This is a genomic window from Acidocella sp. MX-AZ02 (assembly GCF_000306035.1).
In the GTDB taxonomy this organism is placed as follows: domain Bacteria; phylum Pseudomonadota; class Alphaproteobacteria; order Acetobacterales; family Acetobacteraceae; genus Acidocella; species Acidocella facilis.
The window spans coordinates 487284-537020 of the sequence record NZ_JH976207.1; the positions used below are offsets into that span (position 1 = coordinate 487284).

Annotated in this window: 49 protein-coding genes; 38 read left to right on the forward strand and 11 right to left on the reverse strand. The window is 64.3% G+C overall.

All coding sequences use genetic code 11. The features are described from left to right. Positions 1-647: 647 nt before the first annotated feature. The 12 genes from MXAZACID_RS18660 (at position 648) to MXAZACID_RS02505 (ending at position 11586) form a co-directional block, all read left to right on the forward strand. Positions 648-2336 carry a hypothetical protein gene (locus MXAZACID_RS18660; protein ID WP_144052621.1) on the forward strand — a complete coding sequence of 563 codons (1689 nt, stop codon included), beginning with the start codon at positions 648-650 and terminating at the stop codon, positions 2334-2336. A gap of 110 nt (positions 2337-2446) precedes the next feature. Continuing rightward, the gene (locus MXAZACID_RS02455) at positions 2447-2785 is read left to right on the forward strand and encodes a GPW/gp25 family protein (RefSeq protein ID WP_008492464.1); all 339 of its coding nucleotides are present in this window, start codon (positions 2447-2449) and stop codon (positions 2783-2785) included. Further along, positions 2785-3690: a baseplate J/gp47 family protein gene (locus MXAZACID_RS02460; protein WP_008492465.1), complete on the forward strand. Its 906-nt coding sequence runs from the start codon at positions 2785-2787 to the stop codon at positions 3688-3690. Before MXAZACID_RS02455 ends, MXAZACID_RS02460 begins: the two co-directional genes overlap by 1 nt. Then, positions 3683-4255 (forward strand): phage tail protein I, encoded by a 573-nt coding sequence (locus MXAZACID_RS02465; protein WP_205619724.1) that lies wholly within the window; start codon positions 3683-3685, stop codon positions 4253-4255. Before MXAZACID_RS02460 ends, MXAZACID_RS02465 begins: the two co-directional genes overlap by 8 nt. Before the next feature lies 1 nt (position 4256). Continuing rightward, a complete protein-coding gene (locus MXAZACID_RS17610) occupies positions 4257-5186 on the forward strand; it encodes a hypothetical protein (RefSeq protein ID WP_008492467.1) in 930 nt (309 codons plus the stop codon). Positions 5187-5264: 78 nt separating this feature from the next. Next, on the forward strand, positions 5265-6686 hold the full coding sequence (locus MXAZACID_RS02475) for a phage tail sheath subtilisin-like domain-containing protein (RefSeq protein ID WP_008492468.1): 1422 nt from the start codon (positions 5265-5267) through the stop codon (positions 6684-6686). 11 nt (positions 6687-6697) lie between these two features. Further along, complete coding sequence (locus MXAZACID_RS02480) at positions 6698-7204, forward strand: phage major tail tube protein (RefSeq protein ID WP_008492469.1); 507 nt, start codon at positions 6698-6700, stop codon at positions 7202-7204. Between the two features lie 11 nt (positions 7205-7215). After that, complete coding sequence (locus tag MXAZACID_RS02485) at positions 7216-7533, forward strand: phage tail assembly protein (protein ID WP_240376488.1); 318 nt, start codon at positions 7216-7218, stop codon at positions 7531-7533. A gap of 120 nt (positions 7534-7653) precedes the next feature. Beyond that, positions 7654-9774 carry a hypothetical protein gene (locus MXAZACID_RS02490; protein WP_008492471.1) on the forward strand — a complete coding sequence of 707 codons (2121 nt, stop codon included), beginning with the start codon at positions 7654-7656 and terminating at the stop codon, positions 9772-9774. 38 nt (positions 9775-9812) lie between these two features. Next, positions 9813-10310 carry a phage tail protein gene (locus MXAZACID_RS02495; RefSeq protein ID WP_083878552.1) on the forward strand — a complete coding sequence of 166 codons (498 nt, stop codon included), beginning with the start codon at positions 9813-9815 and terminating at the stop codon, positions 10308-10310. Then, positions 10310-10528 carry a tail protein X gene (locus MXAZACID_RS02500; protein WP_008492474.1) on the forward strand — a complete coding sequence of 73 codons (219 nt, stop codon included), beginning with the start codon at positions 10310-10312 and terminating at the stop codon, positions 10526-10528. The genes MXAZACID_RS02495 and MXAZACID_RS02500 overlap by 1 nt, the downstream gene beginning before the upstream one ends. Beyond that, the gene (locus tag MXAZACID_RS02505) at positions 10525-11586 is read left to right on the forward strand and encodes a contractile injection system protein, VgrG/Pvc8 family (RefSeq protein WP_008492475.1); all 1062 of its coding nucleotides are present in this window, start codon (positions 10525-10527) and stop codon (positions 11584-11586) included. Before MXAZACID_RS02500 ends, MXAZACID_RS02505 begins: the two co-directional genes overlap by 4 nt. Before the next feature lie 250 nt (positions 11587-11836). Here MXAZACID_RS02505 and MXAZACID_RS02510 read toward each other — a convergent pair whose 3' ends face one another. Continuing rightward, a complete protein-coding gene (locus MXAZACID_RS02510; protein WP_008492476.1) occupies positions 11837-12400 on the reverse strand; it encodes a hydrolase in 564 nt (187 codons plus the stop codon). A gap of 60 nt (positions 12401-12460) precedes the next feature. On the opposite strand from MXAZACID_RS02510, the gene MXAZACID_RS02515 reads away from it, so the two are divergent. The 12 genes from MXAZACID_RS02515 to MXAZACID_RS02570 all read left to right on the forward strand — a co-directional run bounded on the left by MXAZACID_RS02515 (position 12461) and on the right by MXAZACID_RS02570 (position 25431). Beyond that, on the forward strand, positions 12461-13060 hold the full coding sequence (locus MXAZACID_RS02515; RefSeq protein ID WP_008492477.1) for a TetR/AcrR family transcriptional regulator: 600 nt from the start codon (positions 12461-12463) through the stop codon (positions 13058-13060). Between the two features lie 86 nt (positions 13061-13146). Next, complete coding sequence (locus MXAZACID_RS02520) at positions 13147-14166, forward strand: LacI family DNA-binding transcriptional regulator (RefSeq protein WP_008492478.1); 1020 nt, start codon at positions 13147-13149, stop codon at positions 14164-14166. A gap of 7 nt (positions 14167-14173) precedes the next feature. Next, a complete protein-coding gene (locus MXAZACID_RS02525; protein WP_039884667.1) occupies positions 14174-15187 on the forward strand; it encodes an extracellular solute-binding protein in 1014 nt (337 codons plus the stop codon). Continuing rightward, the gene (locus MXAZACID_RS02530; RefSeq protein ID WP_008492480.1) at positions 15187-16005 is read left to right on the forward strand and encodes an iron ABC transporter permease; all 819 of its coding nucleotides are present in this window, start codon (positions 15187-15189) and stop codon (positions 16003-16005) included. The genes MXAZACID_RS02525 and MXAZACID_RS02530 overlap by 1 nt, the downstream gene beginning before the upstream one ends. Before the next feature lie 8 nt (positions 16006-16013). Continuing rightward, the gene (locus MXAZACID_RS02535; RefSeq protein WP_305803409.1) at positions 16014-16808 is read left to right on the forward strand and encodes an ABC transporter permease; all 795 of its coding nucleotides are present in this window, start codon (positions 16014-16016) and stop codon (positions 16806-16808) included. Continuing rightward, positions 16805-17836, forward strand: a complete 1032-nt coding sequence (locus MXAZACID_RS02540) for an ABC transporter ATP-binding protein (RefSeq protein WP_008492483.1) — start codon at positions 16805-16807, stop codon at positions 17834-17836. The genes MXAZACID_RS02535 and MXAZACID_RS02540 overlap by 4 nt, the downstream gene beginning before the upstream one ends. Then, positions 17833-18651: a phosphodiesterase gene (locus MXAZACID_RS02545; protein WP_008492484.1), complete on the forward strand. Its 819-nt coding sequence runs from the start codon at positions 17833-17835 to the stop codon at positions 18649-18651. The genes MXAZACID_RS02540 and MXAZACID_RS02545 overlap by 4 nt, the downstream gene beginning before the upstream one ends. A 78-nt stretch (positions 18652-18729) precedes the next feature. Beyond that, positions 18730-19416, forward strand: a complete 687-nt coding sequence (locus MXAZACID_RS02550; RefSeq protein WP_008492485.1) for a GntR family transcriptional regulator — start codon at positions 18730-18732, stop codon at positions 19414-19416. Beyond that, positions 19413-22010 carry a Fe/S-dependent 2-methylisocitrate dehydratase AcnD gene (gene acnD / locus MXAZACID_RS02555; protein ID WP_008492486.1) on the forward strand — a complete coding sequence of 866 codons (2598 nt, stop codon included), beginning with the start codon at positions 19413-19415 and terminating at the stop codon, positions 22008-22010. Before MXAZACID_RS02550 ends, acnD begins: the two co-directional genes overlap by 4 nt. 5 nt (positions 22011-22015) lie before the next feature. Beyond that, positions 22016-23200, forward strand: a complete 1185-nt coding sequence (gene prpF, locus MXAZACID_RS02560; RefSeq protein WP_008492487.1) for a 2-methylaconitate cis-trans isomerase PrpF — start codon at positions 22016-22018, stop codon at positions 23198-23200. A 157-nt stretch (positions 23201-23357) separates the two neighbouring features. Continuing rightward, positions 23358-24416 carry a DUF47 family protein gene (locus MXAZACID_RS02565; protein WP_008492488.1) on the forward strand — a complete coding sequence of 353 codons (1059 nt, stop codon included), beginning with the start codon at positions 23358-23360 and terminating at the stop codon, positions 24414-24416. A gap of 7 nt (positions 24417-24423) precedes the next feature. Next, the gene (locus MXAZACID_RS02570; protein WP_008492489.1) at positions 24424-25431 is read left to right on the forward strand and encodes an inorganic phosphate transporter; all 1008 of its coding nucleotides are present in this window, start codon (positions 24424-24426) and stop codon (positions 25429-25431) included. A gap of 114 nt (positions 25432-25545) precedes the next feature. Here the strand turns inward: MXAZACID_RS02570 and argB are convergent, their stop codons facing one another. From argB to rpmH, 6 genes are read right to left on the reverse strand one after another with little or no spacing between them, the layout of a single operon-like run. Beyond that, on the reverse strand, positions 25546-26439 hold the full coding sequence (argB, locus tag MXAZACID_RS02575; protein ID WP_008492490.1) for an acetylglutamate kinase: 894 nt from the start codon (positions 26437-26439) through the stop codon (positions 25546-25548). Positions 26440-26446: 7 nt separating this feature from the next. Then, positions 26447-27148 carry a ribosome biogenesis GTP-binding protein YihA/YsxC gene (gene yihA, locus MXAZACID_RS02580; protein ID WP_008492491.1) on the reverse strand — a complete coding sequence of 234 codons (702 nt, stop codon included), beginning with the start codon at positions 27146-27148 and terminating at the stop codon, positions 26447-26449. Beyond that, complete coding sequence (gene yidC / locus MXAZACID_RS02585) at positions 27091-28836, reverse strand: membrane protein insertase YidC (RefSeq protein ID WP_008492492.1); 1746 nt, start codon at positions 28834-28836, stop codon at positions 27091-27093. The genes yihA and yidC overlap by 58 nt, the downstream gene beginning before the upstream one ends. A gap of 5 nt (positions 28837-28841) precedes the next feature. Continuing rightward, a complete protein-coding gene (yidD, locus tag MXAZACID_RS02590) occupies positions 28842-29075 on the reverse strand; it encodes a membrane protein insertion efficiency factor YidD (RefSeq protein WP_008492494.1) in 234 nt (77 codons plus the stop codon). Further along, positions 29072-29425: a ribonuclease P protein component gene (rnpA, locus tag MXAZACID_RS02595; RefSeq protein ID WP_008492495.1), complete on the reverse strand. Its 354-nt coding sequence runs from the start codon at positions 29423-29425 to the stop codon at positions 29072-29074. The genes yidD and rnpA overlap by 4 nt, the downstream gene beginning before the upstream one ends. Positions 29426-29448: 23 nt before the next feature. Beyond that, positions 29449-29583 (reverse strand): 50S ribosomal protein L34, encoded by a 135-nt coding sequence (gene rpmH, locus MXAZACID_RS02600; protein ID WP_026440011.1) that lies wholly within the window; start codon positions 29581-29583, stop codon positions 29449-29451. A 386-nt stretch (positions 29584-29969) separates the two neighbouring features. Here rpmH and MXAZACID_RS02610 point away from each other — a divergent pair, with 386 nt between their 5' ends. The 6 genes from MXAZACID_RS02610 (at position 29970) to MXAZACID_RS02635 (ending at position 36741) form a co-directional block, all read left to right on the forward strand. Further along, positions 29970-30908: a patatin-like phospholipase family protein gene (locus MXAZACID_RS02610; RefSeq protein WP_008492496.1), complete on the forward strand. Its 939-nt coding sequence runs from the start codon at positions 29970-29972 to the stop codon at positions 30906-30908. Next, positions 30905-32332, forward strand: coding sequence for a HAMP domain-containing sensor histidine kinase (locus tag MXAZACID_RS02615; RefSeq protein ID WP_008492497.1), 1428 nt, complete (start codon positions 30905-30907; stop codon positions 32330-32332). The genes MXAZACID_RS02610 and MXAZACID_RS02615 overlap by 4 nt, the downstream gene beginning before the upstream one ends. A 186-nt stretch (positions 32333-32518) precedes the next feature. Further along, positions 32519-33088 carry a bifunctional precorrin-2 dehydrogenase/sirohydrochlorin ferrochelatase gene (locus tag MXAZACID_RS02620; RefSeq protein WP_008492498.1) on the forward strand — a complete coding sequence of 190 codons (570 nt, stop codon included), beginning with the start codon at positions 32519-32521 and terminating at the stop codon, positions 33086-33088. 38 nt (positions 33089-33126) lie between these two features. Beyond that, the gene (locus MXAZACID_RS02625; RefSeq protein WP_008492499.1) at positions 33127-33840 is read left to right on the forward strand and encodes a phosphoadenylyl-sulfate reductase; all 714 of its coding nucleotides are present in this window, start codon (positions 33127-33129) and stop codon (positions 33838-33840) included. A gap of 494 nt (positions 33841-34334) precedes the next feature. Then, a complete protein-coding gene (gltA, locus tag MXAZACID_RS02630; protein WP_008492501.1) occupies positions 34335-35645 on the forward strand; it encodes a citrate synthase in 1311 nt (436 codons plus the stop codon). A 76-nt stretch (positions 35646-35721) separates the two neighbouring features. Further along, positions 35722-36741, forward strand: coding sequence for a TrkA family potassium uptake protein (locus MXAZACID_RS02635; protein ID WP_008492503.1), 1020 nt, complete (start codon positions 35722-35724; stop codon positions 36739-36741). Between the two features lie 35 nt (positions 36742-36776). Here the strand turns inward: MXAZACID_RS02635 and MXAZACID_RS02640 are convergent, their stop codons facing one another. Then, positions 36777-38096, reverse strand: a complete 1320-nt coding sequence (locus MXAZACID_RS02640) for an LLM class flavin-dependent oxidoreductase (protein ID WP_240376490.1) — start codon at positions 38094-38096, stop codon at positions 36777-36779. 153 nt (positions 38097-38249) lie between these two features. On the opposite strand from MXAZACID_RS02640, the gene MXAZACID_RS02645 reads away from it, so the two are divergent. Continuing rightward, on the forward strand, positions 38250-38561 hold the full coding sequence (locus MXAZACID_RS02645; protein ID WP_008492505.1) for an antibiotic biosynthesis monooxygenase: 312 nt from the start codon (positions 38250-38252) through the stop codon (positions 38559-38561). Between the two features lie 216 nt (positions 38562-38777). Here the strand turns inward: MXAZACID_RS02645 and MXAZACID_RS02650 are convergent, their stop codons facing one another. Next, positions 38778-39881, reverse strand: coding sequence for a PA0069 family radical SAM protein (locus MXAZACID_RS02650; RefSeq protein ID WP_008492506.1), 1104 nt, complete (start codon positions 39879-39881; stop codon positions 38778-38780). A 153-nt stretch (positions 39882-40034) separates the two neighbouring features. After that, complete coding sequence (locus tag MXAZACID_RS02655) at positions 40035-40250, reverse strand: heavy-metal-associated domain-containing protein (protein WP_008492507.1); 216 nt, start codon at positions 40248-40250, stop codon at positions 40035-40037. An 85-nt stretch (positions 40251-40335) separates the two neighbouring features. Between MXAZACID_RS02655 and MXAZACID_RS02660 the strand changes: the two genes are divergently transcribed. The 5 genes from MXAZACID_RS02660 (at position 40336) to MXAZACID_RS02680 (ending at position 46787) form a co-directional block, all read left to right on the forward strand. Then, positions 40336-42423, forward strand: a complete 2088-nt coding sequence (locus MXAZACID_RS02660; protein WP_008492508.1) for a cation-translocating P-type ATPase — start codon at positions 40336-40338, stop codon at positions 42421-42423. Further along, positions 42420-42833 carry a Cu(I)-responsive transcriptional regulator gene (gene cueR, locus MXAZACID_RS02665; RefSeq protein ID WP_035179984.1) on the forward strand — a complete coding sequence of 138 codons (414 nt, stop codon included), beginning with the start codon at positions 42420-42422 and terminating at the stop codon, positions 42831-42833. Before MXAZACID_RS02660 ends, cueR begins: the two co-directional genes overlap by 4 nt. A 132-nt stretch (positions 42834-42965) precedes the next feature. Continuing rightward, positions 42966-44615, forward strand: a complete 1650-nt coding sequence (locus MXAZACID_RS02670) for a DEAD/DEAH box helicase (RefSeq protein ID WP_008492511.1) — start codon at positions 42966-42968, stop codon at positions 44613-44615. A gap of 107 nt (positions 44616-44722) precedes the next feature. Beyond that, the gene (locus tag MXAZACID_RS02675) at positions 44723-45799 is read left to right on the forward strand and encodes a class I SAM-dependent RNA methyltransferase (protein ID WP_240376492.1); all 1077 of its coding nucleotides are present in this window, start codon (positions 44723-44725) and stop codon (positions 45797-45799) included. Positions 45800-45923: 124 nt separating this feature from the next. Beyond that, the gene (locus tag MXAZACID_RS02680) at positions 45924-46787 is read left to right on the forward strand and encodes a mechanosensitive ion channel family protein (RefSeq protein WP_168118373.1); all 864 of its coding nucleotides are present in this window, start codon (positions 45924-45926) and stop codon (positions 46785-46787) included. 40 nt (positions 46788-46827) lie between these two features. Here the strand turns inward: MXAZACID_RS02680 and MXAZACID_RS02685 are convergent, their stop codons facing one another. Then, on the reverse strand, positions 46828-47238 hold the full coding sequence (locus MXAZACID_RS02685) for a rhodanese-like domain-containing protein (RefSeq protein WP_008492514.1): 411 nt from the start codon (positions 47236-47238) through the stop codon (positions 46828-46830). A 54-nt stretch (positions 47239-47292) separates the two neighbouring features. On the opposite strand from MXAZACID_RS02685, the gene MXAZACID_RS02690 reads away from it, so the two are divergent. Beyond that, positions 47293-48276, forward strand: coding sequence for a cysteine synthase A (locus tag MXAZACID_RS02690; RefSeq protein ID WP_008492515.1), 984 nt, complete (start codon positions 47293-47295; stop codon positions 48274-48276). Further along, a complete protein-coding gene (locus MXAZACID_RS02695; protein WP_008492516.1) occupies positions 48267-49631 on the forward strand; it encodes an amidase family protein in 1365 nt (454 codons plus the stop codon). Before MXAZACID_RS02690 ends, MXAZACID_RS02695 begins: the two co-directional genes overlap by 10 nt. Positions 49632-49737 lie beyond the last annotated feature (106 nt).

Genomic DNA, 49737 nt, shown 5'->3' on the forward strand with positions numbered 1-49737 from the left:
GGCCGGCGCGGCATCCTCTGTCGCGGGTGCGGCCAGCGTGGCGGCGGTGGCGGCGCAGTCCGTGGCTGGGGCGGCCAGCACTCAGGCGGCGCAAGCGGTCTCCACGGCCGGCGCGGCATCATCGGTGGCTGGCGCGGCCATTGTGGCGGCGTCAGCAGCGCAATCTGTGGCTGCCACAGCGAGCGCCCAGGCGGCGCAGGCGGCTTCAACGGCGAGCTCGGCCTCGTCCGCCGCAGGTGCTGCCAGCGTGGCGGCAGTGGCAGCACAGTCCTTGGCCGGTGCGGCGAGCACGCAGGCGGCGCAGGCAATCTCTACCGCCGGTGCGGCGTCCTCTGTCGCGAGTGCGGCCAGCGTGGCGGCAGCGGCAGCACAGTCCGTGGCCGGCGCAGCAAGCACCCAGGCCGCGGAAGCCTCTTCAGTCGCTACGGCGGCAGCCGCAGCCGTTGGCGATTTGGGTGACCTTTCAAAGCAGGACGCAAACGGCGTCAGTATTTCGGGCGGATTTATGGCGGGATTTTTTTCCTCTCCAGGAACCGTATCGGCAGCAACTACGTTGCCGGCTGGCTCAAACTTCTGGGTTGGCCCGATGACCCTTACTGCGGAATTGACTCTGTCCGACGGCGCAACCCTCACTTTTCTAGGCTGACATGGCAAATAAAATTTTTAACGCGGATCTGTCCGACCCTAGCAATGTTCTAGGCCTTGGCGCAGCTGCAAAACTCCCGGCAGGCGGTGCTGGTGGCGCGGCGGTTCTGGACGAAAATGGAAATGCGTCTGCGCTAAATATCGTCCCCTACCTAGGAACCCTATCTCGTCCTGCGGGGCAGGCGATATACAGGGCCAGGATTAATGTCGCGCAATTCGGGGCAGCCGGGTCAGCGGCAGCGACCACCGGCAGCATTGCATCTGGTAGCGATGTTTTGATGCTTTCTTCGCCAATTGATTTTCAACCCGGGCAATATGTTCGGGTTGACGGCGCGGGTACGGATGGGGACGGAACGCGCCTGATTGCGGAGATCGTGTCTGGAGCCGGGACGAATTTACTCACCCTATCGAAGGCAGCCTCGGCATCTGTTTCGGGCGCCAACGTCACCCACGACGATACGGCTGCTATTCAAGCTGCAATAAATTACGCGGTATCTATTGGCGGCGCTGAAATTATGTTGGATGCCGGCGTGTATTTGGTCGGGGGGGCGCCGCAAAACGCAAATGTCACAAACGCAATACTCACGCTTCCTCTCGTAGCATTCGGGTCGGATGTTACGGTGAAGTTTTCTGGCCCGGTAGGGGTCGGGTTTTTCCGTGAAGTGCTTAGCGCTGCGCCAGCCAAGAACGGTGCCGTGCTGGTCTTTCCTTACATTTGCCCCAACGCGTCGACAAATGGATCGGTCATCCAAGGCGTTGGATACGGGCAGTTTTATGCCAACTCGAATACTGCAAATATAACCGCCATAAATCTGATTATGCAGGACCTTGCGTTTGAAGTCCCCTCGCTATCCGGATATATCGTAATCGGAGGCCAGGGCGTGCAAAATACGATCTACGATCGTATTTCTGTTTATACGCCTACTATCAGCGATTTGTCCCCCCTGCCGACAAATGCAAACGAGACCGCGATTTCGCTTGGGGGCAATAGCTGCATGTCGGTGGCCAGGCAATGCTACGCGCAGGGTCTATACAACGGAATCACGCCCGGCGTGCATTCGATTCTTGATGGTAATTACGTGCAAAATTGCGTAATTGCGTACTCCATTTTTTGCGGAGATCACGTTCAGCATTGGCCCAAAAACCTAGCACAAAACTGCAGATATATTATCGGCAGAAATGCAAATGACCCAGGCCCTAATCCAAGCGCTACAGTAATGGGTTGGCTGGATACAGAGATTACCGTGGCATCATCTGATGCATTCCAGTATCAGGGCTTCGCGTACAACCTGGGAACCGGAGCCGGGCAGCTCGATCTAAACGGGCGCATTTATTACACCCTGGATGCTCCGGCAGGGGGCGCGCCCTATAACACCGGCATTAGTGTTTTTGATCCTGCTGGTGGATCTTGCCAATATATTCACATTGGGGGAGGAGGGGAAAACATCGAACAGACTGCTGCCGGATCATCTCCGGATAGTTTTTCGATAAACTCTCCTGCGCAAATTTTAATTGAAGGGGCCGGTCTGACTGCCGTGACCATTACCAGGAACGGGACTACCGTGAACGTGCCGGTGGTCAATACCTTGGCCGGAGTGCCGACTGCGAACATCAATGTAGTGAAAAGTGACACATTGACGATTACTTGGTCGGGAACTGCTCCCGTTATTTCGGCGATACCTTTGCAATAGGACGTGAATGGATTTTTTCATTGAGCAAGAAGGTTTTTAATTCGATCCCCACACGCCACGCGCTATAGCCCCCGGGAGGATAGTCGGGGGCAGCGTGCCGATTGTGAGGCATGATCGGCACGGACGCGAACACGGGCAAGGCCCTCGGGGATATTGCGCATCTGCGCCAGTCCATTCGTGATATTCTCAGCACCCCGCTGGGCAGCCGGGTGAAGCGCCGGACCTACGGGAGCGATCTCTATAAACTGATCGACGCGCCTCTGAACCGCTCGACGCTGGCGCAAATTTATTCAGCGACGGTCGGCGCGTTGCAAACCTGGGAGCCCCGTATCCTCGTGCTGAAGGTGCAGGCTACCGCTGCGCCTGGCGTGCTCACCCTCGATCTCTACGGGCAGTATCTGCCCAATGGGCAGCAGATCGCGCTGCCCGGCATCAGCGTGACAACCTAATGGCGGTCACCCTTTCGGCCATCGACCTTTCGGCGCTGCCGGCACCCCAGGTGGTCCAGCAGATCGATTTCGAGACCGTCCTGGCAGCCATGCTCGCTGACCTGCAGGCGCGCGATCCGACTTTCACCGCGCTGCTTGAATCCGACCCGGCTTATAAGATCCTCGAGGTCGTGGCCTATCGGGAAACGCTGCTGCGCCAGCAGATGAATGACGCCTCGGTGGGGCTGATGTTGGCCTACGCAGAGGGTGGTGACCTCGATCAAATCGGCGTGAATTATGGCGTAACGCGCCTGACGATCACGCCGGCGAATAACACCACCATCCCGCCGACCGCTGCTGTCATGGAAACCGATAGCGCTTTCCGGGCGCGCATTCAGCTTTCGCTTGAGGGCTATTCCTCGGCCGGGCCGAGCGGGGCCTATCTCTATTTTGCCAAGTCGGCATCCGGCGATGTCCTCGATGCCAGCGTGACCAGTCCACAGCCGGGCACGGTGCTGGTGACCGTCCTATCACAGACGGGCACCGGGGGCGCCCCGCAGGCCACGCTCGACGCCGTCAGCGCCGCGCTCAACTCCACCAGCGTGCGGCCGCTCTGCGATACCGTGCAGGTGCAGAGCGCCAGCATCGTCTCATACTCGATCGTCGCAACGCTCACGCTGGCGTCAACGGCCGACCAGGCGACTGTGCTGGCGAACGCCCAGGCTGCTGCCCAGGCCTACGCCACGGCCCGGCACAAGGTGGGTCTGCCGGTTTATGTCGTCGGCGTGATCTCCGCCCTGATGGTGACCGGCGTGGTCGATGCGGTGCTGGCGGCGCCTGGCATCACGACCGACTTGGCCATCACCGATCTTCAGGCCAGCTATTGCACCGGCATCACTCTGACCTTCGGGGCGTATGGTGTCTGACGTTGCCACCCTGCTGCCGCCCAACGCCACTGCGGGCGAGCGCGCGCTCGAGCAGGCGACGGCGCGCGTCGGGGCTGTGCCGGTGGTCGCGGGCGCGCTCTGGAATGCCCAGACCTGCCCGCTCGAACTGCTGCCCTGGCTGGCATGGGCCTGGCGCGTCGATGAGTGGGACAGCACATGGCCGGAGGCGGTCAAGCGCGCGGTGGTGGCGGCGAGCATCGCGAACCACAAGATCAAAGGCACGCTCGCCTCGATGGAGACCGCGCTGGCCGTCGCCGGATACCCGAATGCGCAGATCATTGAGGGCGATCCAGTGTGGAACCTTGATGGAACAGTGATGCTTGACGGCTCCCATGACCTCGGCAACCCGGCGAACTGGCCATACTACCGCGTGATCCTGTCTGCACCGATCGCCAACAGCCAAGCGGATCAGGTTAAGCGGATACTCGCCGCAACGCAGCCAGCGCGCTGCTACCTGTTGGGCCTCGATTTCACCCAGGCGGCTTTCATTCTCAACGGCACGGTGCTGCTCGACGGCTCCTACAATTTAGGCGTGGCAGGATAACATGGCGAACCTCTCCGAATCCGACAGCTTTGATGCGGGCATATACCAGCTCGAGACCACGGACGCCGCCCTCGGCGGCGTCAACGGTGTGATGAACACACAGGGCAAGAGCTTTGCAAATAGAACCCGGTGGCTTTACAATCGGGTAATCGCGCTGCTTGGCTTCACCAGCCAATACGCCACGGCGGCAGGGAAAGCAAACGCGATCATCGCGAACTACACCCCAGCTGCTACCGCGCCGATTAATGATGGTGCCTGCTTTGCTTTCCGCGCCACAGCCGCCAATACAGGCCCGGCGACTTTCACGCCGTGCGACGGCTCTGTCGCGGGCACCACCGCAATCCCGCCGCTGCCCATTTTTGGGGCGGATATGAATGCGCTGGCCGGGGGCGAGATCACAGGCCAAGCGCGGCTGCGGTATAGCACCAAGGTCAATGGCGGGAACGGCGGCTATGTGTTGGTGGAAAATCCAGGGGGCATTCAACGCTCGATAACGCCGCCCGCTCCTGATGATTCTTCCGCCGTCGCTACGACCAACTGGGTCAGGTTTATTGCGGCGCTCCTATCTGACTTCAGCCAATCTGGACAATTGGTTGGCTATATGGTGCCGGGCGCGAGCGGGTCCCGCTCCTTGAACATCAGCTTCACGCCCCCGCAGAACGGGACGATTATGCTGAATTGTCAGGCGGTCTCCAGCACGACCGTGCTTAACTCCCTTTCGCTGGGGATTACGAGCGGCGGCACAATCATGGGTAATAATTTGGGCCCTGGGGCGGGCAGCTTCTGGACATCCAGCAATATGGGAGTGGGCACGGCGATCATTTCCGTGACAGCCGGAGTTCAGCTAAAGGGAACGCTCACGGCCAACAACGGCACCACGAATTCTGACGTGGGCGTAGGGTTCTGGGGGTTGTTTATCCCTCACGACTAATCTGGCGCCGCCCCCGGGAGGAACGGACGCGCGCGGCGGATGATGCTGTCTCGGATGCAATAACCGGGGCGAGACCGCATGGGTACGAATTTCCTTCACGGCGTCGAAGTGGTCGACGATACCAGCACCACCAAGACGATCACCATCGTGAGCTCGAACGTGATCGGCGTGGTGGGAACCGCCCCGAACGCGGACCCGACGGTCTACCCGCTCAACACACCGGTGCTGAATAACGGCTCGGCCAGCCTGACCAAATCGCTCTACTCGAAGAGCGTCAGCGCCGATAACGGCACGCTGCCCGGCGCCCTGCAGGATATTTTCGATATCATCGGCGCGGTGGTGGTGGTGGTGCGGGTGGATGTCGGCACCACCGATGCCCAGACCCAGGCCAACATCATCGCCGGCGCGCAGCAGTTCGTCTATGCCAACGCCGCGCTCGGCCAGAAGCCGCGCATCCTTATCGCCCCCGGCTTTACCCATCAGCGCACCAGCGCCGGCATCGCCTCGCTGGTCGCGTCCAATGCGGGCGCCGGCTATACCGACGGCACCTATCCGCTCACGGTGACGAACGCCACCGGCGATACGACCGGTGCCGGCGCGGCCGCCACAGCCACCGTCGTCGCTGGCGTCGTCACCCAGGTCGGTACCACGGCCGAGGGCTCCGGCTATACCGCTGCGCCGACCTTCAAGCTCCCCGCTGCCGCCGGCACCCCCACCACGGCAGCCGTGTTCACGGCGACCGTGGGCACGGTCGGTAATGCCGTGGTGGCGGAGATGATTTCCATCGCGGCGCGCCTGCGCGCCATCATCGTGCAGGACGGCCCGAACACCACCGACGCTGATGCGATTGCGATGGCGGGCGACTTCGACAGCGAGCGCGTCTATCTGGTCGACCCCTGGGTGACGAAGCTGGATCAGGCGACGGCGCAGAATATCACCCGTCCCGCCAGCCCCACCATCGCGGGCATCATCGCCTGGACCGATAGCACCTATGGGTTCTGGTACTCGCCGTCGAACAAGCCGCTCTCGCCGGTGCTGGCGCTGGGGCGCCCCATCGACTTCACCATGGGCGATGCGAGCAGCGGCGCGAACCTGCTGAACGCGGCCAATGTGGCGACCATCATCCGGATGAACGGCTTCCGGACCTGGGGCAACCGCACCCTGTCCACCGACAGCGCGCTGGCGTTCCTGGCCGTGGTTCGGTCGCGCGACATCATCAATGACAGCATCGCCGCCGCCAATCTCTGGGCGGTCGATCAGCCCATCACAAAGGGCTTCGTCGATACGGTCCTCGAGGAAGGCAACAATTTCATGCGCACCCTGATCTCGCTGGGTGCGGTGCTGGGTGGCAGCTTCTGGCTGGACCCGGACGAAAACTCGAATGCGCAGATCGCGGCGGGCCAGATCAAGTTTGACTATGACCAGACCGTGCCGAGCCCGGCCGAGCGCGTGACCTTCACCAGTCATCTGACGGATGATTACGAGTCCAACATCTTCTAAGGAGCTGGCGGATGGCCGCGAGTGATATTCGGAAAAACTTTAATCTGTTCGTGTCCGGCAAGGGTTATGCCGGGCAGGTGACGGAAGTCAACGCGCCTAAGCTGACCCAGCAGACGGAGGATTTCCGTGGCGGCGGCATGGAGGCGCCCGTCGAGCTGACCATGGGCATGGAAAAGCTGATGATGGATTTCACCATGGTCTCCTATGACCCGAATGTCCTGGGCAGCTTCGGCATTACCGAGGGCGCCGCGGTGCCGTTCATCATTCGTGAGGTGCTGGAGTCTTACGACGGCACCGTCACGCCGGTGGTTCACACCATCCGCGGCAAGATCAAGGAGATCGACCCGGGTACCAGCAAGCCCGGCAGAGTGGCCGAGCTGAAGGTGCAGGTGTCCGCCAGCTATTACAAGCTGCAGCACGGCACTTCGGTGATTCACGAAATCGACGTGTTGAACATGATCCAGGTGATCAACGGCAAAGACGTGCTGAGCGCCATGCGCTCCGCGCTCGGCATGTGAGGAGGTGAGTGGTGGCGAAGATAACGAAACCGGCAGGGGCTGACGAAGATAAGAAGGATCTGCCTGCTTGGCTCAAGCCAGGCGACGGCTTTGTCGATGTGGTGCTCTCCCGCGCACTGGATCTGTCGGGCTCGAAGACCACGGTGCTGCGGGTACGCGAGGTGACCGTAGACGATCAGCTGACGGTGGAAGAGATGAAGGGCAGCGAGGCGCGCAAGGAGATCAGCCTCTTCGCCAACCTCTGCGAGGTTTCGCCCGCTGATATCGCCAAGCTTCCGCTTCGTGACTACGCGCGCCTGCAGGCCTCGCTCGGGGTTTTTACCGACTAACACCCGAGACCATCCGCGACGGGGTGTTGGCACTGGCCCATTTCACGGGATGGGCAGAAGCGGAAATCGTGAAGATGCGCGCCAGCCGGTTTGTCTGGTGGCTGGAAGGGCTGCCGATAAATGGCCGAGCGTGAATTTAAAGCCAAGTTGGTCATCGGAGGCGCGATCTCCTCCAGCTTGCGCCTGGCCCTGGGCAGCACGAAGGAAGGGCTCTCGTCGATCGGCAAGGTTGTCGATAAGCTGTCGCGCGAGCAAAAGAAGCTAAATCAGGAAATCAAGAAAACCGCTCTTTCCGGGGGTGATGTCGAAGGCCTGAAGAGCTCTTACCAGCGCCTCACCGCTCAGCTCGAGAACGCGCGGCGGGCACAGACCAAACTGAATGAAGCGCAGGAGCGCTATCAGCGGCTGAACAATATCGGCAGCAACATCGCCGGCCTCGGCGTTAAGGCCGGCATCGGCGCGGCCGCCATCGGCGTGCCGGTGTTTTCCACCGTTAACGCTGCGAAGGCCTACCAGCAGCAGCAGGCGCGCCTGGCAGCGCTGGGTATGGGCCCTGGCGTCAATTCCCAGGCCGCCGCCTTTTCGGCCCGGCAGAATATCTTCGGCACCAGCAAGTCGGACCGCCTCGGCCTGATTACGGACGCATTGTCGGTATTCGGAGACCTGGGTGATGCCAAGATGGTTCTGCCCATGTTGGCCAAGATGAAGTTTGCCAATGGTGCACTTTTCGGCTCGGAGCAGGCCGGCCAGAACGAAGATGCCTTCATGAATATGCTGAAGGTGATCGAGCTCCGCGGCGGCACGAAAGACCAGGGCGAATTTAACCGCCAAGCCAACATGATCCAGCAGGTGATCAATGCCACCGGCGGCAAGGTCACGGCCGATCAATGGCGTGATGCCATCGCCACGGGCGGCATCGCCGTTAAAGGGATGACTGATCAGGCGTTTTATTACGGCATGGAACCGCTGATCCAGGAGATGGGCGGCCACCGCGTCGGCACCGCGCTCATGACCGCCTACAGCGAGATGTACCAGGGGCACACCACGAAGCGCGCAGCAGAGAACATGCTGAAATACGGCTTGATCGGCGACCGGTCGAAGGTCAAATTCGACAAGGTCGGCCAGGCCGCATACCTCAATCCCGGGGCGCTGAAAGGGTCTGCGGAATATCTGAGCAACCCCTACCAGTGGATGAAGGATGTGCTGCTGCCGAACCTCGCGGCGCACGGCATCACCTCTCCGCAGGCCATCCAAGATGCCATCGGGTCGATCATGGGCCGCACCGCAGCGGCGCTGTTCTCGACGATGTACCAGCAGCAGCAGAACATCGATAAGCGCCAGCGCCTGAATGCCGGCGCGCAGAACATCGACCAGATGAACGCCAACGCCCAGAACACTCCGGCGGGCAAGGAGGCGCAGGCAGAGGCCAGGCTGGCCGACCTGAAGCTGCGGCTCGGCACCGATATTCTGCCAACCTACACAGCCGCCCTCACGCTCGCCGCCACCGCGCTGGAGAAGCTCGACGCCTTCACCGCCCGTCACCCGCGCCTCGCGCGCGACATGATGATTGGTGTGACTGTGCTCGGCGCATCTTTGGCGGTGCTGGCGCCGGTGCTGTTGACGGTGGGCGGCGCGTTCGCGGCCTATGCCGGGTACACGCTGCTCTTTACCAAATTCGGCCTAGTGGCACCTGGGGCGATTCGCGCGGTGGGTTCGGCGATGCTGTTCCTGGGGGAGACGCTCTTCGCCAACCCAATCGGCCTGACGATTGCGGCCGTGGCGGCGCTCGGCGTGGCCGCCTATGAGCTGACCAAGCACTGGAGTGGTGTGAAGGCCTTTTTCCAGGATCTGTGGGGCGGCGTGAAATCTGCCTTTCAGACCACCATCGGCTGGATCGGCGACCGGCTTGATTGGCTGGTGAAGAAGCTCGAGGCGTTCAAAAAGACGGTGCTCGACTCCTTTACGGCCGCGGGGCTTACCCCAACGCCCATAGCAACCAATGCCTTCACCGGCCGCGGGCAGGCGCCGGCCGGCGTGGCGACCCAGGCGGCGCCGAATGCCTTCACGTCACGGGGCCACGCATCCGCCGGCGGGGTCCATATCGGCAAGGTCGAGATTAATGCCGCGCCCGGGCAGGATGGCGGCAAACTGTGGGATGAGCTGCACCGGCGCATCCAGGCGCACCAGGCGACGGCGGCGCGGGGCGCGATGTACGACCCGGCCCAGGAGTTCATGCGATGAGCGTCCTTTCCGGCGCCGCCGGCGCTGCCAGCGGGTATATGCCGCAGATGATCCTTGGCAGCTTCCTGTTCTCGCTGAACACGGCCGCGTTCCAGGAGCTGCAGCGCAACACCGAATATACCTGGGCCGCCGTCCCGCGCTTTAGCCAGAATGATGCGCTGCAATTTACCGGCCCGGGGCAGGATATGATCACGCTGCCCGGCGTCGTCTATCCTGGCTTCCGGGGCGGTGGGGGGCAGTTGAATGCCCTGCGCGCTCTCGCTGGCCAGGGGAAGCCCCAGAGCCTGATCGACGGCATGGGCAACGTCTACGGGCGCTGGGTCATCACGGGCGTTGCCGAGACGCAGAGCATCTTCGCGGCCTTCGGGCAGCCGAAGAAACAGGCCTTCACGGTGACCCTGCGCTGGTATGATGGCGGCCCCTCGAGCCTGCTTACGAACCTGCTCAACAATATTGGCCTGGGCGGCCTCGTCTCGTCGGCGCAGAGCGCGCAGCAGACGGTCGAGGGGCTGACCGGTATCGGGAACCTGATCTGATGGCGGCCGTGACCTATACCACCAAGGATGGCGATGTGGTCGATGCGGTGGCCTTCGCCTATTACGGCACGCTGGACGGCCGGGTATATGAGCAGGTGCTCGCCGCCAACCCAGGCCTGGCCGCGCTGGGCCCGGTGCTGGGCGCCGGGGTGGTGATCACGCTGCCGGACCTGTCTGCCAGTGTGGGCGCCGATCAAGGCGTGCGTCTCTGGTCATGAGTACCGGCATCGTTCCCAATTTCGCGCTCATCGCCAACGGTTCCGACATCACCTCTGTGGTGCAGGCGAATCTGTCGTCGCTCACGATGACCGATGCAACGGGGTACGAGTCCGATTCCCTGGTGATCGAGCTTGCTTCGACGGACCCGGCCAACCCGATCAGAAAGCCGCCGACTGGCGCCGAGCTGTCGCTGTTCCTCGGCTATGACGGCACCACCATCAATATGGGGATGTTCGTCGCCGATGAGGTCGAGATCCGGGGCTGGCCGGAAGTCGTAACCATCCGTGCGCGCTCGGCCATCTATGCGCCGACGCCAGCCGGGAAAACCGACCTGCAGACCCAATACACCCAGGTGTGGGCGGCCGGCACCACCATCGGCGTGCTGGTGCAGACCATCGCCAAGCGGCACGGCCTGGCCGGCAGCACCAGCAGCGCGCTGGCATCAATCCCGCTGCCGCACGTCATGCAGGACGCGGAAAGTGACCTCAACCTGCTGACCCGGCTGGCCCAGCAATATGACGCCGTCCTCAAGGTGGCCAACGGCCAATTGCTGTTCTACGCCCGGGCGACCGGCCTCTCTGTGAGCGGTCAACCGCTGCCGGCAATCACGGTGCAGGCGAGCCAGGCCTCGAGCTTCGGCATGAACGAGCAGACCCGCGCGAACGCCGGCACGGTGGTGGCATGCTACCATGTCCACAAGACAGCCCAGAAGCATGTCGTGAGCGTGGGGCAGGGCGAGCCGGTCAAGCGGATCCGGCAGCATTTCCCGGATCAAGCAACGGCGCTCGCTGCCGCCAAGGCGCTCTTGGCGCAGTCCATCCGCGCGCAGACCCGGCTGACCCTCTCGCTGGAGGGTGACCCCGCTTTCCTGGCTGAGGCCCCCCTCACGCTCTCCGGGTTTCATCCGGACGTGCCGACCAGATGGGTGATCACTCAGGTCGATCACCGCCTGGACGGCAAGGGTGGATACCTCTGCACCATCTCCGCCCAGCTGCCAAACGACCCCACGCTGTCCCAATATCAGACCGACGACGTAGCCGAGCCGGTAAGCTCCTGATCTTCCGGGGCCCCGCGCCGTGCCCGGGGCGCGGTGAGAGTGCGTTTCCAGCAAAAAAAATCCCGGGTATAATTCCGGGCACTTTTCAAAACATCGGCCGCTCGTGATGTTCAAATTCAGGTGGTTAGGTGGTTGAGTTCGGTGGACATCTCCTCCGCCAGCGCAACTCATTGATTTTCCGTATTTTTAAGTTTTTTCGCGCTTTCCGCATGATGTTTGCCGCCCCGGTATGACCGGTGCGGCTTTCCGGTCAGGCCTTGAAGTTGATTTCCGCACTCTGGCGCACCAGGCCGAGGCGCGGGAAGATCGTCTTGATCGCGAATTCATGCGCGCCGTCGCCGAGCGAGGTGCAGAGATCCTCGGCAAGCACCAGCTGATAGCCATGCTCCCAGGCCTGCCTGGCGGTGGATTCCACGCCGATATTGGTGGCGATGCCGCAGAGCACGATATTTGTGATGCCGCGGCGGCGCAACTGCAGGTCCAGCTCGGTGCCGTGGAAGGCGCTCCATTGGCGCTTGATGATGGTGACATCGCCCGGCTGCACCAGACCTTCGACGAAATTCATCCAGTCATCGGGCAGCTTGCCGTGATTGCCGGGGGCGTCCACCTGCTGGCGCAGCGCATCGCCGAAATCCGCGTGCCAGCCGACATGCACCGGCACCACCAGCACCCCGGCGGCGCGGCATTTTTCCACGAAGGGCAGGGTGCGGGCGACGATGTCCGCACCGCTGCGCGGGCTGGTGGGCAGGGCGGTGATGCCGTTCTGCAGGTCGATGAGCACCAGGGCGGTGCGGGCGGGATCAAGCTCGGTCATGGCAACAGCCTTTTCAGATAAGGGGGACTGTATTATGAGGGTTTCCTCACATTCGGATATATGAGCGTGTCCTCACATTCGTCAAGCGCGACCCAGCCCGGCAAGGCGCCCAAGCAGGCGCGCGGCGTGCAGCGTGTGGCCGCACTGCTGGAAGCCGCCGCAAGCCTATTTGCGGAAAAAGGCGTGGAGGCGGCGACGATGACCGAGATCGCCAAACGCGCCGGGGCGCCGATCGGCTCGCTCTACCAGTTTTTCCCCTCCAAAGCCGCCGTGGCGATGGCGCTGCTGGAGCGCTATGCCGCGCGGCTGGAGGAAAGTCTGGGGGCGCTGCGCGATGCCGCGCCGGGTTTGAGCCCGGAGGCGCTGGCGGCCGGGCTGCTGGCGGTGCTGCGCGCGCATGAGCAGGACCGGGCGCTGGCGCCTTCCTTGCTGGAGGCTTGTGCGGATCTGGTGGGCCAGGCGCGGCCGTTCCGTGCGCGCAGCCGCGCTTTGGTGGAAGCCGTTTTGCTTCAAGCCAGGCCGCCACTCGCCCCCGGCCGCGCGGCGGCGATGGCGATGCCGGTGCTGCTGATGATGAAGCAGGTGCCCAAGGCAGGGCAGGAGGAAGAGCTGGTGGCGGAGCTGACGCGGATGCTCGGGATGTATCTGCGCGCCGGATAAGGGAAATGATGTAAACGTTTTCATTTTCATAAAAGCGTTTCCGGACTGTCGCGAAATTGTCATCGGCGGCGCGCTAAAGCGCCCGCATGAAATCGCAACCCCGCCCCACTTTGCACGATGTCGCCGCGCAGGCCGGTGTCTCCATCGCCACCGTCTCGCGGGTGCTCAATGGCGGGGCGCGGATTAGGCCGGAGACGGCGCAGCGCGTGCAGGAGGTGGTCCGCGCCTTGGGCTTCCGGCCCAACCGCATGGGGCGGGATCTGCGCAGGGGGCAGAGCCGGGCTGTCGGCGTGTTGCTGCCCACCCTCGCCAATCCGGTATTCGCCGACAGCGTCTCCGGGATTCAGGAGGCGGCGCGCGAGGCGGGCTGGACGGTGCTGATTACCTCCAGCGATTACGACCCCGCCCAGGAGCGGGCGGCGATGGAGGGGCTGCTGGCCGAGCGCGTGGCCGGGCTGATCGTCACCGTCGCGGATGCCGAGCGCAGCCCGACCCTGGATGCGCTGGACGAGGCCGGCCAGCCTTATGTGCTGTTTCACAATGAATCGCCGTTTCCGGAACGCGCCAGCGTCGCCGTCGATAACGAGGCGGCCGGGGCGGATGCGGCGCGCGCGCTGATCGCCCAGGGGCATCGGCGGCTGGCGATGGTGGCGGGGCGGTTTCTCGCCTCGGACCGCTCGCGCCGTCGCCATCGCGGTTTCATGCAGGCGGTGGCGGAGGCCGGGCTGCCGGCCCCGGCCTTGATCGAGGCCGATTTCAATGCCGAGGAGGCGGCGGCGCTGGGCGATGTGTTCACCGCCTCTGGCCGGCCGACCGGGCTGTTCTGTTCGAATGATCTGCTGGCGCTGCGCACCATCGCCGGGTTGCGCGCGCTCGGGCTGGCGGTGCCGGGGGATGTCTCGGTCATCGGCATGGACGGCATCAATGTCGGCCAGCTGATCAGCCCCAGCCTCGCCTCCATCGTGCAGCCGGCCCGCGAGATGGGCCGGCGCGCCTTCCTGCATCTGCTGGCGCGCCTGGCCGAGGCCAGCCCGCCCGCGCAGATCCGCCTTTCCCATCGCTACCGGCCCGGGCAGTCGCTCGCGGCCGCAACCCCCCAGGAGTGACCACGCCATGTTGAGACGTACCATGTTGACGCTGACCGGTGCGCTTGCCGCCAGCACCGCGATCTCCCGCCGCGCCTTCGCCCAGGAGACGGCGATTTGCTATAATTGCCCGCCGGAATGGGCGGATTGGGCCGGCCAGTTGAAGGCGTTTCAGCAGAAAACCGGCATTTTCGTGCCGGCTGACGACAAGAATAGCGGCCAGGCGATGGCCGCGGCCCTGGCCGAGCGCGCGCATCCGGTGGCGGATGCGATGTATCTGGGCGGGCAGGTTGGCATTCAGGCCAAGCAGGACGGGCTGACCCAGCCTTACAAGCCGGCCGGGTTTGACCAGGTGCCGGCCGGGCAGAAAGACCCGGACGGCTATTGGTTCGCCATCCATAGCGGCACGCTGGGCTTTTTCGTCAACAAGGCGGCGCTGGGCGGCAAGCCCGTGCCGCAGAGCTGGGCGGATCTGCTGAAGCCCGATTATAGCGGCATGATCGGCTATCTGGACCCGTCCAGCGCGGCGGTCGGCTATGTCGGCGCGGTGGCGGTCAATCTCGCGATGGGCGGCAGCTACACGGATTTCACCCCGGCCATCACCTACTTCAAGAAGCTGCAGGCCAATCAGCCGATCGTGCCGAAGCAGACCGCCTATGCCCGCGTGCTCTCCGGCGAAATCCCGATTCTGCTGGATTATGATTTCGATGCCTACCGCGCCAAATATACCGACAAGGCGCCGGTGGAGTTCGTGATTCCGCGGGAAGGCAGCGTGAGTTTCCCTTATGTGATGACGCTGCTGAAGGGCGCGCCGCATCTGGCAAATGGCAAGAAGCTGCTGGACTTCACCCTCTCCGATGAAGGCCAGGCGCTGTGGGCGAAGGCCTATCTGCGCCCGGCCCGCCCGGTGGCGCTGCCGCCGGAGATCGAGGCGCGCTTCCTGCCGGCTTCCGATTATGCCCGCGCGCGCCCTGTCGATCTGGCGGCACTTGCGGCGGCGCAGAAGGGCTTTGCCGCGCGCTATCTCGCTGAAGTGTCGTAATGGCGCCATCGCGTCTCAGGCTGGCAGGGCTCGCCCTGCCAGCCGCCCTGGTGTTTCTGGGGTTCTTTGTCGTCCCGTTGGGCATCTTTCTGCATGTCGGCGGGCAGGGCGCGCATGGCTGGGCCGGCTACGCGCTGGCGCTGGGCGATGCGCGGCATCTGCAAAGCCTGCTCGCCACCTTCATTCTTTCCGTATTGGTGACACTGGCGACGCTGGTGGTTGGTGGCATCTGCGGACTGTTTCTAGGCCGGCATGAATTTCCCGGGCAGGGGCTTTTGGTGTCGATCCTGACGCTGCCTTTGGCCTTTCCCGGCGTGGTGGTCGGGTTCATGATCATCATGCTGGGTGGGCGGCAGGGGCTGGTTACCCAGCTCAGCCTCGCTCTGCATGGCGGGCGGATCGTGTTTGCCTACTCGGTCTGGGGGCTGTTTCTTGGCTATCTCTATTTCTCCATTCCCCGCGTGGTGCTGACCATGCTGGCGGCGGCGCGCGGGCTGGATGCGGCGCTGGAGGAGGCGGCGCGTAGCCTCGGCGCAAAACCCTTTGAGATTTTCAGGGATATCACGCTGCCGGCCTTGCGCCCGGCGCTGGTCTCGGCGGCAGCACTCACCTTCGCCACCTCGATGGGCGCGTTTGGCACGGCCTTCACCTTGGCAACGCGCGTGACCGTGCTGCCGATGATGATCTACACGGATTTCACCCTGACCACGGATCTCTCCTCGGTCGCGGCACTGAGTTTGCTGCTCGGGCTGGTGAGCTGGGCGGCGTTGTTTCTGGCCCGCAGCCTGACCGGCGCGGGTGTTGCCGCAAGCGGTTAAATGCAATGATGAAACCTTACAAATTCGGCTTTTGGCTGCAGGCGGCGGTGACTTTGGCATCCTGCCTGTTCATCGCGGTGCCGATGGCCTACTCTGTGCTTTCCGGATTGATGCGCAACGCCTTTCTGGGGCTACGCGGAGGGCTGACCTTTCAGTGGGTGGAGCAGGTGCTCAGCCTGTATTGGCCGACGATCCTGCTCTCCATCGAAATCGCCTTGCTCTGCCTGGTGGCGACGGCGTTGATCGGCATTCCCGCCGCCTATGCGCTGGCGCGTGCGCCTGGCCGGCTGGCACGGCTGGCGGAGGAGGCGTTGATTCTGCCCGTTGCCGTGCCGGGGCTGGCGACAGGGCTGGCTTTGGTGGTGGCCTATGATGGCTGGGGGGATTTCCGCCAGAGCATCTGGTTCATCCTGGCTGGGCATGTGCTGTTCACGCTACCCTTCATGGTCCGCGCGGTGCTGGCGGTGATGGCTTCGGCGGATTTACAAACGCTTGAGGAAGGGGCTGCGAGTCTCGGTGCGGGGTTTACCCGGCGCTTCCTTGGCGTGGTGTTGCCCAATTGCAAAAACGGTATTCTGGCGGGGGCGCTCAGCGTCGTCACGCTATCGATGGGCGAATTCAACCTCACCTGGATTCTGCACACGCCGCTGACCAAGACCTTGCCGGTGGCGCTGGCCGATGCCTACGCCTCAATGCGTCTGGAAATCGGCAGTGCCTACACCTTGATCTTTTTCATCATGACTGTGCCGCTGCTGCTCGCCTTGCAGCGCGCTACGAAGCCGCGCGCCGGAGAGAAACCATGACGACTGACATCACCTTGCATCAATGCGGCAAGGTTTTTGGCGCCACGCGCGTCTTGGAACCGGTGGATCTTTCCATCCATGCCGGTGAAACCTTGGTGTTTCTGGGGCCTTCAGGCTGCGGCAAGACCACGCTGCTGCGGCTGATCGCCGGGCTGGAGAGCCCGGATGCAGGCGGGCGCATTCTCTTCGGCGGGCGGGATGTGACCAGATTGCCGATTGAGAAGCGCAATGTCGGCATGGTGTTCCAGAGCTATGCGCTGTTTCCGAATATGAGTGTCGCCGAAAATATTGGTTATGGCTTGAATATCCGCGGTGTAGCGAGGGCGCAGCGCCAGGCCCGTGTGGCTGAGATGCTGGAGATGATGCGCATTCCGGATCTTGGCAACCGCGCCATCGCTCAGCTCTCCGGCGGGCAGCGTCAGCGTGTCGCCCTGGCCCGCGCCGTAGCCGCCGCGCCGGATGTGCTGCTGCTGGACGAGCCGTTGACCGCTCTGGATGCGAAATTGCGCGATACGCTGCGCGGTGAGATCAACACGTTGCTGCGCGGGCTTGGCATCACCACCATCTATGTGACGCATGATCAGCAGGAGGCGATGGCGCTGGCCGACCGGCTGGTGGTGATGCGCAAAGGGCATATCGCGCAGATCGGCACGCCACGCGAAATCTGGTTTCAGCCGGCGGATGCCTTTGTTGCGGATTTTATCGGCGCCAGCACGGGATTTTCCGGACATGTCGAGGCTGGGTTGCTGCATGTGGCCGGGCTGCAGGCGCTGTGCGCGCAGGCGCCAGGGCGCTGCAAGGTGATGCTGCGTCCGCAGGCGCTGCGTGTGGCACCGGAAGGTGTGCCGGTGCGCATCGAGGCGGCGCAATTCCTGGGTGAGCGCACACGCCTGAGTGTCACTTTGCCTGATGGCACGGCGATGGCGCTGGATGCGCCGCCCGGATTGGAGGCGCTGCCGGGGGCCATGGTTCCGGTGGCGCTCGATCTCGATCATCTCATTATCCTGCCTGAAAGCTCCGCCGCATGATCATCGCGCAACTGACCGACCTGCATATCAAGCGCGAAGGCCAGCTCGCCTACCGGAAGGTGGATACATCGGCGGCGTTGGAGGCGGCACTTGACCATCTGGCGGCGCTGCCGATGCGGCCGGACCTGGTGCTGTTCACCGGAGATTTGGTTGATACCGGCCATCCTGAGGAATATGCGCGACTGGTGCGGCATCTTTCCAAGCTCACACAGCCTTTCTATCTGCTGCCCGGCAACCATGATGCGCGTGAGGCGCTGCGCGCGGCGTTTCCGGGCCATGGCTATCTCGGCATGGAGGGGCCGGCCTGCTACACCATTGAAGCTTACAAATTGCGGATCATCGCGCTGGATAGTCTGGTGCCGGGGCAGGGCGGCGGCGCGCTTGGGGCGGGGCAGCTGGACTGGCTGGCGCAGCGCCTGGAGGAGCAGCCGGAGCGCCCGACCTTGATCGCCCTCCATCATCCGCCCTTCGCGACCGGGATCGGCCATATGGACAAGCTTGGCCTCGCGGATGCGGAGTCCTTCGCCGCCATCGTCAGCCGGCATAAGCAGGTGCTGCGGGTGATTTGCGGGCATGTGCACCGGCCGATCACCACCGGTTGGGCCGGCAGCATCGCCTCCATCGCGCCCTCCACCGCGCATCAGGTCGTGCTGGATCTGCGCGAGGACGCGCCGTCGGCCTTCATGATGGAGCCGGGCGGCTACCAACTGCATGCGTTTTCCGAGGCGGGCGGGCTGGTCAGCCATACCGCGCTGACCGGCGGCTGGGCCGGGCCGTTTCCGTTCTTTGACGCTGAGGGCCGCTTGATCGAATGATAGATTGTTGACAGTTTAGCCGATTATGCGTAGATTTCTGCCAAATCGACGCAGTCAGGCACGGAAACTGTCAACAATATGGACAAAGACGCGCTGCCAAGCCCTGAGAGCGAGACGCTGACCGAACAGGTTCTGCGCCAGCTTCAGGCCGCCATCGTGAAAGGCGAAATCGCGCCCGGCGCGAAAATCTCCGAGCCGGAATTGGCGCGCGCCTACGGCATCAGCCGCGGCCCCTTGCGTGAGGCGTTGCACCGGCTGGAAGGCCAAAAACTGCTGGTGCGGGTGCCGCATGTCGGTGCCAGGGTGGTGGCGCTGTCGCGCGAGGAGCTGAACGAGCTTTATCAGATCCGTGAATCGCTCGAAGGCCTGGCCTGCAGGTTGGCGGCCGAGCGGATGAGCCCGCAAGAGGTGGAGGCGGTGCGCGCGGTACTGGCCGCGCATGAGCGCGATGAAGCCTTCCAGGCCGGGCGCGGCTATTATCAGCAGGAAGGCGATTTCGATTTTCATTATCGCATCGTCAAGGCCAGTGGCAATGCCATGCTGTTCCGGCTGTTATGCGATGAGCTTTACCAGCTGGCCCGGATGTATCGCATCCAATATGCCGGCATGCCCAACCGCCCGGCGCAGGCCTTTGCCGAGCATCACCGGATATTGGACGCCATCGCGCAAGGTGACGGTGAGCTCGCGGAGCTTTTGATGCGCCGGCATATCCGCACCTCCCGGCTCAATATCGAAAAACAGAATTTGCAGGAAGCCAAGCGATGAACAGCAAGTACCGTAAGCCCCTCGGCCAGGCCGGGCTGGATTATTTTGACGCGCGCGAGGCGGTGGAGGCGATTGCGCCCGGCGCCTACGCGACATTGCCCTATACATCGCGGGTGCTGGCGGAAAATCTGGTGCGGCGCTGCGACCCGGCGCTTCTGGAAGCGGCTCTGAAACAGCTGATCGAACGCAAGCGCGAGATTGATTTTCCCTGGTATCCGGCGCGCGTGGTCTGCCATGATATTCTGGGGCAGACGGCGTTGGTGGATCTGGCGGGGCTACGCGATGCGATCGCGGAAAAAGGTGGCGATCCGGCGAAAGTGAACCCGGTGGTGCCGGTGCAGCTGATTGTCGATCATTCCTTGGCGGTCGAGCATGCCGGGTTTGAGAAAGACGCGTTTCAGAAAAACCGGGAAATCGAGGAGCGCCGCAATGCCGATCGCTTCCATTTCATCAATTGGACGCGCGAGGCTTTCGATAATATCGATGTCGTGCCGGCGGGCAATGGCATCATGCACCAGATCAATCTGGAGCGGCTTTCCCCGGTGATCTACACCCAGGATGGGGTGGCGTTTCCGGATACGCTGGTCGGCACGGACAGCCATACGCCGCATGTGGATGCGCTCGGCGTCATCGCCGTCGGCGTTGGCGGGTTGGAGGCGGAGAATGTGATGCTGGGCCGCGCCTCCTGGATGCGGCTGCCGGATATTATCGGCGTCGAACTCACCGGCCGCAGGCAGCCGGGCATTACCGCCACCGATATCGTGCTCAGCCTCACCGAATTTTTGCGCCGTGAGAAAGTTGTTGGTGCCTATCTGGAATTTTACGGGGCAGGGGCGCGCAGCCTGACCATTGGCGACCGCGCCACCATCTCCAACATGGCGCCGGAATATGGGGCGACGGCGGCGATGTTCGCCATCGATGAGCAGACGATCGATTATCTGCGCCTGACCGGGCGCGAGGCTTCCCAGATCGCTCTCGTGGAAACCTACGCTAAAACCACGGGCTTGTGGGCTGATGATTTCGCGCAGGCCGAATATGAGCGTGTGCTGCGTTTTGATCTTTCCTCCGTGGTGCGCAGCATGGCCGGGCCCTCCAACCCGCATAAGCGGTTACCTGTTTCGGACCTTGCCGCGCGTGGTGTGGCCGCACCCTGGGTGGAGGAAGCTGGGAAGATGCCGGATGGCGCCGTGATCATCGCCGCGATTACCAGCTGCACCAATACCTCCAACCCGCGCAATGTCATCGCTGCCGCGCTTCTGGCGCGCAATGCCAACCGCGCCGGGCTCACCCGCAAGCCCTGGGTGAAATCCTCGCTCGCCCCTGGCTCGAAGGCGGTGGCTCTGTATCTGGACGAGGCGGGGCTGACGGCAGAGTTGGAAAAGCTTGGCTTTGGCATTGTGGCCTTCGCCTGCACCACCTGCAACGGCATGTCCGGCGCGCTGGATCCGGTGATTCAGCAGGAGATTATCGAGCGCGATCTCTACGCCACCGCCGTGCTCTCCGGGAACCGGAATTTCGATGGCCGCATTCATCCCTACGCCAAGCAGGCCTTCCTGGCCTCGCCGCCTTTGGTTGTCGCCTACGCCATCGCGGGCACGATCCGCTTTGATATCGAGCGCGATGTGCTGGGCCATGATGCAAGCGGTAAGGAGATCCGGTTGAAGGATCTCTGGCCGAGCGATGAGGAAATCGATGCGGTGGTTTCGGCCTCGGTGAAGCCCGAGCAGTTCCGCACGGTCTATGAGGCGATGTTCGGCACCCGCGCGGCCCGGCGCAAGGTGAGTCCGCTTTATGAATGGCGCGGCCAGAGCACTTATATTCGCCGTCCACCCTACTGGGAGGGGGCGCTGGCCGGGGCGCGGCTTCTGCGCAATATGCGCCCGCTGGCGATATTGGGCGATAATATCACCACCGATCATCTCTCGCCCTCCAACGCCATCCTGCCGGATTCGGCGGCGGGCGAATATCTGGCGCGGATGGGGCTGCCGGAGGAGGATTTCAATTCCTACGCCACCCATCGCGGCGATCATCTCACCGCCCAGCGCGCCACCTTCGCCAACCCGACACTGCTGAATGAGATGGTGCGCGATGAGCAGGGCGCGGTACGCAAGGGCTCGCTGGCGCGGGTGGAGCCGGAAGGCAAAACCATGCGCATGTGGGAAGCGATTGAAACCTACATGCAGCGCGGCCAACCTTTGATCATCATCGCGGGCGCCGATTACGGCCAGGGCTCATCGCGCGATTGGGCGGCGAAGGGCGTGCGGCTGGCGGGGGTTGAGGTGATTGTCGCGGAAGGGTTTGAGCGCATCCATCGCACCAATCTCATCGGCATGGGGGTGTTGCCGCTGCAATTCAAACCAGGACGCACCCGCCTGGCGCTGGGGCTGGACGGCACCGAGACCTATGATGTCACCGGCGCGCTGCGACCGCGTGCGGAGCTGATGCTCACCATCCATCACAAGGAAGGCACGGTCTCGCAGGAAATCGTCACCTGCCGGCTGGATACGGCCGAGGAGGTTTCGATCTATGAGGCCGGCGGGGTGTTGCAGCGTTTTGCTGAGGACTTCCTGAGTGCCGCGCAGGCGGCGGAGTGAGCGCCATGGCATTTGCCCCCCAGATTAAAATTCCCGCCACCTATATGCGCGGCGGCACCTCCAAGGGCGTATTCTTCCGGTTGCAGGATCTGCCGGCGGCGGCGCAAAAGCCGGGGCCGGCGCGCGATGCGTTGTTGATGCGGGTGATCGGCAGCCCGGATGCCTACGGCAAGCAGATTGACGGCATGGGGGCGGCGACCTCCAGCACCTCGAAAACCGTGATCCTGAGTGCCAGCACGCGGCCGGATCATGATGTGGATTATCTCTTCGGCCAGGTCGCCATCGACAAGCCATTTGTCGATTGGTCAGGCAATTGCGGCAATCTTTCCGCCGCCGTCGGGCCGTTCGCGATCAGCAACGGGCTGGTCGATCCGGCGCGGCTGCCGCGTGACGGCTTCGCCACCATCCGCATCTGGCAGGCGAATATCGGCAAGACCATCATCGCACATGTGCCGATGACGAATGGCGCGGTGCAGGAGACAGGGGATTTCGAGTTGGATGGCGTGACCTTCCCCGCCGCCGAGATCGAGCTGGAATTTCTCGACCCCGCCGAGGAAGGCGATGGCGGGGCGTTGTTTCCCACCGGTCATGTTGTCGATACGCTGGAAGTGCCGGGCATTGGCAGCTTCGAGGCGACGATGATCAATGCCGGCATCCCGACGATTTTCCTCAACGCCGCGGCGCTGGGGTATAAGGGCACCGAGCTGCAGGATGATGTGAATGGCGATCCTGCGGCGCTTGCCAGGCTGGAGACGATCCGCGCTCATGGCGCGTTGAAAATGGGCCTGATCAAGACGCTGGAGGAGGCCGCCACGCGCCAGCACACGCCCAAGCTCGCCTGGGTGGCGCAACCCGCCGGTTACATCTCCTCCGCCGGCAAGCCAATCGCGGCGGGGGATATCGATCTGTTGGTGCGCGCCATGTCCATGGGCAAGCTGCATCATGCGATGATGGGCACGGCCTCGGTCGCCATTGCCACGGCGGCTGCGGTGCCGGGCACGCTGGTCAATCTGGCGGCCGGCGGCGGTGTGCGCGAGGCGGTGCGCTTTGGCCATCCTTCGGGCAGTCTGCGCGTCGGCGCCGGGGCGAAGCAGGAGAACGGCGCCTGGTTGGTGGCCAAGGCGGTGATGAGCCGCTCGGCACGGGTGCTGATGAGCGGGTTCGTGCATGTGCCTGTGCAAGAGAGCTGACTGACGCGCGCAAATGTGACATTGACGTGACAGGGGAAGCGGCGGATAAGCCCGGCTTTCAGCCGTCTTTTTCACGTTCGCAGGTCCGATTATCCGCCAGATTGCCGCTCTCCCTTACCGTATCGCGGGCACCGCCCTGGATGCGCCGATCGAGGTGATGCTCGTCACCTCCCGGCGCACCCATCGCTGGGTGCTGCCCAAGGGCAACCGCATGAAGGGTCTGCCGCCGCACGCCGCCGCCGCGCAGGAAGCGTTCGAGGAAGCCGGGATCGAGGGCGCGGCCTGCCCGGCGGCTTTGGGCAGCTATCGCTACCGGAAATTGCTGCGCACCGGCGCCTCCCTGCTCGTGGATGTGGATGTGTTCCCGCTTGCCGTCACCGGGCTGCTGGAGGAATGGCCGGAGCGCGCCGAGCGCGAGCGGCGCTGGTTTCCCCTGCGCGAGGCGGCCAAGGCGGTGGATGAGGTGGATCTGGGCCAGCTGATCCGCAGTTTTCGTGGCAGCGAGCTGGCGAGTTTGGATAAGCGCGCCGCCTTTCTGGAGCGGCTGCGGGGCTTGAAGGACGGGTTGCGGATGTTTCATTGGTTCCAGGCGCTGCTGCCGCAGAAGGGGCAGTTTTTCGAATTGTTCGAGGCGCATGGCCAGACCTTGCTGGCCGCCAGCGGCGCGTTGACCCGCCTGCTGCAGGGCGGCGAGGGCATGGGCCAGCATATGCGCGAGATCAATGAGCGCGAGGAGGAGGCGGACGCCATCACCCGTGAGGTGAAGCGCAGCGTGCGCCGCATCTTCCTCACCCCGTTCGACCGCAGCGCCATTACCGGGCTGATCTCCTCGATGGATGATGCCATCGACGAGATGCAGCAGACGGCCCGGGCTACCGCTCTGTTCGAGGTTTCCGCCTTCGAGCCGGAGATGCGCGACATGGGCGCCATCATCGCCGATTCCGCCCGGCTGCTGGGCGAGGCGCTGCCGCTTTTGCGCAACATCCACGCCAATGCGGCGCGGCTGCATGAGCTGACCGGGCGGCTGGTGCGCCTGGAGGGCCAGGCGGATGACATCCATGCCGCCGGGCTGAAGAAAGCCTTCAAGGCGCATGGCGCGGCGAACCCGATGGGCTTTATCGTCGCGCGCGAGCTTTTCAGCCATCTGGAGCGTGTGGTGGACCGGTTCGAGGATGTCGCCAACGAGATTGACGGCCTCGTCATCGACCATTCCTGAGGCCGCCATGATCGCGCATGCCACGCTGGCTTTGCCGCTGCTGATCGCCCTGGTGGCGCTGGCTTTGGCCTTCGATTTCGTCAATGGCGTGCATGACAGCGCCAACTCCATCGCCACGGTGGTTTCCACAAGGCTGCTGGGTCCGATGCAGGCGGTGGCCTTCGCCGCCTTTTTCAATTTCGCCGCCTATTGGATTTTCGGGCTGAAAGTGGCGGCGACCGTGGGCAAGGGCATCGTCGATGCGCATGTGGTCACCCCGCAAGTGGTGTTCGGCGCGCTGGTGGGGGCGATGGCCTGGAATGTCTTCACCTGGTGGCGCGGCATTCCCTCCTCCTCCAGCCACGCGCTGATCGGAGGGCTGCTGGGGGCGGGGGTGACGCATGCGGGCTGGCATGCGGTGGTGTGGGGCGGGGTGAACAAGACCGTGCTGGCCATCGTGATCTCGCCGCTGGTCGGGCTATTCGTCTCGATGGCGCTGATGCTGCTGACCAGCTGGCTGTTCCAGCGCGTGACGGCGCGGGGAGCGGAAGCGATGTTCAAGCCGCTGCATCTGCTTTCGGCGGCGGCCTATTCGGTGGGCCATGGCGCCAATGACGCGCAGAAGACCATGGGCATCATCGCCGTGCTGCTGTTCTCGCAAGGGCTGCTCGGGCCGCATTTCCATGTGCCGGGCTGGGTGGTGGTTGGCTGCTACATCGCGATGGCGCTGGGCACGCTGGCGGGGGGGTGGAAGATCATCCAGACCATGGGCAGCCGGATCACCCGGCTGGACCAGCACCAGGCTTTCTGCGCCTCGGCGGGCGGGTCGATCATGCTGTTCTCGGCCTCCGCGCTGGGCGTGCCGGTCTCCACCACCCATACCATCATGGGCTGCGTCGTAGGGGTAGGGGCGGCGCGGCGGGCCTCGGCGGTGCGTTGGAGTGTGGCGAGCCGCGTGGTGGTAGCCTGGCTGGTGACCATCCCGGCTTCGGCTGTGGTCGGCGCGGTGGTTTATCTGCTGGTGGCCGCGCTCTGAACCGCCCGGATCGTCTCCAGGGGGCAAAAGCCGGCGAGACGCGTAAAAACGGGGTGCCGGCGTCATTGCGCCAACACCCCGGTTTTTCAGCGGTTTGTGTTGAAAAACCCTGCGTTATTTATGGATCATCGTGCCGATGCCATGCTCGGTGAACAGCTCCAGCAACAGCGCGTGCGGCACGGTGCCATCCAGGATGGTCGCTCCCTTCACGCCTTGCGTCACCGCCTCCATGCAGGTCTCCACCTTCGGGATCATCCCGCCGGAGATGGTGCCATCGGCGATCAGCGAACGGATCTGCGTCAGCGACAAATCCGCCAGCAGCGTCTTGCTCTTATCCAGCACGCCCGGCACGTCGGTCAGCATCAGCAAACGCTGCGCGTTCAGCGCCCCGGCAATGGCGCCGGCCACGGTATCGGCGTTGATATTGTAGGTCTGGCCATCCTCGCCCGCCCCCACCGGGGCGATCACCGGGATCAGCCCGGCGCCGGTCAGCGCGTGGATGACGCGGGTATCAATGAACATCGGCTCGCCGACATAACCCAGATCCAGCACCTGCTCGATCGCGCTGTCCGGGTCCTTGTAGGTCCGGCGCAGTTTGCGCGCGCGGATCAGCCCGCCATCCTTGCCCGAGATGCCCACAGCCAGCGCTCCGGCGGCGTTGATCAGCCCGGCCACTTGCTTGTTCACGGTGCCGGCCAGCACCATCTCCACCACCTCGACCATGGCGGCGTCGGTCACCCGCAGCCCCTGGATGAAGCTGGACTGGATGTTGAGGCGCTTGAGCATCGCATTGATCTGCGGCCCGCCGCCATGCACCACCACCGGGTTGATGCCGACCTGCTTGAGCAGCGCGATGTCACGCCCGAATTCATTGGCCAGCGATCCATCCATCGCATGCCCGCCATATTTCACCACGATGGTCGCACCCGCATAACGGCGCAGATACGGCAGCACCTTGGTGACGATATGCGCTTCGCGGGTCGCGTCGGTGATGTCTGCTCTGGTCATCTCGTCCTCATTCAACGAATTCGGCAATGGCGGCGCGCAGCTCTTCGATGCCGATGCTGCCCGCGCTCGACGTGGTGAGTATCTGGGGGAGGGCGGCAGGGTGCTGCGCGGTCAAGGCCCGCACCTCATCCTGTTTGCGCTTCAGCGCCGCCGGCTTCACCGAATCGGCCTTGGTCAGCACGATCTGGAACGGCACCGCCGCCTGGTCGAGCAGCTCCATCACCGTCTCGTCGGAAACCTTGATCTCGACGCGCGCATCCAGCAGCAGGAACACCCGGCGCAGATTGGGGCGGCCGCGCAGATAATCCAGCATCAGCCCCTGCCAGTCGCGCTTGATCTCCTTCGGCGCCTCGGCGTAGCCGTAGCCTGGCATATCCACCAGCACCACGGGCCCCGCCTGGCATTCAAAGAAGTTCAGCTGCCGGGTGCGGCCGGGCTGGTGCGAGACCCGCGCCAGCGCCTTGCGCCCGGTGATCGCATTGATCAGCGAGGATTTGCCGACATTGGAGCGCCCCGCCAGCGCGATCTCATTGCCGCGCGGCTCTGGCAGATGGTCCAGCGCCTGCGCGGCATAGAAGAACTCGCAGGGCGAGGCGAAGAGCTTGCGCCCCGCCTCGATCTGCTCCGGGCTGGGCCCGGCGGTTTCGAAATTCAGCCCTTTGCCGGGACCGTCTGCTTCGGCGCCATCGCCCTGCGCATGATCAGCCATTGCTGCCCCACGGAAAGAATGTTGTTACAGGTCCAGTACAGCACCAGCCCCGCCGGCGAGCGCGCCAGCATGAAGGTGAAGATCACCGGCATGAACTGGAACATTTTCTGCTGCGCCGGATCGGCCGGGGCCGGGTTCAGCTTCTGCTGCAGATACATCGTGCCGCCCATGATGATCGGCAGCAGGCCGACATGCAGGATCGGGTTGATGCTCATCGGGTCGAACGGGATCAGGCCGAACAGGTTGAAGATATTCGTCGGGTCCGGCGCGGAGAGGTCATGCAGCCAGCCGAAGAACGGCGCGTGGCGCATCTCGATGGTGATGAAGATCACCTTGTACAGCGCGAAGAACACCGGGATTTGCACCACCATCGGCAGGCAGCCCGAGGCCGGGTTGATCTTCTCGCTGCGATACAGCTCCATCGTCGCCTGCTGGAGCTTGGTGCTGTCGTCCTTATACTGCTCCTTCAGCGCCGCGATCTTCGGCTGCATTGCCTTCATCCGGCCCATCGAGCGGTAGGAATAGCTCGCCAGCGGGAAGAAGAGCAGCTTCACGCCGATGGTGAAGATGATGATCGCGAGGCCGAAATTGCCCGTGAGGGTGTTCAGCCAGTCCAGGCAGAAGAAGATTGGCTTGGTCAGGAAATAGAGATGCCCGAAATCCACCGCCTTGTAGAAGGCCGGGATCTGATACTGGCTCTGATACTGATCCAGGATCTTCACCACCTTGGCGCCGGTGAAGAGATGGCTGGTGAAACCCGCCTGGCCGCCGGCGGGCACGTCGAGCGGGGTCTGGGTGATGAAGCTGGTCTGGTAGGCGCCGCCATCGCCGTCGCTCACCGTGCCGTAGCTCATCGTGGCGTTCATCGTCGCACTCTGCGTCGGTACCACGGCGGTCAGCCAGTATTTGTCGGTGATGCCGGCCCAGCCGCCGGGGCCGGAGGTGGAATAGGCCACACCGCCTGCCTTCTTCTCGCCCTCACTCTTCAGCGCGCCATAGCCTTCCTGCTTCAGCGTGCCGTTGAACACGCCGAGCGGGCCATCGAACAGCACCCAGCTGGAGGCGACCTTGGGCTGGTAATCGCGCACCACGCGCGACCAGGGGTAAAGCTTCACCGGCGCCGCGCCGTGGTTGACCACGTTCTGGGTGACGGTGAACATGAATTTATCGTCGATCTTCAGCAGCAGCTGGAAGGTCAGGCCCTGGCCGTTATCCCAGGAGAGGGTGACCGGGCTACCCGGCGTCAGCGTCTGCGCGCTGGGGGTCCAGACGGTGCTGTTATCGGGCACCTTCACGCCATCCGGCGCGGTCCAGCCGAACTGGGCGTAGGAGGGAGTGTCGCCGCCGCGCCGGCCCTCGATCTGCACCAGCGGCGAATCCTTGGCGATGGTCTCGTGATAGCCTTTCAGCACCACGTCATCGAACACCGCACCAGTCAGCCCGATGCTGCCTTTGAGCATCGGCGCATCGACGGCGAGGCGCGGCCCGTTGGCGGGCGCGCTCTGCGCGGTGCCGGGCGCACCGGCCTCGATCGCCGCTTGCTTGGTGCCGGCGGCTTCCTTCGCTTGCTGCACGGTCTGCGCCGGGCTGGGGGCGGGATGCGGGAAGAATTTCTCCTGCACCACGGTGAACACCGCTAAAATGCCAAAGGATATGGCAAGGGCGAGGATGAGGCGCTTGGTGTCCATCAGGGTCAGCTATCCTTCGGGGTGGGAACCGGGTCGTATCCGCCGGCATTGAAAGGGTGGCAGCGCAGGATGCGCTTTGCCGCGAGCAGGCTGCCGCGGCCCGCGCCATGGCAGGCCAGAGCCTCGCGCGCATAGGCGCTGCAGGAGGGGTAGAAGCGGCAATTGGCGCCGATCACCGGGCGCAGCGTCAGCTCATAGGCGCGCACGGCACCTGAGAGCAGCAAGGCGGCCGGGCTCATGCCAGCACCTCGTCCAGCGCGCGCTTCAGATTCTGCGTCAGCCGCGCGAATTCCATCTCGCCGGTCTCGCGCCGGGCGATCAGCACCAGCTCGACGCCGGGCAGCTCGCGGCCGGCCAAAACCAGACGCGCCGCCTCCCGCAACCGGCGCTTGGCACGGTTACGGCAGACGGCGTTGCCGATTTTCTTCGTGGCCGTGTAGCCCACACGCACGCTCTCCGCCTGGCCGTCCTGGACGGCCTGCAGCACGAAGCCGTGCTTGGCGGTTTTCCTGCCCTTGGCCGCAAGGCGCAAAAACGCGGCGCGCCGGGTCAGCCGGGCGGGCGGTGTTTGGGCAGTGGCCATGGGCATAAGCGGCGCGCGTGGGCGCGCGATCAGGCGGAGAGCTTGGCGCGGCCCTTGGAGCGGCGGTTGGCGATGACCTTGCGGCCGCCGACCGTCGCCATGCGGGCGCGGAACCCGTGCCGGCGCTTGCGGACGAGTTTGGAAGGTTGATAGGTCCGTTTCACGGCATTCTACTCCGGCAATTTATAAACAATAGCGTTCACCGGGCCATCCCTGGTCCGGCGGGGTTGGCGGGGTATAGGCGGGGCAGTACCGCCGCGTCAATCGCGCAGGCGCTTGGCGCGGCAAGATGGTGTCGAACCCGCCGCCGCGGCGCCCTGTCGAATTCCGGAAAGCGTCATAAAGCTGCCCGCGATGAGCAGCTTCGCGCCGGTTGCCGCGCGGGCCATGGCGGGGGCGAGGGGGCTGATGCCCTGATCCTGGCCGACTCGGCGGCTTCTGCCTTCCCCGTTACCCCCTGCGTACCGGTTCGCCAACTTCACCTTCGGTTGTCCTGCCTTGCACATCCGAGATGTAAAAATTTGCCAAGTCGGTTGTTTCCGGTCACAGAATGGTGATCGAGATGAAGAATTTTTTCGCTGCCCGTCCACGTACCGTTCTCGCCTTGCAAGGCGGCGGCGCGCATGGCGCTTTCACCTGGGGCGCGCTGGACCGGCTGCTGGAGGACGGGCTGAGCTTCGATGCCGTCACCGGCGTCTCCTCCGGCGCGATGATCGCGGCGATGGCGGTGCAGGGGATGGTGAAGGCCGGCCCCTCCGGCGCGCGCGCCGCCGTGGCGCGGCTCTGGGGCCGGGTGATGGAGGGCAATCTGCTCGGCAATATCCCCGCCACGCCGCTGGACTGGATGTGGGACACCACCAAGGCCTTCAGCAATGATTTCGCCTGGAGCGGGCTGACCCAGGCGCTGCGGATGTTCGACCCCGGCGTGCTCAACCCGCTCGGCCAGAATCCGCTGGAGCCGCTGCTGCGCGAGCTGCTGGATGTCGCCGCGCTGCGCGCTCCCGATGCGGCGCGGCTCTATGTTGGCGCCACCGATGTGGAAAGCGGCGAGGCGGCGATTTTCAGCAATGCCGAGATCGGCGTCGAGGCCTTGCTGGCCTCGGCCTGCATCCCGATGATGTTTCCCACCGTGACGATCGGCGGCCGGCATTATTGGGATGGCGGTTATAGCTGCAACCCGCCGCTGGCACCGGTGCTGGAGCCGGCACCGGAGCGGCTGGTGTTGATCCGCGCGCAGCCGCGCAGGCGCCCCGGCGTGCCCACCGCTACCGCCGACATCGTGCACAGGCTGCACGAAATCGCCTTCCAGGCACCGCTGGACGCCGAACTGGCGCTGCTGCCCAAGCGGGTGCAACTGATCGAGGTCAGCGCCGATGCGGCGCTGGCCCGCCACCCGCTCAATTCCAAGCTGAATACCGACCGCCCCTTCCTGGAGGCGCTGTTCGCCGCCGGCCGCGAGGCTGCCGAACGAGCGTTGCACAGCGAATGATCTCGCTGAAGCGCCTGCGGCAGTTGAATTTTCGGCCGCAGCCGGCTTCCCTGTCCTCCAAGGTGCTGTGGGTTACCGTCATCGCCATTCTGCTGATGGATTTGCTGGTGCTGCTGCCGGGCCTTGGTCAACGCCGGCAGGAATGGCTGGAACAGCGTGTTGTTCAGGCGCGTCTCGCCTCCTACGCCTTGCTGCAAAACCCCTCCGCCGCCACCATCGACGACATTCTCCGCCATGCCGGGGTGCAGCGGCTCAAGCTGTTGATGCCGGATCATCAAGCGCTGCGCTGGCAGATCAATGCGCCATTGCCGCGCGGCGCCAAGCTGATCGACAGCGCCCGCGAAGGGTTTTTCACCAGTATCTGCCGCGCTCTGGAGCAATTGACGGGCGGCGCGCCGCGCGAGGAGGCCGTACGGGTGCCGGACCCCGATATCGATGGCGCGATGCTGGAAGTCTTGGTCGATACCACGCCGCTGGCCCTCGAACTGAAGGCCTTTGCCCGCAGCGGCTTCGATTTCGCCCTGGTGGTGGCGCTGTTGACCGGGCTGCTGGTCTATACCGTGCTCAACTGGCTGCTGGTGCGGCCGATGGAAGTGCTGATTTCGGCGATCATTCATTTCCGCGAATCCCCGGAGGAGCAGGGCAGCGCGGCACTCGACCAGATGGCCGCCGACCCGAAGGATGATATCGCCCGCGCCGCCGCGGAGCTGAAAATCATGCAGGATGAGCTACGCGCCGCGCTTTGGCGCAATGCCCGGCTCGCCGCCGTCGGCACCTCGGTCGCCAAGATCGCGCATGATCTGCGCAACATCCTCTCCTCCGCGCTGCTGGTCGCGGACCGGCTGCAGGACGTGCAGGACCCGTTGGTCCAGCGCGCCACCCGCACCTTGGTCCCCGCCGTGGAGCGCGCCACCCAGTTTGTCGCCAGAACGGTCGATTTCGCGCGCGAGGGGCCGCCGCCGGTCAACCGCACGCCGGTGCGGCTGCACGCGCTGGTGGAGGAGGTGGCGCAGAGCCTGGTGCCGGAGGATGGCGGGTGGGCGGTGGTCAACCAGGTGCCGGCGGCGCTCGTGCTGCAGCTCGACCAGGCGCAGCTCTACCGCGTTCTCGCCAATCTGATCCGCAACGCCGCCGAGGCCGGGGCGACCAGGATCACGCTGAGCACCGAGACGGAAGGCGCCCAGACCCGTCTGCTGGTGACGGATAACGGGCCCGGCCTGCCGGCGCGGGCCCAGGCCAATCTGTTCCGTCCCTTCAGCGGCTCGGCCCGCAGCGGCGGCACCGGGCTGGGGTTGGCCATCGCCCGCGACCTGATCCGCGCCCATGGCGGCGAGCTGGTGATGCTGCGTACCGGCCCGGCCGGGACGATATTCCGCATGGATCTGACCACGCCGGAATTGCAGGACGTGCCGTTGCGCCCCTGAACCCGTGCGGACGCGCTGGATTAAAAACTGGATAATCTCTATATATCTACAGGGTATTTTGGGTTTTGTTTGTCCCGCATGCGCGATTTTAACAAAATTATTTTTTTCTGTCCCCAAGGTTTGGCAGGAAATCCTTATTTTCAGCGGGATATTGCAACTGCCGGTAAAATGCTTTTCTAAATCCCCATGATCCCATTGGCTCTCAACCCTTCTCGCCTGAACCTCGCCCTGGCTGGCGCTGGCACCTCCGCCCTGCGCCGTCTGCGCGGCCTGCGCGCGGCCGGGGCGCAGCGGCTTTCGGTGTTCAGCACGGACCCGGCCATTCTGGACGCGGCCGGTGAGGAGGGGCTGAACCGGCTGCCCCGCCCGGATGAGGTTGCGGGCTTGCATGTGCTGTGGATGGTGGGGCTGGAGCCGGCGCAATACCGCCCGCTGGCCGAGGCGGCGCGCGCCGCCAATGTGCTCGTCAATGTCGAGGACGTGCCGGAATTCTGCGATTTCAACTCGGTCGCGGAAATCCGCCGCGGGGATTTCCTGCTCACCATCTCCACCGGCGGCCAGGCGCCTGGCCTCGCGGGCGCGCTGCGCCGGCGGTTGGAAGCCTGTTTTCCGGAGAGCTGGGCGGCGCGGGTGAAGGAGATCGCGGCGCTGCGCCAGGGCTGGCAGGCGGAGCATGTGCCGATGCCGGAAGCCGCCCGACGCATCGACGACATCGTCGAGCAGAGCTGTTGGCTCTCCTGCCCGAAATCAAAATAGCCGCGATCCGGTTGCACTCTTTTTCTGGACCATCCGAAATGCCCGACAGCCTGCCTCTCAATACCGATGCCTTGTCCGTTCTGCGCGAGGCGATGACCCGACAATTCCCGGGGCAGATCGCGCTGGTGTCCTCGTTTGGCACCGAGTCCGCGATTTTGTTGCATATGGTGGCGCAGATCGACCCCGGCCTGCCGGTGATTTTCCTCGATACCGGCAAATTATTCCCCGAAACCCTGGCCTATCGGGACATTCTGATCGCCCGGCTCGGCCTCACCGGGGTGCGCTCCATCCGCCCCTCGGGCAAGCAACTCGCCGCCTATGATCCCGATGGCCGGCTCTGGGAGAAAGACCCGGATCTGTGCTGCGCCATCCGCAAGACCAACCCGCTGGACGACGCGCTGGAGGGGTTCAGCGCTTGGATCACCGGGCGCAAGCGCGGCCAGTCCGCCACCCGCGCGCAGCTGCAGCTGCAGGAAACCGGCGCGGATGGGCGCATCACCATCAACCCGCTGGCTTTCTGGGACGATGCGATGCTGGAAGCCTATTTCCCGGCGCATGACCTGCCGGCGCATCCGCTGCAGGCGCAGGGCTACAGCTCCATCGGCTGCGCCACCTGCACGATGAAGCCGCTGCCCGGCGCCGATAAGCGCTCCGGCCGCTGGGCCGGCAAGGCGAAGACGGAATGCGGCATCCATATGCCGCGCGCCATGACCAAGCCGGACTGGCCCGAGGAACTGAGCTTCGAGGTCTAAACAAGATATTGAAATAAAAAGTTTTTGGGCGGAGGCGGTGAAGGTTCCGCCGCCATCGCCGCCTCGAGAGCTTAGAGCAATATGTGTTTAGGTTGACGTGACAGCGTCAACCTAAACACATGAAATTGCTCGCCAAAACAAAACTTAGAGCATCAAGCTAAAAGCTTGATGCTCTAAGTCCAAGAATTTTTGCGCCAGGGTGGGGGCTGCGAGGCCGCTTATGCGTTGCGCGCAGCCCTGCCGCACGGCGGCCTGTGGCAAGCATCCGGCTTTCATCTGCGATTTGAACCCTTTACGGCAAAATTGCGGCATTGGGTGACATATGCCGGTAGCGCTCCCAACCATTTCAACGCCCTGCTCTGGAGGGGCTGCCATGCTGCGGCGCGGCACACTGGCTTTACACGGGACGGCGGATTGAATAACGCTGCATCAGTTTCGTCCCGTCGGGATCGCCTTTCCGACGCCCCTAAAAGTCAAAATAGAAGGTGAAGCACATGGCTCAAACCGAGACCAAACAGGTCGGCACGGCAACGCTTACGTTCAACAACAAGCAGGCCGAGCTGCCGGTGCTGGGCGGTTCGCTCGGCACGGACTGCATGGATGTCCGCAAGCTCCAGAGCGAGCTGGGCATCTTCACCTTCGATCCGAGCTATGGCTCCACCGCCTCCTGCGAAAGCTCCATCACCTATATCGACGGCGATGAGGGCGTGCTGCTGCATCGTGGCTACCCGATCGACCAGCTGGCTGAGCATTCCTCCTTCCTGGAAGTCGCCTATCTGCTGCTTTTCGGCGCCCTGCCGACCGCCCCGGAGCTGGAAAAATTCACCCACGGCGTGACCCGCCACACCATGCTGCATGAGCAGATCCGCAATTTCTGGAACGGCTTCCGTCGCGATGCCCACCCAATGGCGATGCTCTGCTCCGTGGTCGGCGCCATGTCCGCCTTCTATCCCGACAGCATCGACATCCATGATGAGCGCCAGCGCGAGATTTCCGCCTACCGGCTGATCGCGAAAATGCCGACGATCACCGCCTGGGCGCATAAATACAATGTCGGCCAGCCTTTCGTGTATCCGCGCAACGATTTCTCCTACGCGGAAAACTTCCTGTATATGTTCCACGCCGTCCCGGCCGAGGATTACAAGCCCAACCCGGTGCTGACCAAGGCGATGGAGCGGATCCTGATCCTGCACGCCGACCATGAGCAGAACGCCTCCACCTCCACGGTGCGTCTCTCCGGCTCCACCGGCGCAAACCCGTTTGCCTGCATCGCCGCCGGCATCGCCTCGCTCTGGGGCCCCGCCCATGGCGGCGCCAATGAGGCCGTGCTGAAGATGCTCGCTGAAATCGGCCACAAGGATAACATCCCGGCCTTCATCGAGCAGGTGAAGGACAAGAATTCCGGCGTGAAGCTGATGGGCTTTGGCCACCGCGTCTATAAGAATTTCGACCCGCGCGCGAAGATCATGCAGAAGACCTGCCACGAAGTGCTGGGCGAGCTCGGCATCAAGGACAGCCCGATGCTGGACCTGGCGATGGAGCTGGAGAAGATCGCGTTGCATGACGATTATTTCGTCTCCCGCAAGCTCTATCCGAACGTGGATTTCTATTCCGGCATCATCCTGAGCGCGATGGGCTTCCCGACCACCATGTTCACGCCGATCTTCGCGCTGGCGCGCACGGTCGGCTGGATCAGCCAGTGGAAGGAAATGATCGAGGATCCGACCAACCGCATCGGCCGTCCGCGTCAGATTTATACCGGCGCGCCGCAGCGCGACTACGTGCCGCTCGACAAGCGGGGCTGACCCTGGCCCGCCTGCCACAAGCGCAGAGCAACCCTTTCGCGGCCCGCCCGCGAAAGGGTTTTATTTTGTCCGTATCATGAGGCATTTCACCGACAGCCCGGCTCGCAATTTGATTGGCGGGCTGTGCTTCATGCTGGCGGTGGTGCTGGCCGCCACGCTCGCCTTCAGCCTTGCCGGCTGGAGTCTCGGCGATGCGTTCTATTTCGTAATCATCACGGTGTTCACGGTCGGCTATGACGAGGTGCACCCGATCGTCACACCGGAATTGCGCGCGATCACGCTGGCGACGATCATGCTCGGCTGCACCGGCATGATCTTTCTCACCGGTGCGCTGGTGCAGTTCATCACCTTCGGGCAGATCCAGCAATTATTGGGGCATCGGCGGATGAAATCGCAGATCGGCAGAATGAGCGGGCATGTGATTGTCTGCGGCTATGGGCGCATCGGCCATATGCTCGCGGATGAGCTGAAGGCGGGCGGGGCGGAATTTCTGATCCTGGACCGCGAGGAGGCGAAGCTGGCGGAGGCGGCGGAGCGCGGGCATCTCACCCTGGCCGGCGATGCCACGGATGAGCAGGTGCTGGAGGAGGCCGGGGTGCGCCGGGCGCGGGCATTGGCCTGCGTAGTGCCGAATGACGCGGTGAATGTCTTCATCACCCTCTCGGCGCGCAATCTCAACCCCGATATCGAGATCATCGCCCGCGGCGAGGCGGCCAGCACCAAGAGCAAGCTGCTGCGCGCCGGGGCGAGCGCGGTGGTGGAGCCGACCCATATCGGCGCCGAGCGCATCGCCCAGCTGATCCTGTTTCCGCGCAGCGCGGCGCTGACGGATTCGGTGCCGATGCAGGTGCTGGGTACCGGCCTGCGCACGCTGGGGCTGGAGCTGGAGATTCTGCCGGTGGCGGCGGGCAGCGCCTATGCCGGGCAGAGCATCGGACAGATCGAGCGCGGGGCGGAGGGGAGCCTGTTCGTGGTTGGGCTGAACCGGCGCGGCGGCGAGACGATCAGCCGCCCTGGGCCGGAGCTGCTGGTGGAGGCGGGGGACGGCGTGGTCGTCATCACCCGCGCCGGGCGCGCGGGCCCGAGGCTAGGTTAAGCGCCGCCATGTCCCCCGGTTTCGCGTCCAGATGTTCAGCTGAAAAACCGGTTCACCGGCCGCGCCAGCCCCAGATGCTCGCGCAACGTGGTGCCGGCATAGGTGTCACGATAGATACCGCGGCGGGTGAGTTCCGGCACCACCAGATTGACGAAATCATTCACCCCTTCCGGCACGGTGTTGAACATCACGTTGAATCCGTCGGAGCCTTTGCTCTCCAGCCATTCCTGCATGCCGTCGGCGATCTCACCCGGCGTGCCGACGAAGCTGAGCCCGCCATAGGCGCCGACATATTGCGCCAGCTGCCGTACGGTGAGGTTCTGCTCGCGCGCCATCTTCACCAGCTGCGCCTGCGCGCTCTGGCTGGCATTGGTGGGAGGGAGTTCGGGCAAGGGCGCGTCGAGATCAAACCGGCTGGCATCGACGCCCAGGCGCATTGAGAGATTGGGCAGGGCGCTGTCCGGATGCACCAGCGCGTCCAGGCGCTGCTTCTTCTCCAGCGCTTCCGCATGGGTGCGGCCGACGACGACGAAGGCGGCGGGCAGAATTTTTAACGTGTCGTCAGCCCGGCCGAGGGCGGCCATGCGTTTATGGATATCGGCATAGAATTCCTGACCATCCTTCAGCGTGCGGGCGGACCCAAAAATCACCTCGGCGGTTTCCGCCGCCAGCTGGCGCCCGGCCTCGGATGCGCCGGCCTGTACGATCACCGGACGGCCCTGCACCGGCCTAGCGATATTCAAAGGCCCGCGCACGGCGAAATATTCGCCTTGATGATCCAGCCGGTGCATTTTCTGCGGATCAAAGAACACGCCGCTTTCCTGGTCGCGGATCCAGGCATCGTCGGCGAAGCTGTCCCACAGCCCGGTGACAACATCGTGGAACTCCCGCGCGCGGCGGTAGCGCTCATCATGTTCCATCTGATCCTCGCCGCCGAAATTCAGCGCCGATTCCGGGTTGGAGGTGGTGACAATGTTCCAGCCCGCGCGCCCCTTGCTGAGATGGTCGAGCGAGGCAAAGCGCCGAGCGATGTGGAACGGCGCATCGAAGGTGGTGGAGGCGGTGGCGACCAGGCCGATGCGGCTGGTGACCATCGACAGGGCCGAGAGCAGGGTGAAGGGCTCGAAGGAGGTGACGGTGGCGCTGCGCTTGAGCGCATCCATGCCCATGTTCAGCACGCCGAGATGATCAGCCATGAAGAAGGCATCGAACCGGCCGCGCTCCAGCGTCTGGATCAGCTGCACCAGATGGTCAAGATTGAAATTCGCGTCCGCCCAGGCGCCGGGATAGCGCCACCAGGCGGTGTGGATGCCGACCGGGCGCATGAAGGCGCCGAGATGCAATTGCTGACTCAAAGGGGAAATCCTTCCCGGCGCGGCGCCGGCCAAATGAACGTTTCCGATCATTTATGTAAGGAAACCGCGATGCCAAGGCCGGGCGAGCGAATTTCATCTGCGGCTTGACCGTGACAGCACCAGACATCACCCTGCCAGGGTGAGGGCAGGGCGATGTATGTGGTGATTTTCCGGGCGCAAATCGCCCAGCTGGATGAAGACTACAGCGCCATGGCGCAGCGCCTGCGCGACATGGCGTTGCAGGAGTTCGGCTGCCTGGAATTTCACGCCCTCAGCGAGGGTGATGAGGAGATCGCGCTGTCCTATTGGCGCGATCTGGAGGCGATCAAAGCCTGGAAGGCGCAAACCGCGCATCTGCTGGCGCAAAATACGGGGCGGGCGCGCTGGTATGGCGCATATCGCGTGGAAATCGCGGAAATTTCACGCGCTTATGGCTGGCCAGCTTCTCGACCGGCTGACGCATAGAGCGGCGATAGGCCAGCAAGGTTTTGGTTTCCTCCGCACAGATGCAGAGGAAGTAGGCACAGCCCAAGGCCGAGACCAGGCCGATGACGATGCTCGGATTGATGAAGAACAGATACTGCATGACCAAACTCCTTTTGGGATTGGGCGGGCACTCTGCCCGCTGGACGCTCCCGCTTGCGCGGGACGCGCTGTTTAGACCGACGCGGGACGCACGGGTTAGAAAAGACTCATTTGCTGGCTGGGCAGCGCCCGGCCGGGGACACTAAATTGCGAAATATCGAGGCGTGAGGTGGCTTCATCCAGCCCCAGCCGCTTCACGGCGGCGCTGAAACGCTGGCGCAGCAGCTGCGCGTAGGGGCCGCTACCCTGAAAGCGGGAATGAAACTGCGCATCGTTGAGCGCCCCGGCGCGGGCCTGGCGGATCAGGCTCAGCACATGGCCGGCGCGCTCGGGCAGGAATTTGTTCAGCCAGTCGGTGAACAGCTCGCCCAGCTCATGCGGCAGGCGCAGCATGATGCTGTAGGCGCTGCCGGCCCCGGCGGCGGCTGCCGCCTCCAGAATGCGCTCCAGCTCCATATCATTGAGGCCGGGGATCATCGGCGAGGCCATCACCGCCGCGGGAATGCCGGCCTGGACCAGCCCGGCGATCGCCGCCAGGCGGCGGGCGGGGGCGGCGGCACGCGGCTCCATCGCCCGGGCCAGATCCGCATCCAGCGTGGTGATGGAGAGATGCACCTTCGCCAGCCCCTTCGCCGCCATGCGGCCGAGAATATCGGCATCGCGCAGCACCAATGCGGATTTGGTGACGATGGCGACCGGATTGTTGAAGCGCTCCAGCACCTCCAAAATCGCGCGCGTCAGGCCCAGCGTGCGCTCCACCGGCTGGTAAGGGTCGGTATTGGAGCCGAGCACGATCACGTTGGGCTTGTAGCCGGGGCGGGAGAGCTCCTTTTCCAGCAGCTTCGGCGCGTCCGGCTTGAACAGGATATTGGTCTCGAACTCCAGCCCGGCGGAGAAGCCGAGATAAGCGTGGCTGGGCCGGGCGAAACAATAGATGCAGCCATGCTCGCAGCCGCGATACGGGTTGATGCTGGTCTCGAAGGATAGGTCCGGGCTGTCATTGCGCGCAATGATGCTGCGCGCGGCATCGCGGATCAGGCTGGTTTGCGGCCGCACGGCCTCTTCCGCCTGGTCCCAGCCATCATCGAAGGCGTCCCGGCGCGCCGCTTCAAAGCGGTTGGCGGGGTTGAGCCCGGTGCCGCGCCCTTTCAGCGCGCCAAAGCCGGCTTCCTGCTTGATTTGTACCCGAGACGCAGACATTGTGTGTTCATGCTCCGTTCTGGTTTGATTAAGGTCATTCCAGCCCGGGAAGTCAAGAACAAAAGAAGAACAAAAGCGTTAAAACACGTCGCTGCAAGGCTGTTTGCAGCGGCCTTGCAGAAATCCGGCGCAGGCGGGGCGAAAAATTATGACTTAACCCGCCGCCTTCACGTCAAACCCAGCCGCCTCGATCGCCTCGGCGGCGCGGCCGGCATCGATCTCGCCGCCAATGACGACGCGCTTGCTCTCCAGGTCGGCGACCACATGCACGTTCGGGTCGAGCTTGCGCAGCGCCTCGGTGATCGAGCGCACGCAGCCTTGGCAATCCATATCGGGCACGTCGAACTGCAGGGGGGTGGAATCGGCCATATCGGGTCTCCTGTGATTTATGCTGGATAAGGGGGACCATGATGGGAAGGTCAAGCCTTGACCCTCCCATGATGGGAAGCCCTATATGGAGGCGATGGACCAGACCCTCTCTCCCTCCCGCGATATCGAGCTCAGCATCGGCGGCATGACCTGCGCCTCCTGCGTGGCCCGCGTGGAAAAAGTGCTGGGACGGGTGCCGGGGGTGCAGGCGGCGAGTGTCAATCTGGCGCTGGAGCGCGCGCATGTCAGGGTCAGCGGCGAGGTAGGGCTGGAGGCGTTGGCGGCGGCGGTGGAGCGGGCGGGCTATAGCGCCGGTCCGGTGAAATCCGTCCGGCCGGATGCCAGCTGGCGCGAACAGATCGAGCTGATGGCCGCCTTCCTGCTGGCGGTGCCGGTGGTGCTGGACAGTATGGTGATGCCGGTGCCCAAGCTGGTGCCGCTGATCTGCGCCACGCTGGTGCAGGTCTGGCTGGGGGCGCGCTTTTACCGGGCCGGGTTTCTGGCCCTGCGCGCCGGCGGCGGCAATATGGATCTGCTGGTCGCGCTGGGCACCTCCGCCGCCTACGGGCTCTCGCTTTGGGATGTCTTCGCCGGCGGGCCGCTTTATCTGGAAAGTTCGGTGGCGGTCATCGCCCTGGTGCGGCTGGGCAAATATCTGGAAGGCCAGGCCAAGCGCGATGCCGCCAAGGCGGTGCTGGGGCTGCAGGCGCTGCGCCCGGAGCTGGCGCATCTGGCCAGCGGCGAGGATGTGGCGCCGTCAAGGCTGCGCGTGGATGACGAGATCCTGATCCGCCCCGGCGAGCGTGTGCCGGTGGATGGCGAGATCTTGGAGGGCGAGGGCAGCCTGGATGAAAGCCCGGTCACCGGTGAGGCGCTGCCGCAGCCTCGGGGCAAGGGGGCCAAGCTGCTGGCCGGCACGCTGAACCTGGACGCGGTGCTGCGCCTGCGCGTCACCGCCCCGCCCGGTGAGAGCTTCCTGGACCGGATGGCCCGGCTGATCGAGCAGGCGCAAGCCGCCAAGCCGCGCGTGCAGAAGCTGGCGGACCGGGTTTCCGCCTGGTTCGTGCCGATGGTGCTGGGGATCGCCGCGCTCACCTTCGCCGGCTGGCTGCTGCATGGCGCGCCTGTCTCCACCGCGCTGATCGACGCGGTCTCGGTGCTGGTCATTGCCTGCCCCTGCGCCCTGGGGCTGGCGACCCCGGCGGCGATTCTGGCGGGCACCGGCGCGGCGGCGAAGGCGGGCATATTATTCCGGGATGCCGATGCGATCGAGGCGGCGGCGAAGATCGACGTTCTGGCCTTCGACAAAACCGGCACGCTGACCACCGGCAGCCCGAGTTTGGCCGAAATCCGGCCTCTGGCCGATCTGACCGAGGAGCGGCTGCGCGCCATCGCCGCCGCGCTGGCGGCGCGCGATACCCATCCGCTGAGCCTGCCTTTGCGCCAGGACAATGTGGCCCCGGCCACCGCCTTCAAGGCCTTGCCCGGCCAGGGCGTGCAGGGCGAGGTTGACGGCGTGGCCTATCTGTTCGGCTCCTCCCGGCTAGTGCCGCGCGCCCCGGCGCCCAGCGATGCGCTGACCTGGTCCTACCTCGCGTTGGCAGACGGCACGCCGCTGGGGGCTTTTGGTTTTACCGACACGCCGCGCCCGGATGCGGCGCAGGCGGTGGCGCGGCTGCACGCCATGGGCATCAAGACCCTGCTGCTGACCGGGGACCGCGCCGCCGTGGCGCAGGCTCTGGCCAAATCGCTCGGCATCGAGCGCGTGGAGGCCGAGACGACGCCGGAACAAAAGCGTGACATCATCGTGAATTTGCAAAGCCAGGGCCAGCGCGTCGCGATGCTGGGGGACGGCATCAACGATGCCGCCGCCCTGGCCGCCGCCGATGCCGGCATGGCGATGGGGCAGGGGGCGGATGTGGCGATCGAGGCGGCCGCCATCTCGCTGCTGCGCGCCGCGCCCTCTCTGGCCCCGGCTTCTTTGGATCTGGCCCGCCGGACCTGGCGGATTCTGCGCCAGGGCCTGTTCTGGGCGTTATTTTACAACGCATTGGGGCTGCCTGCGGCGGCGTTCGGGCTGCTCAGCCCGGCGCTGGCGGGGGCGGCGATGGCGGCCTCCTCGCTCTGCGTGCTTGGCAATGCGCTGCGGCTGCGGCAATGGAGGGCGTCATGAGTTTGGTCACCATCGCCCAGGCTTCGGCCATCACCGGCGTCTCCGCCAAGATGATCCGGCATTATGAAAGCATCGGGCTGATCGCCGCCCCCATGCGTACCGAAAACCGCTACCGCCATTACAGCGAGGCGGAGTTGCACGAGCTGGGTTTCATCCGCCGCTCGCGCGATCTCGGCTTTTCCTTCGAGGATATCCGCCAGCTGCTCTCGCTCTGGCGCGACCGCACGCGCTCTTCCGCCGATGTGAAGGCGATCGCGCTGCGCCATGTCGAGGAGCTGGACCAGAAGGCCGCCGCGCTGGCGGCGATGAGTCGCACGCTGAAACAGCTCGCCGCCTGCTGCCATGGCGATGACCGGCCGGATTGTCCGATCCTGGATGCGCTCGACCCGCCGAAACCGGCTGAAATCTGACGCGATCCTTGACTTCCTGGCAGTCTTTGCCGATACGAGGCGCATTGACATGGGCGCGTTCCGCGCTCGGCGCATGCTTGCGCCCCGACCACGGGCGCAGGCTTGCGCCCCCGACCACGAGAGACGCTATTTTTGTCCGACACACAAGACGACCATCAAGACCCCAACGCTGAGCTGCCCGCCGAGCTGGAGGCGCGCATCGCTGATCCCGCGCCCGCGCCGGAAGAGAAGCCGGACTTCGCCTCGCTGGGTCTGTCCGAGCCGATCCTGAACGCCTTGGCGGAGAAGGGCTATGTGCACGCCACGCCGATCCAGGCGCAGGCGATTCCGGTGGTGCTGATGGGGCGCGACGTGCTGGGCGTGGCGCAGACCGGCACCGGCAAGACTGCCGGCTTTACCTTGCCGATGCTCGAAATCCTGGCCGGCTCGCGGGCCCGCGCGCGGATGCCGCGCTCGCTGATCCTGGAGCCGACCCGTGAGCTGGCCCTGCAGGTGGCGGAAAATTTTGTCCAGTACGGCAAGAATCTGAAGCTTAATCACGCGCTGTTGATCGGCGGTGAGAGCATGGCCGACCAGAAGGCGGTGCTAACCAAAGGTGTGGATGTGCTGATCGCCACCCCGGGTCGCCTGATCGATCTGTTCGAGCGCGGTGGGCTGTTGCTGCGCGATGTGCGGGTGCTGGTGATCGACGAAGCCGACCGCATGCTGGATATGGGCTTCATCCCGGACATCGAGCGCATCGTCGCGATGCTGCCCACCACCCGGCAGACCTTGTTCTTCTCCGCCACCATGGCGCCGGAAATCCGCCGCCTGGCCGATGCCTTCCTGAGCAACCCGAAGGAGATCACCGTCTCCCGCCAGGCTTCGGTGGCCACCACCATCACCACCGGGCTGGCGCTGGTCTCCGAGATCGATAAGCGCGAGGCGCTGCGTCGGCTGCTGCGGGCCGAGGATGTGCAGAACGCCATCGTCTTCTGCAACCGCAAGCGCGATGTCGATATTCTGTTCAAATCGCTGAGCAAGCATGGCTTTGCCGCCGGCGCGCTGCATGGCGATCTGCCGCAGAGCGTGCGCTTTGCCACGCTGGAGAAATTCAAGGCGGGCGAGATCAAGATCTTGGTTTGCTCGGATGTCGCGGCGCGCGGCATTGATATTGGCGGGCTTAGCCACGTGTTCAATTTCGACGTGCCGCACCATGCCGAGGATTATGTGCACCGCATCGGCCGCACCGGCCGCGCCGGGCGCGAAGGCCACGCCTATACGCTGGCCTCGCCCGCGGACAAGCTGGCGGTGGAGGCGGTGGAGAAGCTGATCGGCAATCCGATCCCGCGCATCGAGGTTTCCGGTCTGGATGAGGTGGAGTGGTCCGAAGAGGATGGCCGCCGCCGGGGCCGTGGGCCCAAGAGGGATGGCAAGGACGGTAAAGACGGCAAGGATAATAAAGGCCGTGAGCGTGACCGTGGTGAGCGCAAGGCCGCCAAGCCCAAGGATGGCGAGAAGGAGCGCAAACCGGCCGAGCGTCCGGAGCGTACGGAACGCCCCGAGCGCCCTGAGCGCGCGGAACGGCCCGAGCGCCCGGAGCGTGACCGCCGGCCGCGTGAGCGCGACCGCAATGACCGCGACCGGGGCGAGCGCGGTGAGCGTGATCACGGCCCGGGCGTGCGCGGTTTTGGCGACTCGATCCCCGCCTTCATGCTGCTGCGCCGCCGTGACGAAGCCCGGCCGATGGGCGATGACGAGCCGGATGGGCCGGAAGATAACGGCTCCGATCTCGCGGCATAATTTATAAAAGTTTTTTGGTGCCGCTTTTTTACAAAAAAGCGGCGAAAGCGGTGGGGATTTTTTGAAAAATCTCCACCCACCTCAAAAAACTTTAGAAATTCATGATGATGTCCCATTGCATTCATTTCGGCGCCTGCGGTGGCTGTGCCAGCGATGACCGCGCCAAGCCCGACAAGCGGGCACTGCTTGAACGCGCTTTGAGCCGCGCTGGCTATGCCCAGGCTGAGATCGCGCCGCTAATGGCCGCACCTCTGCACACGCGCCGGCGGGTGGATCTGGCGGCATCCCGCAAGGCGGCTGAGATCAGCCTCGGGCTGCACCGCGTGCGCTCTTCCGAAATCGTCGATATGCGGGAATGCGCCTTGCTGCGGCCGGATTTCCTGGCGCTGCTGGAACCGCTTCGCACCTTGCTGCGCAGCCTGAACTGTTTTCGCCGCGAGGCTTCGCTGGTGATCAACTGGCTGGATAACGGCCCGGATATATTGCTGCGCGCCGATGCGCCGCTGACCCAGCCGGACCGTACCCGCCTGATCGCCTTCGCCAAGGAGCATGACGCGCCGCGCATCAGCGTCGCCGAGCCGAAATCTCTGCCCGAGCCGATCATCATTCTGCGCCCGCCGGTGCTGCGCTTTGCCGGGGTGGCGGTCACACCGCCGCCGGGTGGCTTCCTGCAGGCCTGCCCGGAAGGCGAGGCGGCGATTATCGAGGCGATGCTGGCCGGGCTGCCGAAGCTGCGCAACAAGAGCCGGCTGGTGGAACTCTATGCCGGCTGTGGCACGCTGAGCTTTGCTCTGGCCCCGCATTCGCGCGTGGAAGCCTATGAGGGCGACGAGCCTGCCGTCTACGCCGCTGACAAAGCCGCGCGCGATGCCGGGCTTGCCGGGCGCGTCACCTTCGCCAGGCGCGATCTGCATCGCCGCCCGCTGCTGAGCGCGGATTTCAAAGGCGCTGACGTGGTGGTGCTGGACCCGCCTTTCGCTGGCTGCGGCGCGCAGATGAAATTCCTCGCCCCGGCCGGGGTGAAGCGGATCATCTATGTAAGTTGCAACCCGGACGCGCTGGCCCAGGATGCGGGCATGCTGCGCCATGCCGGCTATGAGATTCTGGCCGCAACGCCGATCGACCAGTTCCCGTTCTCGGACAATGTCGAGAGCGTGGTGGTGTTCCAACGCGGTCGCGATTAGGCGAAGATTAAAGCCGGGCTTTGCGATTTCGTTTCAGCCCATTGAACGTCTTGACGAAATCGCCAAGTCGAAGGCGAGCAATCTCGCGGCGCGATGATTTGACCAGATGCAGAAGGAGACATCCATGACGATCAACCATGCGGTCACCGCTTTGTTCAGCGCGAGCACGTTGAACAGCATCATCGGCGTGCTGCTGAATGTGATTTACGCTGTCGTCATTCTTGCAATCGCCCATCTCGGCTCGCGGGCGCTGCATCGCTACATTGTCGGCTACGCGCGCAAGAGCCCGCATCTGGATGAAAGCCTGTTCCGCTTCTTCGGCACCATCGCGCGCTATCTGGTACTGGCCTTTGCCTTCATCTTCGTGCTCAACCGCTTCGGGATTCAAACCGCTTCGCTGGTTGCGGTGCTGGGTGCCGCAGGCCTCGCCGTGGGGCTGGCACTGCAGGGCACGCTCAGCAATCTCGCAGCCGGGATCATGCTGATCGTCTTTCGCCCGTTCAGGATCGGCAATTATATCAGTGCCGGCTCGCATGCCGGCACGGTGCTGGATGTAACCTTGTTCTATACCGAGATGAAAACCTATGACGGGCTGCAGGTGCTGGTGCCCAACAAGGATGTCTGGGCCGGGGCGATCACCAATTATTCGAATATCCAGACGCGCCTGATCGACCTGACCATCGGTATTTCCTATGGCAGCGATTTGAAAAAAGCCTCCGCGATCCTGAACGAGCTGGCGCAGGCGGATGCGCGCGTACTGAAAGAGCCTGCGCCCTTCATCAAGGTTCTGCAGCTCTCGGACAGCTCGGTGGATTTCGTCTTCCGCGCCTGGACCAAGGCGGGGGATTGGTGGGTGACCAAATGCGAGATCACCGAAGCGATCAAGTTGGCCTTCGACGAGGCCAGGATCGAGATTCCATTCCCGAACCAGACATTGTCTTTCAACGGGCCGTTGGAGTTGGCGCGGGCGGGACGCAACGCGGCGTAAACAAAAAGGCCCTGGAAAATCCAGGGCCTTTTTTATGATCTTACCCCTGCTTCCAGGGCAGCCCATCCGCTTTCCACCCCGCCACCAGGCCGCGATGGCCGCGCGCATCGGGTGGGCCCTCAAACCCATCCTTCACATTATACACATGCTTGAACCCCGCCGCCTTGGCGGCCTGGGCGGCGGCCATGGAGCGCGCACCGGAGCGGCAGATGAAATAGATATGCGATTCATGGGTCGCATGCGCCGCACTCAGCCCGGCCAGAAAATTCGGGTTGGGCTGCATGCTGGGAAACACCTGCCACTGGATCAGCAATGTCTGCTTGCCGGCCTGGCTCAGCTCCGGCACGCCGACGAAGCTCCATTCCGCATTGGTGCGCACATCGCATAGCAGCGCATCGGGATTGCTCATCAGCGCTTCCCAGACCTGTCGCGGGGCCACATCTTCGATCATAATACCCTCCAGGCGTTAGCCTTTTGGGCCCAACCATAGCGAGGACGGAAACGGATGGAAACAGTGGCGGACGGGTTGATCGGGGCGATCGGCAATACCCCCCTCATCAGGCTCAAGCGCGCTTCCGCCCTCACGGGCTGCGAGATACTGGGCAAGGCGGAATTCTGCTCGCCCGGCGGCTCGGTGAAGGACCGGGCGGGGCTGGCGATCATCCGCGATGCCGAGGCGCGCGGGCTGTTGGCGCCGGGTGGGACCATCGTCGAGGGCACGGCGGGCAATACTGGCATCGGCATCACGCTGGTGGCGAATGCGCTGGGCTATAAGAGCGTGATCGTGATGCCGGAGACGCAGAGCCAGGAAAAGATCGATTTCCTGCGCATGATCGGCGCGGATCTGCGGCTGGTGCCGGCCAAACCCTTCAAGGATCCGGGGAATTACGTGCATGTTTCGCGCCGCCTGGCCGAGGAGATGGGCGCGGTCTGGGCCAACCAGTTCGATAATCTGGCCAATCGCGAGGGCCACCGCGCCACCACCGGCCCGGAAATCTGGGCGCAGACGGGGGGCAAGATCGACGCCTTCACCTGCGCCTGCGGCACCGGCGGCACGCTGGCCGGGGTGGCGCTGGCGCTGAAGGAGCGCAAGCCAGGGGTGAAAATCGTGCTGGCGGACCCGGAGGGGAGCGGGCTCTATGGCTGGGTGAAATCGGGCGATCTCACCGTCACCGGCTCCTCGATCACCGAGGGCATCGGCCAGTCCCGGGTGCCGGAGAACCTGAATGGTGCGCCGATCGACGATGCGGTGAAAATCCCCGATCCGGAGGCGCTGGAGCAGGTTTATGACCTGATGATCCATGAGGGGCTCTCCATCGGCGGCTCGGCCGGCATCAATGTCGCCGCGGCGATCCGGGTGGCGAAGGCGATGGGGCCGGGGCACACCATCGTGACCGTGCTGTGCGATGGCGGGGCGCGCTATCAGAGCAAGCTGTTCAATCCGGAGTTTTTGCGCGCCAAGAACCTGCCGGTGCCGCCATGGATGTGAATGACGCCCCGGTTCTGGATGCCGGTGAGCTGCTGGACGCCTACAAATCCGGCGCGCTCACGCCGCTACAGGCGCTGCAAGGTGTGACTGAGCGGATTGCCCGGCGCAATCCCGAGATCAACGCCTTCGCCACGCTGAACAGTGCCGCGCTGGATGCGGCGCGCGAGAGCACGGCGCGCTGGCAGGAAGGGCAGGCGCGGGCGCTGGAAGGTGTGCCAGTGACGGTGAAGGATCTGATCGATGTGCGCGGCCTGCCGACGCGGCGTGGCAGCAAGACGACCGATCCGGCGCCGGTGGCGCAGGATGCCCCCCTGGTGGCGCGGCTGCGCGCGGCCGGGGCGGTGATTATCGGCAAAACCACCAGCACGGAATTCGGCTGGAAAAGCCCAGGCGATAACCCGCTCAACGGCATCACCCGCAACCCCTGGAATGTGGCGCATACGCCGGGCGGCTCCTCGGCCGGGGCGGCGGCGGCGGCGGGCTCGTTTTTCGGGCCGCTGCATGTCGGCACGGATGGCGGCGGCTCGATTCGCATTCCCGCCGCCTGGAGCGGCGTGGTCGGGCTGAAGCCGAGCTTCGGGCGGGTGCCGCAATGGAAGCTGGGCGCCTTCGGCCCGCTGGCGGTGGCGGGGCCGATCACGCGTTCGGTGCGCGATGCGGCATTGCTGCTTTCCGTGCTGGCGGGGTTCGAGAAGGCCGACCCGTTCTCCCTGCCGGAGCCAGCTCGCGATTTTGGCGCCGGGTTGGAGGACGGGGTGAAGGGCCTGCGCATCGGCATTCTGCGCCACCCCGGCTTTGATGCGCCGGCGGATGAAGCCGCCTGGGGCGCGGTGGAGGAGGCGGTCGCGATCCTGACCGGACAGGGGGCGCGGATTGTCGAGATCGACCCGGCATTGCCCGATAGTGGTGCCATCTTCTCCACGCTGTGGGGGGCGGGGCTGGCGAAAACCGTCGCCGCGGTGCCGCAGGCGCGGCTGGGGCTGGTCGATTCCGGGCTGCTGGCGCTGGCGGAGCGTTACATGCAGGTGCCGGGGCTGGAGCTGCTGGCGGCGGAAGCCGGGCGGGTGGAGGCGGCGCATGCGATGGCGATGCTTGAGGTGGACGCGATTCTCTGCCCGGCCGTACCGCATGGCGCGCCGCCTGTGGATGCCGCGTATGGCGATGCGGTGGAGGCGCTGCTGCAGCATTGGGCGAGCTGGACGATGCTGTTCAGCCTGACGCGGCAACCGGCCTTGTCGCTGCCGATGGGCGTGGACGCTGCGGGCTTGCCGACATCGGTGCAGATTGCCGCACCGCTTTATCGCGATGACGTGGTGCTGCGTGTGGCCCGGGCAGTGGAAGTCGCCTTAGGATAAGTTGCAAAAGTTTTTGGGGGGCAGCCCTTTTTTCAAAAAGGGCTGCGAAACGCTGGGGGTGGTGACGACGACGTAGCCACCACCCCAAACGTTTTCCGACCCTTTT

Excerpts from the sequence above, each read along its gene's own strand:
- MXAZACID_RS02565 (WP_008492488.1), top strand. The coding sequence starts at position 23,358 with ATGCTCGTCACCTCCCGGCGCACCCATCGCTGGGTGCTGCCCAAGGGC.
- yidD (WP_008492494.1), bottom strand. The coding sequence starts at position 29,075 with ATGAGCCCGGCCGCCTTGCTGCTCTCAGGTGCCGTGCGCGCCTATGAG.
- cueR (WP_035179984.1), top strand. The coding sequence starts at position 42,420 with ATGAGTTTGGTCACCATCGCCCAGGCTTCGGCCATCACCGGCGTCTCC.
- MXAZACID_RS02510 (WP_008492476.1), bottom strand. The coding sequence starts at position 12,400 with ATGACCGAGCTTGATCCCGCCCGCACCGCCCTGGTGCTCATCGACCTG.
- MXAZACID_RS02515 (WP_008492477.1), top strand. The coding sequence starts at position 12,461 with ATGAGCGTGTCCTCACATTCGTCAAGCGCGACCCAGCCCGGCAAGGCG.
- MXAZACID_RS02480 (WP_008492469.1), top strand. The coding sequence starts at position 6,698 with ATGGCCGCGAGTGATATTCGGAAAAACTTTAATCTGTTCGTGTCCGGC.
- MXAZACID_RS02540 (WP_008492483.1), top strand. The coding sequence starts at position 16,805 with ATGACGACTGACATCACCTTGCATCAATGCGGCAAGGTTTTTGGCGCC.
- MXAZACID_RS02620 (WP_008492498.1), top strand. The coding sequence starts at position 32,519 with ATGATCCCATTGGCTCTCAACCCTTCTCGCCTGAACCTCGCCCTGGCT.
- MXAZACID_RS02650 (WP_008492506.1), bottom strand. The coding sequence starts at position 39,881 with ATGTCTGCGTCTCGGGTACAAATCAAGCAGGAAGCCGGCTTTGGCGCG.
- MXAZACID_RS02495 (WP_083878552.1), top strand. The coding sequence starts at position 9,813 with ATGCCGCAGATGATCCTTGGCAGCTTCCTGTTCTCGCTGAACACGGCC.
- MXAZACID_RS02500 (WP_008492474.1), top strand. The coding sequence starts at position 10,310 with ATGGCGGCCGTGACCTATACCACCAAGGATGGCGATGTGGTCGATGCG.
- MXAZACID_RS02460 (WP_008492465.1), top strand. The coding sequence starts at position 2,785 with ATGGCGGTCACCCTTTCGGCCATCGACCTTTCGGCGCTGCCGGCACCC.
- prpF (WP_008492487.1), top strand. The coding sequence starts at position 22,016 with ATGGCATTTGCCCCCCAGATTAAAATTCCCGCCACCTATATGCGCGGC.
- MXAZACID_RS02690 (WP_008492515.1), top strand. The coding sequence starts at position 47,293 with ATGGAAACAGTGGCGGACGGGTTGATCGGGGCGATCGGCAATACCCCC.
- MXAZACID_RS02685 (WP_008492514.1), bottom strand. The coding sequence starts at position 47,238 with ATGATCGAAGATGTGGCCCCGCGACAGGTCTGGGAAGCGCTGATGAGC.
- yihA (WP_008492491.1), bottom strand. The coding sequence starts at position 27,148 with ATGGCTGATCATGCGCAGGGCGATGGCGCCGAAGCAGACGGTCCCGGC.
- MXAZACID_RS02645 (WP_008492505.1), top strand. The coding sequence starts at position 38,250 with ATGTATGTGGTGATTTTCCGGGCGCAAATCGCCCAGCTGGATGAAGAC.
- MXAZACID_RS02610 (WP_008492496.1), top strand. The coding sequence starts at position 29,970 with ATGGTGATCGAGATGAAGAATTTTTTCGCTGCCCGTCCACGTACCGTT.
- MXAZACID_RS17610 (WP_008492467.1), top strand. The coding sequence starts at position 4,257 with ATGGCGAACCTCTCCGAATCCGACAGCTTTGATGCGGGCATATACCAG.
- MXAZACID_RS02550 (WP_008492485.1), top strand. The coding sequence starts at position 18,730 with ATGGACAAAGACGCGCTGCCAAGCCCTGAGAGCGAGACGCTGACCGAA.
- rnpA (WP_008492495.1), bottom strand. The coding sequence starts at position 29,425 with ATGCCCATGGCCACTGCCCAAACACCGCCCGCCCGGCTGACCCGGCGC.
- MXAZACID_RS02615 (WP_008492497.1), top strand. The coding sequence starts at position 30,905 with ATGATCTCGCTGAAGCGCCTGCGGCAGTTGAATTTTCGGCCGCAGCCG.
- yidC (WP_008492492.1), bottom strand. The coding sequence starts at position 28,836 with ATGGACACCAAGCGCCTCATCCTCGCCCTTGCCATATCCTTTGGCATT.
- gltA (WP_008492501.1), top strand. The coding sequence starts at position 34,335 with ATGGCTCAAACCGAGACCAAACAGGTCGGCACGGCAACGCTTACGTTC.
- MXAZACID_RS02530 (WP_008492480.1), top strand. The coding sequence starts at position 15,187 with ATGGCGCCATCGCGTCTCAGGCTGGCAGGGCTCGCCCTGCCAGCCGCC.
- MXAZACID_RS02625 (WP_008492499.1), top strand. The coding sequence starts at position 33,127 with ATGCCCGACAGCCTGCCTCTCAATACCGATGCCTTGTCCGTTCTGCGC.
- argB (WP_008492490.1), bottom strand. The coding sequence starts at position 26,439 with ATGACCAGAGCAGACATCACCGACGCGACCCGCGAAGCGCATATCGTC.
- MXAZACID_RS02520 (WP_008492478.1), top strand. The coding sequence starts at position 13,147 with ATGAAATCGCAACCCCGCCCCACTTTGCACGATGTCGCCGCGCAGGCC.
- MXAZACID_RS02525 (WP_039884667.1), top strand. The coding sequence starts at position 14,174 with ATGTTGAGACGTACCATGTTGACGCTGACCGGTGCGCTTGCCGCCAGC.
- MXAZACID_RS02455 (WP_008492464.1), top strand. The coding sequence starts at position 2,447 with ATGATCGGCACGGACGCGAACACGGGCAAGGCCCTCGGGGATATTGCG.
- MXAZACID_RS02695 (WP_008492516.1), top strand. The coding sequence starts at position 48,267 with ATGGATGTGAATGACGCCCCGGTTCTGGATGCCGGTGAGCTGCTGGAC.
- MXAZACID_RS02490 (WP_008492471.1), top strand. The coding sequence starts at position 7,654 with ATGGCCGAGCGTGAATTTAAAGCCAAGTTGGTCATCGGAGGCGCGATC.
- MXAZACID_RS02655 (WP_008492507.1), bottom strand. The coding sequence starts at position 40,250 with ATGGCCGATTCCACCCCCCTGCAGTTCGACGTGCCCGATATGGATTGC.
- MXAZACID_RS02675 (WP_240376492.1), top strand. The coding sequence starts at position 44,723 with ATGTCCCATTGCATTCATTTCGGCGCCTGCGGTGGCTGTGCCAGCGAT.
- MXAZACID_RS02660 (WP_008492508.1), top strand. The coding sequence starts at position 40,336 with ATGGAGGCGATGGACCAGACCCTCTCTCCCTCCCGCGATATCGAGCTC.
- MXAZACID_RS02475 (WP_008492468.1), top strand. The coding sequence starts at position 5,265 with ATGGGTACGAATTTCCTTCACGGCGTCGAAGTGGTCGACGATACCAGC.
- MXAZACID_RS02635 (WP_008492503.1), top strand. The coding sequence starts at position 35,722 with ATGAGGCATTTCACCGACAGCCCGGCTCGCAATTTGATTGGCGGGCTG.
- MXAZACID_RS02505 (WP_008492475.1), top strand. The coding sequence starts at position 10,525 with ATGAGTACCGGCATCGTTCCCAATTTCGCGCTCATCGCCAACGGTTCC.
- MXAZACID_RS02545 (WP_008492484.1), top strand. The coding sequence starts at position 17,833 with ATGATCATCGCGCAACTGACCGACCTGCATATCAAGCGCGAAGGCCAG.
- MXAZACID_RS18660 (WP_144052621.1), top strand. The coding sequence starts at position 648 with ATGGCAAATAAAATTTTTAACGCGGATCTGTCCGACCCTAGCAATGTT.
- MXAZACID_RS02535 (WP_305803409.1), top strand. The coding sequence starts at position 16,014 with ATGAAACCTTACAAATTCGGCTTTTGGCTGCAGGCGGCGGTGACTTTG.
- MXAZACID_RS02680 (WP_168118373.1), top strand. The coding sequence starts at position 45,924 with ATGACGATCAACCATGCGGTCACCGCTTTGTTCAGCGCGAGCACGTTG.
- MXAZACID_RS02570 (WP_008492489.1), top strand. The coding sequence starts at position 24,424 with ATGATCGCGCATGCCACGCTGGCTTTGCCGCTGCTGATCGCCCTGGTG.
- acnD (WP_008492486.1), top strand. The coding sequence starts at position 19,413 with ATGAACAGCAAGTACCGTAAGCCCCTCGGCCAGGCCGGGCTGGATTAT.